This window comes from Microcoleus sp. N3A4, assembly GCF_036701805.1.
Lineage (GTDB): Bacteria > Cyanobacteriota > Cyanobacteriia > Cyanobacteriales > Microcoleaceae > Microcoleus.
This window is the reverse complement of sequence record NZ_JAUBRJ010000010.1, coordinates 1-57,671: the sequence shown is the minus strand read 5'-3', so window position 1 is coordinate 57,671 and position 57,671 is coordinate 1. Positions and strand designations below refer to the sequence as shown.

Below are 57,671 nucleotides of genomic sequence, written 5' to 3'. Positions count from 1 at the left end.
GGGGTTTGGCGCTGTTGGGAGTAGCGGCGGTTTTGCCGGGAAAATCGCTCCGTTCCTTGGAAGTCCGCCGCCGCCCGATCGAACCGGTGAGTGCGGGCGATCGAATCACCGTCGAACTAGAAATCGAAAATAGCGCCAGCGAACCTAAGACTCTGTTGCAAGTGGTAGACATCTTGCCGTTTGTACTTGGAGAACCGATCGTCCGCCCGATCGAGGTCATAGAGCCTAAGAGTATGTACGCGAATACATACTACCTGGAAGTCCGGCAGCGCGGCGTCTATCGGTGGCAAGAGGTAAACTTGAGGACGGCAGCGCCTTTAGGCTTGTTTTGGTGCCGGCGCAGCCGCCCGGTGAAAGCTGTGGCGGTTGTCTATCCGCAGGTTTTGCCGTTGAGCTCTTGCCCTTTGATCGATCGCATCGGTCAAGAAGACAGCCCGGAATTTTACAATCGCAGCCGATCGCAAACTGCTACCGAAGGTCTCACCCGCAACCTCAGACCTTACCGCCACGGAGACCCCACCCGTCTGATTCACTGGCGCACCAGCGCCCGCTACGGAGAACTGCGGGTAAGAGAGTTAGAAGTTGCAGCCGGCGGTCAAGAAATTATTATTGCTCTCGACAGCGCTGCGGCGTGGCAACCAGAAGAATTTGAACGAGCCGTAACTGTAGCTGCATCCCTGTACTTCTATGCTAGCAAGCGCCTGTTAAACGTCAAACTTTGGACTGCCGGGACTGGACTCGTATCGGGGAACCGGGTAGTTTTGGAAACTTTAGCGGCGGTTAATGCTGGGGAAGATGCGATCGATCATCGATCGAAACTGCCGATAATTTGGCTGACTCAAAACTCTGCAACTTTAAGCACTCTTTCCCCTGGCAGCCGCTGGGTACTTTGGCCGAGCGCCACTGGTGAAACAGGCGAAAAAATGTTAGTCAAACACGAGTTACCAGGCTTAGAAATTCGCTCCGACCGACCCTTAGAACTTCAGTTAAAAGAAAGCATTTCATAAACTTGTTGAGGCTACGCTCGTTAAGAATGAAGAGCGGAGCCGCTTCAGTCAGAATAAAGCATTTTTATAAATTTGTAGAGATAAGTATGAAAGACGAATTTGATGACAAAGAGAGAAAATTCGCTCCCGCCGATCGCTCAAACCAAATTTTTGGGCGAACAGAATTATATTTATTGCTGCTGCTGTTCGCTGGTGGCATTGCGATAGACTACTGGTTTAGTCATCACCCACATCAGCTTTGGCGATCGCCGACCCAACAGCCTGCGGATCTAAATCCAGAGTCCCCCAAACCGCTGCTTTAACCGGCTATCGTCAACGCCTGCACTTTCCCCAAAGGCAAAATGATACGCATCGGAAAACTTATCTGGAGCCGCTTTTCGCATCTGCTGTTGCGTCCCAAGCGATTGGCAATTTTTGAAGCCTGCCTGATTGGGCTAGTGTCGGGACTGGCTGCGCTGTTGTTGGCACAAGGAGTTGGTTGGCTCGGCGGCTGGCGGCAGCAGGCAACGCATTTAATCCCGGCGTATATTGCGCTGCCCTCGATCGGAGCGCTAGGCGGATTCTTGTCTGGATTGATTGTCGATCGCATGGCTCCCGCCGCCAGCGGGAGCGGCATGAGCGAAGTAAAGGCGGTACTCGCAAACGTTCCGATGCCTTTGAATTTGCGAATTGCCCTAGTAAAGTTGGTCAGCGCCACCCTCGTACTCGCTGCCGGAATGCCCCTCGGACGAGAAGGACCGACGGTACAGATTGGGGCAGCGTTAGCGAGTCAACTGAGTCGATGGTTCCCAACTTCACCGGATCATCGCCGTCAGATCCTCGCTGCTGGTGCCGGAGCTGGACTTGCAGCCGCGTTTAATGCGCCGATCGCAGGTGTTTTATTTGTGGTCGAAGAACTGTTGCAAGACGTGTCAGGAATCACCTTGGGAACCGCGATCCTAGCTTCGTTCATCGGGTCAGTTGTCGCTCGGATCAGTGGTTCGCACAATCTCGATTTAGACCTGCATCTTGTTGTCTTTAATACCAGCTTTTCTGCTGGTGAGATTCCGTTTTACCTGCTGCTGGGAATTCTAGCAGGCGGACTTGGCGTGCTGTTCAATCGCTCAATCCTGACAAGTTTGACGTTGTACCGCCGCTTTTTCCATGTCAGCTTACCCTGGCGAATCGGATTTGCTGGACTGATCGCGGGAATTGCACTCGCCGCCTTACCAGATATATTTCGAGACAATGCCGGACTCAAAGAACTCCTCTTAACCGGAAATGCAGACTGGCAACTTGTGGCGATCGTCTTTTGCATCCAGTTTTTTCTGATCGTCGTCACCTACGGTTCTGGCGCACCGGGCGGGTTGCTGATTCCCAGCATGGTACTCGGTGCAGCGTTAGGATACCTCGTAGGAGTCGCAGAACACCAAGTTTTGGGTTTAAGTCTGGCAACCACTTATGCACGGGTTGGGATGGCGGCATTTTTCTGTGCGGTTGCTCGCACTCCGATTACTGCGGTAATCCTGGTGTTTGAGATGACGACTGACTTTAATTTAGTGTTGCCGCTGATGATCGTATCTGTGACTTCTTACTTGATTGCAGAATTGCTCGATGAGGGTTCGCTTTACGATCGCTTACTCGCCTTTAAAGGCATTCACCTGACGAAAGAAACGAGCGCTCAAGATCCTTGGACAGATCTAACTGCATTGGATGTGATGCAGCCTAAAGTAGAAACGCTTTCTAGTCGAATTCGGCTCGAAGAAGCGTTGCAGGCGTTTTCTCAGTCTTCCCACCGCACGTTTCCGGTGGTAGAAAACGGCAAGCTTGTCGGCATTTTAACTCAAAAGGATATTGCCAACTTTTCTGCACGAGGATTGAATAGCGAGAATCTCGTCAGCGATCTGATGACACCAGATCCCGTTCGCATTCACCCAGAAGATACGCTTGCCTACGTGCTGCATTTACTCGACCGACACAATCTCAATAGTTTACCTGTGGTGGAAGGACGGCGATTGGTTGGTATTATTACCCGCACCGATATCATTCACGTTGAAGCAGCTTATCTCAACAGCGAAAGTCTCGCTCAACCCAAGGTAGAACGAGCTCGGATAATTTACCAAACCCGATCGCCCGAAACGGGAAAAGGGCGCATCCTCGTGCCGTTGAGCAATCCCAAAACTTCCCTGACGCTGTTAAAAATGGCAGTGGCAATTGCCCGCGATCGCAACTATGAAATTGAATGTTTGCAGGTGATTGTTGTGCAAAGACATCACGGGCTTGCAGAAACTCCAGTAAAAACGGCGGAGGGTCAAAAGCTACTAAAGCAGGCAACCCGTTTAGCTCAAGCGTGGCAAATTCCGATCCATACCCAGATTCTAGTGGCGCATGATTTGTGTGGTGCCATTCTCCAAACGATCGAAGAGCGACATATCGATCTTGTCTTAATGGGGTGGAAAGGCAGCACTACAACACCGGGGCGGGTATTTAGTCGAGTTGTCGATACTATGATTCGACAAGCTGCTTGTCAAGTGGTGTTGGTGAAGTTAAGCGATCCAGCAACATTTGAGCGGTGGTTGGTGCCAATGGCAGGCGGACCCAATGCCGAGCAAGCAGTTCGGTTGCTACCTGCATTGATTTCTCTGAATAAAACCGCACAAGTCAGATTATTTCATGTATACGATGCTTCTGAGCAGCGCCAAGCTGGTAATGCTGGTTTAGAACCAACTGAGCAAGTCTTGAAAGCCGCCGCTCAGTTTCTCAATCTCCAAGTGAATACTTCTGTCTTGACGACTTCTGTGTGTGCTGATTCTGTGCCTGTGGCAGTGTTGAGTTATGCCAAACTCGATCGCAGCGATGTGATTGTTTTGGGTGCGAGTCGAGAAGGATTGTTGCAACAGGTAAAACAAGGAAATATTCCAGCGATGATTTCTCGCCAAAGCAACTGCAATGTGATTTTGGTGAGAGCATTATGAAGCTGGAAACTCAACAACAATTGAATCGTAGAGCGATCGTTCATCCGGTGATTTGTTCGGATATTCAAACATTTTGTATATAAACGAGAAGAGTTTTTGAGGGAGCATCTCAGTTTTGTTTTTGTAGCGATCTTCAAGAACTCGCTTGGACAAAACTCGCGATCGCTTGCGAGCTCGCTATCAAATAAAAAAAATATTTTTACCAAGGCGAAAATGCACCCCTGTTAATCTCTAATGTCGGGGAGATTTTCGACTACATACTCCGGTACATATTCGGGTCGATTCTCTGGCAGATTTTGGGGCAAATTCTCGGGAAAATTCCCCGGTGGATGTTCGTGCCTGACTCGCCTGATCGGGAGATTTGCGATCAGTGCTGTGGCCCGCTGGTCGCTCTCCAGCGAGAACTCAGACCCGGTGGTATCGATTTCCACGTAGCGAGATACCACCTCTAGAATTTCTCGGCGCATCGACTCAACCATTTCTGGGCTGAGTTCTGAGCGATCGTGGGCTAGAACCAGTTTGAGGCGCCGTTTTACCTCGTCGCGGCTGTTGTCAGGGGTGCGCGGGAAAAGTCGTTCGAGAAGTGTATGTATCATGGGTCGGGCTGATTTGTCAAGGGTTAGGCATAGAAAACGTTATACGATTTTCGATTTTCGATTTTCGATTTTCGATTGGGAATCACTCATTCCCTAATGGTTTGGAGTTGACCTACAGTTTCATTATTTTTGGGAACTGGTGTCACTTGGGGAAATCTCGGCTAGTTTTTGTGATGGAGTTGCTGCTGTTAAAGACCGATCGCCAATCAGCACATCACATAATTTTAGTATTTAAGAACTTGCGGAGGCGAGTAAAGAAGTTTTCCCGACGGGGATTGATATCTAGAAATTCAACTTTTTCGCCTTCTAAGCGGCGGGCAATATTGTCGAAGGCAGTTCCAGCTAAAGAGGCCGTTTCCGACAATACTAATGGTTCGCCTCGGTTGGTGGAAACGATGACGCGCTCGTCGTCGGGAACGACGCCTAACAGCGGAATGGCGAGGATTTCCCGCACGTCTTGCACCGACATCATATCATTTGCCAGCACCATTGCGGGTCTGATCCGGTTGACGATCAGGTTGATTTTCTTGACGTTGTTGGCTTCCAGCAGGCCGATGACTCGATCGGCATCGCGGACAGCAGCAATTTCGGGAGTGGTGACAATGATGCCTTCTTGAGCCGGGGCGATCGCATTTTGAAAACCTTGTTCAATTCCAGCAGGAGAGTCAATCAAAATATAGTCGTATTTTGCTCCCAACATCCCCACAAGCTGCTTCATTTGCTCGGCGCTAATGGCATCTTTCATCCGAGTTTGGGCAGCCGGCAACAGCACCAAGCGCGGCTGTCGCTTGTCTTTCACCAAAGCTTGCTCTAACCGACACTCTCCTGCGAGAACTTCTAATGCCGTGTAAACAATCCGATTTTCTAAGCCCAGCAGCAAGTCCAAATTTCTGAGACCGAAATCGGCATCAATTACAGCAACGTTGCGCCCCCTCTTAGCTAAAGCCATGCCGAGATTGGCTGTGGAGGTGGTTTTTCCTACCCCGCCTTTCCCTGATGTAACAACAATAATGCGAGCCATAAGCGATTTTAGATTTATTGGGAATTAGTGATTGGCAATTGGCGATTGGTAATTGGTAATTGGTAATTGGTAATTGCTAACAACTAACAAATAACAACTGTCAACTGTCAACTAACCATTACCCCCGATTAACTGCGATTTGTCAAAATTGGTAACAACTAACAAATAACAACTAACAACTAACAACTAACAACTGTCAACTGTCAACTGTCAACTGTCAACTGTCAACTAACCATTACCCCCAACTAACTGCGATTTATCAAAATCAGAGGCTCTGCCGATCCTAATCCCTTGAGGTGTCACGTAGGCGACTTCCGGGAAAAACTGAGCGGGTGAGGTTTCTGGGCCTCTGGCAACATACTTAGCAATCCTAATCACCATCGGTTCCATCTGCAAGGTCATAATCACGCTTTTGGTGTTGCCGCCGGCACCGGCGTGAACGACGCCCCGCAAACGGCCCCAAACTAGGATATCGCCTCCGGCGATGACTGAGCCGCCGGGATTTACGTCTCCCAAAAGTACGACGGTGCCTGGATGGCGAATTTCTACGCCCGATCGCACTGTCATCTGCAAATATAAAGGTTCCGCCAGCGATTGCGGTTTTTCGGCGGAGGCTTGATTCAGGGAAGAAACCGGAGGCTGCTGTTCTACACAATAACCTGCCGTAGCTGCGGCAACGGCGGTTTGGCGGCGGTTGGTGTGGACTCGTTTGAGTTGCAGTTCCACTTCAGATAGGGCATCGGCGATGGATTGCAGTTGGCGGATATCTAAAAGTCGATCGTTCCCCATCAATTGTACTTCTGCGTTTGGCTGCCAAAAGCGTTCTCCTGCATTCAGCCTGACTTTTAGCTGCTGCCAAAGTTCAGTCCAAGTCGAGGCGGAAGCTGTTGCGGGTTCGCTGTTGGTTTCTGGGGGGAGTAGCAACAGTAGCTGTCCATCTTCTGTCTTGAGTCGGACTTGCAACTCTAAGCTGACTTCGGGTGTTGATTGAGGGGCGGCAGCAGCGGCTGCGGCGGAGGCATCGGGTGTCATGGGACAGTTTGATCTCGGGTAGGGACAGGTTAACATCAATATTAGCTCGATCGGTCTTTTGGCTCAGCTTCGTTTGCGAACAAGATTTTTTTTATTAACCGCAGAGGGCGCAGAGGACACAGAGAAAGAGAATAGAGAGGAGAAGAGAGAAATAGTTTTGACAAGCTATGATAATTCAATAATAACGTGCTTACTAATTATTAATTTTCAATTACGTTATGCAGCAAATAGAACGTTATCGCGGCAGTCTTCTCGGTTTAGCAGTTGGCGATGCTCTCGGAACAACTTTAGAGTTCTGTCGCCCAGGAACGTTTGCGCCTATTAACGATATGGTTGGCGGCGGCCCGTTTCGATTGCAACCGGGTGAGTGGACGGATGATACTTCGATGGCGCTTTGTTTGGCTGAAAGTTTGATGGAGAAACAAGGTTTCGATCCAGTCCATCAGTTAGAAACATATCTGCGGTGGAGTACAGACGGACATTTGAGCAGCAATGGTGAATGTTTTGATATTGGCAATACGGTGCAACAAGCACTTTGGAAGTTTGAAGATACAAGAAAACCTTACTGCGGTTTTACCGATGCTCAGACTGCTGGAAACGGTTCGATTATGCGCTTGGCTCCCGTGCCTTTGTTTTATGCTAAAAATCCTTTAGAAGTCATAGAAAAATCTGCCGAAAGTTCGAGAACTACTCACGGTGCTGCTACTTGTGTGGATGCTTGCCGCTATTTTGGTGTTTTAATTGCGGGGGCTGTGAATGGAGTTGCTAAAGATGTGTTGCTTTCGGAAAGATATTGTCCGATTTCGGAATATTGGGCAGCAAATCCGCTGGTGGCAGAGATTGATGAGATTGCGGCGGGTTCTTTTAAACGGCGACAACCTCCTGAAATTAAAGGTACGGGTTATGTTGTGAAGTCTTTGGAGGCGGCACTTTGGGCGTTTTACAACAGTTCTTCTTTTGCGGAAGGCTGTTTGTTGGCTGTGAATTTGGGCGACGACGCGGATACGACTGGTGCGGTTTACGGACAGTTGGCGGGGGCTTTTTACGGAGAATCTGGTATACCGGAAAAATGGCGATCGCAATTGGCGTATCTCCCTTTAATAGCATCTTTCGCCGATCGACTCTTGACTTTATCTCGATCGATCTGAATATTTACCACAGTTTTCCACTGCATGGCAACAGAGTAATCGGTCATCGGTAATTGTCAACCGCTAAAGTGCGACTAATGACCAAGAATTTCAAAGGTGGTACCCGCCACGCGATCGATCCGTGGAATCAATCGAAAATCTCAAATCTCAAATCCTCAAGCCCCCGACTCGATCCGTGGGGTCAATCTAAAATCTAAAATCTAAAATCTAAAATCGATTGACTCCTGACTCATAACTGCAAAACTTCTTGACTTTTGCAGCAAGTTGTGTTTAGCGGATTTACTCCGCATATCTCTAAAAAAAAAAGATTTATTTACAAATCTTAATTTTTGATTAAATTTAGTATTATAATCTTGGTAACTTCCAACTAAGTATTTATTCTCACTATCATGATAGCGGATCAATTTCCTTGGCTGACCGCAATAGTCATCCTACCCTTCGCAGCTTCCCTCGCCATCCCTTTTCTGCCCGATACAGACGGCAAAACCGTCCGCTGGTATGCGCTAGGCGTAGGTATTGCAGATTTTGTATTAATGTGCTGGGTGTTTTGGACTCATTACGATCCGAGTATCTCTAGTTTCCAAATCGTAGAACAATATTCCTGGATACCTTCTTTAGGCCTCAACTGGTCTGTTTCCGTTGACGGACTCTCAGTTCCGCTGGTACTGTTGGCGGGATTGGTGACGACTCTATCTATTTTTGCTGCATGGGAAGTCGATCGCAAGCCACGACTCTTCTACTTCCTGATGCTGGTGATGTACTCCGCACAAATAGGAGTGTTCGTCGCCCAAGACATACTGTTACTCTTCATTGTCTGGGAACTAGAATTAATTCCCGTGTACCTGCTAATCTCGATTTGGGGCGGACAAAACCGCCGCTACGCAGCTACCAAATTCTTGATTTACACCGCAGGCGCTTCCATCTTTATTTTGATAGCTGCCTTAGCAATGGCATTCTACGGCGGAGGCACCCCCACCTTCGACATGGTAGAACTAGGCTTGAAAGACTACCCACTGGGTTTAGAATTACTGCTTTATGCGGGATTGTTTATTGCCTTCGGTGTGAAACTGGCGATTTTCCCCTTCCACACATGGCTACCTGACGCCCACGGCGAAGCATCTTCTCCCGTGTCGATGATTCTGGCTGGCGTATTGCTGAAAATGGGCGGATACGGACTGATTCGCCTGAATTTGGAACTTCTCCCCAAAGCACACGTTTACTTTGCACCGATTATGGCGGTGCTCGGCGTGGTCAATATTATCTACGGCGCGCTGAATTCCTTCGGCCAAACTAACATGAAGCGCCGCTTAGCAAATTCGTCGATTTCTCACATGGGATTTGTGCTGTTGGGTATTGCTTCTTTCACGGATTTGGGAATCAATGGGGCACTGTTGCAAATGATTTCCCACGGTTTAATCGCCTCAGTATTGTTTTTCCTGGCTGGCGTTACTTACGATCGCACCCATACAATGATCATGGACGAGATGGGCGAGATTGGAAAAGTCATGCCGAAAGTGTTTGCCTTGTTTACCGCAGGCGCTTTGGCATCTTTGGCACTCCCCGGAATGAGCGGTTTTGCTAGCGAATTGTCAGTGTTTGTCGGCGTCGCAACTAGCGATATGTACAGCGGTTCTTTCCGGGCGGTGACAGTTTTCCTGGCGGCGGTTGGAGTGATTTTGACGCCGATTTATTTGCTCTCGATGCTGCGACAGTTATTTTACAATTGTGGGACACTAGCGGCTTGCGACCTTGAGGATCTAAATTTGCAAAATCAGCGAAACAATCTGGATGAAGCGGTTTGTTTCGGTAATAGTTGCGTTTTGCCTGGTGATGCACCGTTTATTGATGCTAGACCTCGGGAAGTGGCGATCGCATTTTGCTTTTTGATACCGATTGTCGGCATTGGTTTTTATCCCAACATGGCGATGCAAGTCTACGACGCGAAGACTGTTGCGGTGAACGCCACAGTCCGTCAATCTTACATCCAAATCGCTCAAGACAATCCTCAAATTTATGCGAAGGGATTTTTGGTTCCCAGAATTGCCCAAGCTCAAAAAGCGCCTGCTTTGGGCAAAATTACAGGGTCTGAATCTGCATCGATTTTTGGCATTGTCAAATAATTTTATCGAATTCTGTTTTTGTTGAAAATCGGGCGATCGCTTTTGTTAAAGGGCGATCGCTTTTTTGTTATACTAATTCTCAAAACTCATGCAACAGTAGCTGTAGGGTGCGTCGCCACCCTTAAATCTTAAATAATATCCACAATCTTTGAGCGACGCACCGGTGCAGAACAGTGAGCGTAAACAAACCCACACTCATCATTGTTGCTTTCTGGAGGCGAGAATTGGTATTAGCACTGAATTTCTGAAATAATCTGCATCAGATTCTCCCTAGCATATCCCACCTCAAGAATCGATTTATCTTCCAGATTGGAGGCAACTTTCGTCAAGATATTTAGCGGTTCTTCAAAGCCTGTTGTTTTCGCAAACAAAACTTGCAGCCGATTTTTAACTAATTCTAAAATAGAGTGATTTCGAGCCTTTTTATCCGCTTTTCTAGCAATACTAATGCTCAAGTTGTGAGTTTTCAACAGCCGCATTCTTTCTATTCCTTGCGTCTTAACTGTCTCCAAAACCTCCGAGCGAATTCGATCGATTAATCTGTCGGTCACATATTTCACGATCAAAGGCTGAAGCATAAAAACAGTTTCCCCGCCCTCACTGATTTTTTCAATCAGCGAGCGACGACCCAGAGAATCGAGATTTTTCAGCAAATCCGAAAGCGATGAATTGACCAACATCTGCTCTCGCAAAGTCGCCAGGGAAATCGGACTTTGAGCAATAGCCAGCGAGTAGGAAATCTCTTGTTCTGAACTCGACATTCGCTCGAACTGCTGCGCCAGCAAATTGCTGATGTGTTCTTCAATAAATAATGCCGTGGCTTCCAAAAACTTTAAAACATTCCCCTCGAAAAACTCGTGAATCGTTGTCGCTACAATTTTTAACGCTAACAGATTGCCTCCGTACCGGGATAACAAGATTTTCCACTCTCGATCTTGAGCCGACAAACCTTTTTCTTGGAAAATTTCCCGGGCAATTTCCTCGGAAATCACAGGTTTTAAAGACCGCACTTTTTCTCCGGCCAGCAAAGCCAGTTCCGTAGGTTCTTCCGAACTAACTAGCACTACACAGCTATTGTGATTGACTTCACAGAGCCGTACAATTAAATCTCGATATCCTTCGCAGCCTTCGCGGTAGTGTCCCGCTAATTCTTCGGGTCTGAGGATCGCTTCAAAATCGTCTAAAATTAGCAGACAGCGCTGCTTCCGCAGATACTCGACCAAGCGCGAAATTTTCCCGTTGAGGTCGAGCGGCACATCGGGTTTTTGTGGGTTAGAAAAAATTTCAATTAAGTTAGTTAGGAAGTCGGATGGTGCTGGTGCCGATCGCAGCGATCGCCAAATCACAAAATCAAACTCATTCTGTACCTGTTTTGCCAACTGCACCGAAAGAATTGTTTTGCCGCTGCCGGCCAAACCCAGCAGTGCTACCAGGCGACAATTATCTGATACAATCCACTGCTTTAAAGTAGTTAATTCTTCAGTCCGTCCGTAAAAAACCGAAACATCTGGTGCTTGGCCCCAATCTTCCTGTCGGCGCCCGATCGCCATTTTGAATAGAGATCCTTTACCTCGGGGACTAAAGTCGATCGCTTCCTGCTCAGTGTGGTATGAAAACAGCAACTGATGCCTCAATTCCGACAGCTTTCCAGGCCCGTTCCCCCCGATCTGAAACTTTTTGTAAACTTCGCCGAGTCTTTTGCGAACGGCGATGTCGCTAATGCCAAGCTTGGTTGCGATGGTAGCCGTAGATTGACCGTCTAGAGCCATAAACACAGTTTCTAACTCGGCATCTGTGACTGCGCGCTGTTTGGCGATCGTTTGCACAAAGTTTTGAGGAATCGGAGTAGTCAAGGTAGGAATCTCGCCTGTACTAAAAATCTATCTTCTATTATATTGTGTGAGTTCTCGCGGGCAAACAATTGAATCGAATCCGCCAAAGTTCAGCTTGCTTTTTGTTTTTTGCGCCGTTTTAGATATATACAGCATATTCCAGGTTCATGAAGTACAGTAGCAGTTATATTGTGTGGTGTTAATCAGTAGGGTGCGTCGCTGCGACCTTTTAAATAGAACTTGCAGATTGACTCTGAAAGCGACGCACCTTACTTACTAAGTAGGTAGGCGCAAATAAACCAAACTATGTAACAAAATGTAAATGAACCGTAACCGTTGCGATTGCTTCGTTTCACTACGTTTCACTCGCAATGACTACTTATGTATTTTCTCACTCATCTACTTACAAGATTGTGTGTACTACATATACATGGAATATGCTGTATATACCCAATTATCGATCGTCATACCACTTCAAAAAAATAATGTAACTTTAGTAGAACCTATTGTAGGGTGGGTGGAGGCGCGGCGATTAATCTGTAGAACCAAACGATAAATCTCCAACCGCGCCTCCACCCACCGCTTTCCCCACAACCGGGTAAATTTACAATCCCTGAAAGCAGCGCTGTAAGTAGTAGGACACAATTAATTACACAAAACTATGGGCTACAAGCCTTGTCTAGCAAAGAATCAGTGTGTAATTAATTCTGTCCATTTACTTATCAGCCAAAAACCTTCGAACTAGCGCGGTATTCTTGGGCCGAAAGCAGCAGCCAACTCCCATCGCCCAAAAGTTCCAAAACCTGCTCGTGATATTTTACTAAACTCAATCGGTGACCGACACTCACAAAAGTAGTTTTAGTGGCTTGCAACTGCTCGTATAAATGTTGCTCGTTCTTCAAATCCAAAGCACTTGTCGCCTCATCCAAAATAGCATATCGCGGTTCCGTCAACAACAATCTAGCAAAAGCTAAACGCTGCTGTTCTCCCAGCGACAAAATCTCAGCCCAATCTAAATCCGCATCAAAACCGCCCAATCTGTCCGGCAAATCTGCTAAATTTACTGATGCTAAAACGCGGCGCAATTTTTCCTCATCAACCTCGCTGCTGGTGGCGGGATACAGAAGTTGCGATCGCAAACTGCCCAAAATCATATAAGGACGCTGCGGCAAAAACAACATTTCTCCCAGTTCCGGCCGCGCCAAACGGCCCGTTCCCGAGTCCCACAAACCCGCAATTGCCCGCAGCAAAGAACTCTTTCCAGCACCGCTTTGACCGACAATTAACAGTCCTTCCTCTGGCGACACAGCTACCGACAAATCCCTAATCAAAGTCTTTTGATGCTTCGGAGTATCTAAAGTAACGTGTTCCAGTGTCAACTGCGAATTTATAACTGTATCGATTGTTCTGAATTCGAGTTGAACAGCCTTTTTTTCATCTTTTAAAGACTCATTAAACGTAGCTAGACGATTAATTCCCGCTGCAAAAGCACTCAAGTCGTCGATATTATATACAACCAAAGAAAATGCCTCTAAAACCTGACGGAAAGCAAATTCAGCTTGAGTAATATCGCCGTATCTGATCTTGCCGGCAAAGTAGATAGAAGCGAGAAACAAAGAGGGAATAATATAAGTTGCATATTTATAACTAACTGTAAAATATTCCAGATTCCGCTGCCACCCAATTAGCAAATTAAAGTTCCGAACTGCTGCTAAAAAGCGGTGTTTCACCTGAACAGATTCCTGTGCTTCTCCCCGATAAAAAGCAATTGATTCTGCATTGTCCCGAATGTGAACCAAGCCATAGCGAAAGTCGGCTTCTTTCCGGAGCTGATTGAAGTTAAAAACTATCAACCTTTTGCCCATAATTACCATTACTGTCGTCCCGAAGACAGCATAAATGATTAGTCCGATCGAAAGATTTTTAGAAATAGACCACAGAATACCCGTAAATGAAATAACATCAATAACTGCTCCCAACATTAGCAGCAAAAAATATAAACTCGTGCTAGTAAAAGATTTGATATCTTCAGCGATTCGCTGGTCGGGATTGTCGATTTCTTTCTGAGAATTTACTTCGTAATAAGCGCGGTTTTGAAAATATCTATCCAGGAAACTATCAGTCATCCACTCTCGCCAATACAGTCCCAGTTTATCTTGGGTATAGCGGTAAATCACCACTATCGGAGTACCGATGATGAAAACTCCAGCATATACCCACATAAACCGCCAAAAAGTAGTCTGATCTTTTTCAGCAAGTGATGTCGTAAAAAAGTTACCAATGTAGCTAATTACTACGTTAATTCCGCTAACAGAGAGCGATAAAAATAGCAGCAGAGCTAACATGATCCACTGCTTCCAGCGCGGTATCAACTTGCTTCTGAAAAATCCAAAAGCAGCCAGCGGGAGGATTAGCATTAAACCAACGATCGCAATTGTCGGTGAGTAGATAATTCCTTTGATCAAAGTAGCTAAGCCAGCCGCAACCCCGTTAAAAGCCTCTGGAAAAAAGACTTGAGCGCCCAAACTGACAACACTGACAGCCACAAACATCGCGGCGAAGAGAAATATCAACAACAGCGCCACTAATCCTAAAAAAATTCTGCCGCCTCCAGGCTCTAAAGGATAAAAGTAAGGCTGGGCGATCGCAATAAATCTCTCCCACAACTGACGGTCAAATCGATTCATCTTTACTTTTTACAAAACTACTTCGACTGTTCTAACATATCAAGTTTTATTACCCATTGCCGCAGTAATTTGTTTGGGAGTTTCGCTAAAAAATTGGTTTCATCCACAGACGGATACTTGTTTTCCGAGTTAAGGAGACAAAAAAAGATTGGACGTTAGTTCAAGGTCTTAGATCGATCTGTCGAGTCAATTCTTTAATCTCAAATCTAAAATCTCAAATCGATGGGATCGGAAGAACTCGCGCTGTCGCCGGCCAACTCCGACTGCGATTGGCTGCTGTAAAATCGCTGGCTAATCCCTAAAAATACTTGTTTCATTACCCAATACAAAGCAGCAATTACTAGAAAGGTTACAGCCATTACTAAAACCGGACGCTTGCCAATCAAATCGTTCATTACGGTGTTAACCAGCGCATCGGGGTTAGTCAGAATGTCCCAACTGTTGAAGCGGATAAATCGCCCTAAATAAATGCCGATCGCCGAAAGTGCGTGTATAGTTATCTCCGTTGCCAGGATAAACTTACTCCAACCCTGTTGCTTCAAATAGTAACCCAAATTCATCACCGACAGCACGTAAGCCCCAAAGCCGGCCAGCATAAACGCCAAATATTGCGGAATCAAAGCCAATGTCACTACCCACACCGAGTAGCCCTCTTGAATCTGGCGGATCAGGTGAATGATATCAGTTAAAACGTAGGGCGCATTGGGCAAAAAGGCGATCGATGCAAAAAACCCGCCCCACCAGCGGAGAGAGCGAACTCCGCGCTGCCGGAGTACCCAGATGTCTAAAGCCATCAGTGCCAGCGTAATCGCGATCGCCCCCAAAACGTAAGTTTTGCCCACATCTTGCACAATGTGCTTCAGATAAGCCATAACATGGCGCGTGCTGGGCAAAAAAGTAGCGCCCAGGAGAAAGGCCGTACCCCACAGCAGCCAGCGCGATCGGGGTTTGCGGAACAGCAAAAAACTCAGGCCCAGCGGTACTAAAGCCAAAAACAAATTCCAAGACATCCAGCGGACATTATGTCCCATTGCTTCCAGCGCTTCCAGGATTAATCCCATCATGTCAATTTTTATACAGTTAAAGGTTTGATGCAGCACCGCTTCCTTAGCAGCTTCAATCTATCTTAGTCGTTAATTTGTAGGGTGCGTCAGCTTATGGCTCTTGGCTGTGCGCCTCAAAATCAAGAACTGCTGACGCACCCTACTAATGTCGAGTCAATCTAAAATCTCAAATCTCAAATCTAAAATCGACTGACGCACCCTACTAATGTCGAGTCAATCTAAAATCTCAAATCTCAAATCTAAAATCGACTGACGCACCCTACTACTGTCGAGTCAATCTCAAATCTCAAATCTCAAATCTAAAATCGATTGACGCACCCTACCAGTGTGGAGTCAATTCTAAAATCTAAAATCTAAAATCTAAAATCTAAAATCGACTGACGCACGCTACTACTCATACACTTTGTCGATCGGAATCTGAATCCTAAAAGTCGTTCCGCATCCTATGGACGAAATACACTCAATCTTCCCCTTGTGCTTTTCCACCACAATGGAGTGCGCGATAGACATTCCCAACCCCGTACCTTTCCCCACAGCTTTTGTAGTAAAAAACGGGTTAAAAATTCGATCGACTATCGCCTCGGGAATGCCCGTACCGTTGTCCGAAATTTCCACCATCGCAGTCTTCTGGGCTGTTACACCAGTGCAAATAGCAATCCGGCCCTTCTCGATCTGCGATCGTGGAACCGATAACTTTTGATATCGTTCTTCAATAGCATCAATTCCATTAGCAATAATATTCATAAACACCTGATTGAGTTGGCTTGCATAGCACTCCACCGGCGGTAGTTTCCCAAACTCCTTAATTATTTCAATTTCGGGGCGGCTGTCCCGACTCTTCAAGCGGTGCTGCAAAATTAACAAAGTGCTGTCAATTCCCGCGTGAATATCGACCGGCTTCATTGCGGATTCGTCCAGCCGCGAGAAATTCCTGAGCGACAACACAATTTGGCGAATGCGGTCGGTTCCTACCTGCATCGAACCCACAAGTTTTGTTAAATCCTCAGCCATGAAACCTAAATCAATCTCTTGAATGCGAGCGACAATTTTTGAATTAGGTTCGGGATACTCATGTTCGTAAAGAGTCACCAGATCGAGCAACTGTTGTGTATACTGTTTGAGATAATCAATATTAGCGTGAATGAAGTTAACGGGATTGTTAACTTCGTGAGCGATGCCGGCAACTAATTGCCCCAAAGAAGACATTTTTTCAGTTTGAATGAGCTGAGTTTGAGTAGATTGCAATTCCAGCAGCGCTGACTCTAAATCTCGAGCTTTTTCTCTTTCTCGTCCCTCGCTTTGTCGCAGTGCTTCCTCTGCTTGCTTGCGAGTCGTAATATCCTGGGAAACTCCAATTATCACCTTAGCCTGACCGTCAGCATTCCTGCTAAAAATAGTATCCCGACTTTGCAGCCACAAAAAATGACCGTCTGCTGCCCGCATCCGGTACTCAATTTCCCTAATTTCGCCATCTTCAACTCCTACAAGGATCGCGTGATGTTTGAGAATTTTCGGCAAATCTTCCGGGTGTACTAACTGAGGAATCAGTGACGACTCCATCGCTGTAAGGTCGTCAAACCTATAGCCCAAAAGCTCGAGCAGTGAATTATTAGTGTAGATATTTCGCTGTTCTTCCAAGTCGTAGAGATACAAAATACCGGGAGTAGCCGATGCTACTTTTTGAATGAACTGCTGGCTTTCTTGCAAAGCTAACTCAGCTTGTTTGCGATCGGTAACATCAACGGCGATGCCGTCCCAAAGAATATCCCCGTTTTCTTTAGCTTCAGGACGCGACATTATCTGAAACCAGCGAATCTTGCCTGAAGGCAGCACCATCCGTCCTTCCCACTGCCAAGGTTGCAAACTCTGAGCAGAAATAGCAACAGATGCCTCGTGATTTTGGCGGTCTTCGGGATGAATCAAATCTATTACCAAAGCCGCATTTTTCAGAACATCTTCTGGTTCTAATTCAAAAAGTTCTCGGCAAGCAGCACTTATGTAAGGAAAACTGAAAGATCCATCTGCACGCAACAAATATTGATAAATGATTCCCGGCAAATTAGCAGACAGCTTTTGGAATCTTGCCTCGCTTTCCCGCAGTGCTTCCTCTGCTTGTTTGCCTTCCGTAATGTCAGTAATTGAACCAACCATGCGGACTGCTTTTCCAGATTCGTCCCACAAAGCTTGTCCCCGACTGAGTATCCATTTGTAGGCACTGTTATAGCACCACCAGCGGTATTCGATGATGTAATGCGGCGTTTTCTTGTTTAAATGGTCTTGGAGAGCTTGCATTACTAAGGCTAAATCCTCGGGATGCGTGCCCTTGTTCCATTTGTCAAAGTAATCGACAGTTTGGCTGTGTTCGTATCCAGTGATTTGCTTAAATCGCTCGGACAAGAACACTTCCCCTGTTTGCAAGTTCCAGTCCCAAATTCCGTCATTGTTGCCTTTGAGTGCTAACTGCCAGCGTTCTTCAGTTTGCATCAATTGAGCAGTTCTCTGTTTGACTCTATTTTCTAGCTCTTGATTGAGTTGTTTGAGACTTTCTTCTGCCTGTTTGCGTTCGATCGCAATTCCTGCTAAATTTATGACCGCTTCTATCAATTGCAGCTCAAAAAATTGGGGGCTGCGCGGTTGGGCATAATACATTCCAAAAGTTCCCAAAACTTGACCTTGAGATGATAAAATAGGAGTAGAAAAGCAAGCTTTCAGTCCAAAACTCAAGGCTAAATCTCGATAATTTTCCCACAAAGGATCGGTGGCAATATCTGTAACGATCACCTGTTGGCGGCTAAAGGCAGCAGTGCCGCAGGAACCGACATTCGGGCCGATGGCTGTGCCGTGAATAGCAGCATTGTAACTGTCGGGCAAACTGGGCCCGGCTCCGTGCAGTAAATGTTCGCCGTCTGGAGCGAGAAGCAAAATCGAACCTATGATATCTCTAGATTGCTGTTCGATTATTTCAACTAAAGTATTTAAAGTATCGCCCAGAGGAGCGCCCTTAGCAATCATTTCTAAAATTTGTTTTTGACCGGTCAACCAATTTTCAGCTTGCTTGCGCTCCGTAATGTCGCGGGCTATCCAAATAACAGTGTTGTCCTGCATGGGCGAAATGTTAGCGACAAACCAAACTTCTTGGTTGTCAATTTGCAGGCTGTATTCTATGGAATGGGTCTGTTTTGTGTCGGCGGTAAGTTGAATTTGACTGAGGAAAAAATCTGCTGTTTCTGGTGGCATGATATCGTGCAGAGTTTTGCCTATAAGTTCCGCCGGCGGTTTGTATAAAAGTTCGGGATTTGTGGGCGCAATTTTCAGATAACGTCCCTCAATATCAATGACAAAAATTACGTCGTTCATGGCAGCGAACAATGCCCGCAATTCCGTTTCAGAAGCTTGCAGGGCGATTTCAGCTTGTTTGCGATCGCTAATATCCGTCCCGATACAAAGCAGTCCTGCCAAATTTCCCTTCGCATCTAATAAAGGTTGATTTTTCCACGCTATCCACACCCTTTCTCCATTGCTGCGGATGTTTTCATATTCGTTTTGGAAGTATTTTTCCGGCTGTGCTAAACAGTCTCGAATCATTGCCGCGAGGTCACTTTCTGATAAATCTGTTTTCGGTATAATTGTGCCGATCGCACTTTTGCCGATGATTTCTGCTTCTGAATACCCGAAAAAAGCTTCACCAAACTCGTTAAAAAAAGTAATCTTGCCTTCACTGTCTAACTGCACAATAATGCTGTTAGCATTCTCAACCAATTGTCGGTACTTAGCTTCGCTTGAACGCAGTTTCGCACGGCCGTACACCCAGCTAAAAACCCCCACCCCGCTCAAAAGTGCCAGCAAGTCGCCTCCAAAGAGCAGCCACCCCCGAAACGGCGAATTTGCAGGCCATCGTCCCGCCGGAATTGCTGCCAACTGCCAGGAACCGTTGGGCAAAGTCACTTCCAGCAGCACGGGATTGTCCTGAAAAATTGACTCGTCACCGAAAAACACTGCGCCGGATGCTCCTCTCCCGTCTTTGCCCCGCAGAGCGTATTGCAGCTTCGCTGAGGAGTCGTTGAGTCCTGCTTCCTCAATCAGGGAACTTTTGTCCGCGAACAGGCCTGTCAAGCCCCAGTAAACTCCTGTTTCGGGCTCGGCGCCGGAGGGTGTGAGAAAAATGGGCGATCGGCCGATCAACGTCTCGTCCCCCTCCAATAATTTCACGGGCCCGGCAAGCAAGGTTTTTCTGGTGTTAATGACCTCTTCGACTATTTGCCGCTGTTCGGGCAGCGCCGTCAAGTCAACCCCGATCGCCCCTTCATTTCCGTCGTGCGGATAAATGTAAGCGACTGTCGTGCCTTTAACTAAAGTTATGGCGCGAATGCCCGGTTGCTGTGCCATCAGAATTCTCGCCGTCGCTGCAAACTCTGCTTCGGTGATATTTGGGTTGTTGGAAAGATAAGCCCCCAAACCCCGCATCAAAAACAACCGGGAATTCAAAGAGCCTTCCAGCTTAGAACGGACTGTGCTGAGCCGTTCGAGGGTGCTAGCGCGGTTGTACTGAGAAAACCGCCGCTGTTCCGATCGGTCTAAAATACCAACTCCGATCAAAATGGCTACTGATGCCGAAATTGCTGCTAAATAGGGTGAAATTTGAAATTTTTTAATTTTAAAGTATTCCATCTGCCGGCGGTTAAGGTAGATATTTACGTCTTTAGATAGATTTAGTTTAGTTCCATTTCTATAGGCCGATGCAAGATTTCCCGCATACCGGGCTTTTCGCGAGCCGGCGCGAGTTTTTTTTGTTCTAGGACGCCCGCCGAACGCTGGCGATCTGTAAACCTCTAATCCTCAATTCTTTGGACAAAGTTTTAAATCTCAAATCGACTGACCGAAAGTAATGCGATCGTAAGCCCCGGATTCATTCCTTCGCAGACTCAGGACGGGATCGATCTAAAATCTAAAATCTAAAATCTAAAATTGGTTGACTCGCCATTTATCGGGTAGGGTGCGCTCCCCCAACGCTGTGGTGCGGGAGCGCGCACCCGAAATACGGGAGTTATTAGCTAAAATAGGGTTAGCAATAATTTTTTTCAGCGCTACGGCGAATCAAAATAGGGGCAATTTGATGCAGGAACAGTTGATGGAAGCGATCGCACCTTACCGCGATCGCGTAGATTATCTAGAAGTTCGGCTCGAACAAAGCGAGTCAACTGCGATTAGTTTTCGCGGCCCTCAGTTAGATGCTGTCAACCGCAGTTTCAGTCTCGCCGGCGGCATCCGCGCCTGTCACAAAGGCGGCTGGAGTTTTGTAACTTTTAACGGTTTAGCTGAGTTAAAAAACCGCATTGAAGAAGCTGTAGTGCAGTCTCGTTTGGTTGGCAGCGAAAAAACTCTACTCGCAGATGTTACCCCGATTCAAGATTACGTAGCAGTGGAATTGGGTCGCGATCCGCGCTCTATTACTCTAGCCGAAAAGCGCAAGTTGCTCGAATCTTACAACCAGTTGCTGTTAGATTACGACCCGCGAATTCAGACGACAATGGCCGGTTACAGCGACAGATTCGGGATTACTTATTTTGTGAATTCTCAAGGTACTTGCATCGCTCAAGAGCGCTTGGACGTGACGGGGCGTTTCGGGGCGATCGCCCGCGGCGAGGGCGGTGTCGTCCGCCAAGGGTTTGAGTCGATTCACTCGCGATCGGATTACGATGTCTTGACAAATATTGAAGATCGTGTTAAGAGTGCGGCCGTTCGAGCTGTAGGCCAACTAGAGGCAAAATCGGTGAAAGGCGGTCAGTATCCGGTGATTTTAGACCCTTATTTGTCGGGGGTTTTTATTCACGAAGCTTTCGGGCATTTGTCGGAAGCAGACGGCATTTACGAAAACCCGAAAATGCAGGAATTGCTGACTTTGGGCAAGCCTGTGGCGATCGAACAATTGAATGTAATTGACGACGCAACTGTGCCGGGATTGCCGGGAACTTTGAAATACGACGACGAAGGTGTGCCGGCTCAGTGCAAGCATTTAATTAAAAATGGAGTTTTAGCCGCTCGGATGCACAATCGCGAGACTGCGGGCAAAATGGGCGAAAGTCCGACGGGAAATGCCCGGGCTCTGAGCGCTACTTTTATGCCTTTGGTGCGGATGACTAATACTGCGATCGAGTCTGGCGAACATTCTTTTGACGAAATGGTTGCCGACATTGACGAAGGAGTGTATGCAGTGCGGATGTTGGGAGGACAAACCAACGGCGAAATGTTTACCTTTGCGGCGGCTCAAGGTTTTATGATTCGCGACGGCAAATTGGCAGAACCGGTGAGCGATGTCACTTTAAGCGGCAATGTATTTCAGACGTTAAAGGATATTGAGTCGATAGGAAACGACTCGGTTTATGCCTACGGCGGTTGCGGTAAAGGCGGCCAGAACGGTTTAGCCGTAAGCGTCGGCGGCCCCCATTTGCGGATTAAAAATGTCGTCGTCGGAGGAAGATAATCATTAGTCATTAGTCATTAGTCATTAGTCATCAGTCATTAGTCATTAAGCTGTGGCGGCATTTAAATTGTATGTTAAAAAACAATTAAACTCTTTTGGGTTGGGCGTCTCGCCCGCCATGAATATACAATTTAAATGCGCGACAGCTTAGTCATTAATTATTAGTTCAAAACTTACGCAACTGGCACATGGTGAAGGCGCGATCGCGCCCTCACGCCTCGCCTTAACCAGTCCGGGACACTGACAAGTTGACCGACGACTCAAAATCTACTATCGAGGGCTTCAGCTAGGCCGTTCGGTGTTTGGGAGACTTCATAAATTACAGAGAAATTGGGGAAGTGCGATCGCGATTATAGATACACCAGATTCCCGGTTTATGAAACACACCCCAGATACAGCGTATTCCAGGTTCATTAAGTACAGCAGCAGCTATATTGTGTGGTGTTAATCCTCCGGGTGCGTCGCTGCGAGATATTGGATAAAACTTGCAGATTGACTCTGAAAGCGACGCACCTTACACGGGCGATCGCTCTTCTTGTGTGTACTACATATACATGGAATATGCTGTATATATCCTCGGTAGGGACACGGCAATGCCGTGTCCCTACCAACCTGGAATACGCTGTATTACCAGACTTTCCCCCGATTTTTTGTTTAATTCCCCTTAACTCGCCTTCATCTGTACCCGATCGCTCTGCCTAGTGGGAATCTCAACTACAAATTCTGTACCCCGATCTGGCTGCGATAAACACCTCAAATCTCCGCCGTGCTTATCCACCACAATCTGATAGCTGATAGATAATCCCAAGCCAGTGCCTTCACCTACAGGTTTAGTTGTGAAGAAAGGACTAAACAGCCGCTTTCTTACCTCGCTCGTCATTCCCGGCCCATTATCTTTAACACTAATTCTTACGCAATCGCGATTCAGCATAGAAGTACGAATTGTAATCGTACTAGGCTGGTTTTTAATTTGCTCCCGGCTGCGTCCTTTGTCATAGTGATTCAACGCATCAATGGCATTGCTCAGCAAGTTCATAAATACCTGATTTAACTGACAGGCATAGCATTCTATTTTTGGTAAATCTCCGTATTCTTGAATAATTTGAATAGGCGGACAATCCGGCTTAGGTTTGAGCCGACTCTGCAAAATCACTAGAGTGCTGTCGATTCCCTCATGAATATTAACGGGTTTCATCTCAGCTTCGTCAAGGCGCGAGAAGTTCCGCAACGTCAGCACAATCTTACGGATACGTTCAGCCCCTACTTTCATCGAAGATAGCATTTTAGGCAGATCCTCTCTGATAAATTCCAGCTCTATTTTCTCAATTAAAGCTTCGATTTCAGGGTGATTATGGGCATCGTGCTGCTGGTAAAGATTGATTAAACCCAATAGCTCTTGAGTGTACTCATTGACATAAGTTAAGTTGCCATAGATGAAGTTAACAGGATTATTAATTTCGTGGGCAACACCGGCAACAAGCTGTCCTAAGCTAGACATTTTCTCAGTCTGAATAAGCTGAGCTTGGGTGCGCTGTAAATTTTCGAGTGCCATTTCTAGTTGAATAGCTTTTTCTCGCTCTCGCGCTTCCGATTGCTGCAATTTCTCCTCTCTTTCTTGGCGGGAGCGCTCGTTTTCCTTTAGCTGTTGTACGTGGGACAATGTTTTGTTAATTGTAATTTCTAAATCCTGAAAATTTATAGGCTTAGTCAAAAAATCAAAGGCTCCGGCGTTCATCGCCTTTCTAATATTTCCCAAGTCGCCATAAGCCGATATAACTATTGTTTTGACTAGGGAAGCTATCTGATTAAGTTTCCCCAACAAAGCGATCCCATCCATAACTGGCATATTAATGTCAGTCAGCACAATGTCTATATCCGGTTGTTCTTGTAATTTTGCCAGCGCTTCTACGCCATTATACGCAAAAAAAACCTGGTATTCTTCCGCGCGGATCTTTTTTCTAAATTTCTGGGAAATTAGAGATTCTAAATCTGGCTCGTCATCTACAAACAGTATTTTTGCTGACATATTGCGATATTTTTCGGTCGGATGCGACATTTTTTCCCCTTGCATTGATTAACTTATCCGAGTAATATTTATATACTTTAAGTTCTATTATATATTATTGCAAGAGTCATTAAAAAGCTGATTTCTACAATGGCAAACCTAACGGCTGTAATAGGCTCTCTCGTTTGGTAGAGGGCGATTGATTAGCTCAAGTCTAGTTCAGCCTTAGTTTGTGTGATTGGAATTTCAATCCAGAACTCCGCTCCTTCCCCCACCTCTGAAACACACTTCAATGTGCCCCCATGCTTTTCCACTATAATTTGGTAGCTGATATAGAGACCCAAACCAGTACCCTGACCTACAGGCTTAGTAGTAAAAAAAGGTTCATAAATACGGTCTTTCACATCTGCGGTCATTCCCAGCCCATTGTCCCGAATTTGAATGACGACACGGGAATTTTCCTCTAGCAGAACAGTGCGAATAGTAATGGCGAGTTGGCGGGCGGAGATGTCATCTAATGACCGTTGTTTATTGTACTCATTCAAAGCATCAATCGCATTAGAAAGAATGTTAATAAACACCTGGTTAAGTTCTCCAGCATAGCATTCCACTAAAGGCAGATGGCTGTACTCCTCGAACGCTTGAATCTGTGGACGCGCTGTCGTTGTTTGAAGTCGATTATCCAAAATCAGCAGGCTACTTTTGATCCCTTCGTGAATATCAACAGACTTTATGTTAGCTTCATCCAGCCTTGAGAAGTTACGCAAAGACAAAACAATCTTGTGAATGCGGTTAACACCACATTTCATCGAAGCCAGAATTTGGAATAAATCTGCTATCATAAATTCTAAATCTATGGCTTTGATTTCAGCTTCAATCTCAGAACTGGGTGGGTTGTACTGCTGCTGATAGAGATTTAGCAGGTGGATTAGGTTGTGGATATAATCACTGACGTGGCTAATATTGCCATAGATAAAGCTAGCAGGGTTGTTAATTTCATGAGCAATTCCCGCAACCAGTTGACCCAAAGAAGACATTTTTGCGGTCTGAATTAGTTGAGCTTGGGTCTTTTTTAGCTCTTGCAGACCTTGTTGTAAATCCTGAGCTTGTTCTCTAGCGCGAGCTTCTGATTCCCGCAAGCGCTGGTTTTCTTTTAAGTGTTGCACGTCACGCAGCGTTTTGTTGATAGTAATCTTTAAATCCTCCAAATCTATCGGCTTGGTTAGAAAGTCAAAGGCACCTAAGTTCATGGCATTTCTGATATTTTCCATGTCGCTATAGGCTGATATAACTATTGTTTTCAGGGGTAGGTCTATTTGATTAAGTCTAGATAGTAAAGTCAGGCCATCCATTTCAGGCATATTAATGTCGGTCAATACTATATCCAGATCCGGGTGTTCTTTCAATTTTTCCAGCGCTTCTACACCATTACAGGCAAAAAAAATCTGCCATCCTTCCGTGCGGATATTTTTTCTAAATACCTGGGAAATTAGATATTCTAAATTTTCTTCGTCATCTACAAACAGTATTTTTGCTGACATATTAATCTCTCAGTTGCTAGTAGAACCCTGAAGGCAGAAGGAAGATGGAGAGGATGGGAAGGTACCAATTACAAATTATGTTTCATTGTGAATTTACTCCAAATTGATTATTTTATTTTTCAGGCTTTCAAAATTAACAGGTTTAGTAATATAGTCATCAGCTCCATAAGCAATTGCGGTTTGGTAATTTCTTTCATCTCCATAAGCGGTAATCATAAAAACTTTTAGATCTGGAAACTTTTCTTTGATAATTCTGAGCAGTTCTATCCCATTCATCCCGGGCATATTAATATCCGACAAAATCAAAACAATCGACGCTTCTTTATTGTTTTCTAAGTAGTCTAATGCTGCCTCTGCTGACAGAGCAAAATAAAATTGAATTTGCCCTGCTTTGATTTCTTTTCTAAATTTTTGAGTAAACAAAGACTGAATATCTTCCTCGTCGTCTACAACCATTACTTTCATTTTTTTACTCCTGAATTTCTGCGGTTTTTTTGGGCAATGTGATGATAAACTCTGTGTATTTTCCTACTTCTGTTTCGACTTTTAGTTCTCCGCGATGTTGCTGGACAACAACATCGTGACTGATAGAAAGACCGAGACCAGTACCTTCTGCCGGTGGCTTTGTCGTAAAAAATGGATTGAAAATTTTATCGAGTACCTCTGGCGTTATCCCTGCGCCATTATCGCGAATGCGGATTTCAATCCGACCGTCCAGATTGCGAGTTTTCACGTCAAGTATAGGTAAAAATTCTGACCCCATTTCTTGTTGCTTTTTATGGGCTGCATAGCAAGCATTGCTAATAATGTTAAGAAACACCCTAGCTATGTCTTGTGGCACGACCTCTACTGCGCCAATGTCATTGTCATAGTCAGTTTCTATGGTAATGTTAAAATTAGCTTCCTTGGCTCGCATCCCGTGATAGGCTAGATTGATATATTCGGTCAATAAACTATTGATATCTGTGGCTTCCCAATGACCGCTTTGTCCTCTCGAATGCAACAGCATATTGCCAACGATTTTGTCAGCTCTTTTACCGTGTTGATTGATTCTTTTAAGATTTTCTTTGAGAAATGTTAATAGCTCGGCAATATATTCATTGGTTTCCGGCTCTAACCGTTCTCCTTGATTTCCCAGTTCTTCAAACAGTTCTTCGGTTAATTCAGCAGAAACTTCTGAGAAATTGTTGACAAAATTTAAGGGATTTCTGATTTCGTGGGCAATTCCGGCTGTTAAACTACCCAGAGAAGCTAGTTTTTCTTGGACGATAATCTGATTTTGCATAGCTCTGAGATTTTCTTCGATCCGCTGGCGCTCTTGAATTTCATTCTGCAATTGTTCGACAGTATGGCTGAGTTCAGATGTACGTTCCTCGACTTTGATTTCTAGTTCCTCATTAGCCTTTTGCAGTGCTTCTTGGGCTTGCTTGCGCTCGGTGATATCGCGGACGATCGCCACATATTGTTGCAGATCCTGATTGGAAAGGGAAGCATCTTGAGAGAATCGATCGGAGATGGCAACTTCTAGAATGCGCGAGCTACCATCAGACAACTTGAGAGTTTGTTCGCTGCGACTGAGCCACTCTTCTGGCTGAGCCTCTAATCCGGGTAATAATTTGTTGAGGTAAGACCCCATTAGCCTAGTAGAATCTGTTCCGAAGACGCTTTCAGCAGCGGGATTAGTCTGGCGAATTACACCTTTTTCATCCAGCACTACGATCGCATCTAGGGCAATGGTAAATAGCTGTTCTGCACCCTCTCGTGCTTCGTCCATTGAGACGACTTGGGGTAAACTCGTCCAGCAGGCAACTGCCACACCTACAAAAGCAACTAACAAAACCAGCACTACTAATAGATTCAATCCAACACTAGAGTTAGCATATAATCTGATGCCAAAAATCCAGCCCACAGCGACGGCGCTGACAATCAGCAAGATCAAAATTACAACCTGAAACGCCACAAAATCTGGCATTTTGCTCTGGCTTCTTTTGCGGTAAAGCCGAATCCACCACGACGGATGGAAGGGGGCAAAAGCAATGCGACTTATCCCTGCATCTACTGCCAAAACGGCAAGGGGAAAAAACAACCCAATGATAAAGTCTTGCCAGCCCCAAGCCAAGCCTCCGACTACCAGCACCACCGCATCTACTATGAAGAATGCCAGCGACCACCAAGGCCACCGAACTTCTGGCTTATCCCGCCGCAGCCACAGTGAGAGATGGAATATCATCAGGCACACAACCAAGCCAACATTAGTAATCGCCACAAGCCGAGGCACATTTCCCCAAGCTAGACAGATTAAACTGAGAAGCAAAACCAGCACAAGGCCATATCCAAATACGCCTCGTCGGGATACAACTGCGAATGTTTGCGAAATATGTCCGTCTACGGCAAGTTGGTACAACATCCGAGGGCAGTTGGAAACTATGGTCGCGCAACTCAGAAGACAGCTAGCGACCACCAGAAACGTGACGAGGGAGGGAACCCAGGGCCCCCACAATACCTGACAGGCAGCTAATAAATTCAAGAATACGTCATCTTTCAGACCGGGATCGGTGGCCAAGCGCATCAGTACCCAAGCGCCTCCTAAAATCACAGGCAGCATCCCCAGTGCGGAAATTTTGAGAAACTGCAAGGTTTTAGTAGGGTTGCGGCTATCCGCTACGAAACTGGCGGCGGAGTCACAGCAGTAGAAGATGTATGTACCAAAGTAAAACCACTTAGCCCAGTCAATAAAGGTGAATGGCGGCCAAGTTGCGGGGAAAAATCCGGGACTGTTTGCGGAAAAAGCTAACCAGAATAGACCATAAATGGAAAAAACGGATAATACGCCGACTGTGGGCAACACAAAAAAGGCGTGCAGAATACTTAAGGCGCGAGTGCCGCTGAAGGTCAAAATGAAGGGTAGGAGCGTGAAGGTAATATTTAGTAAAGTTTCAGGACAGCTAAAACCTAAACTATTGAGGTTGACTTTGATTAGCTGCGTCAGTACGATCGCAGAAATTGGCAGTGTTGCTACCCAGCTTAAAAAGTATCCGATCGCTGCATAGCTTCCCAGACCCGGATAATTTTTCAGCAGTCGGGCGGTATAGTTGGGCGTTCCCCCAGCCATGTCTGGGAAATACTCACCGATGCGTTTTACCTGTACGTTGAGCATCATACCCATGATAATACCGGGCAACCAAACGAAGATGGCGCTAGGCCCAATCGCTGCTTGGATCGCTGTGGCGATGGTAAACCAATTGGCGTGACCGGTGAGTCCAAAACCCGATGTTTCCACCGCACTCAGGCTTCGAGGCAGGCGCATGAGCGATCGGCTATTAAGATTTTCTCTTGGGAAAGGCTGAGTTGGTTCTGAGTGGTAGCCGTTTTCCGGCTGGTGTCGGATGCCTATCGCCATCAATTTTACCTATTATTTTTTGGATGTTGCAATCGCTACCCCGATATTCAGCTTTAGAGAGTTCAACTTTTTTTTGTTAAGTATTTTTGCTACTCTTAAATTTTGGCAAAGCTGCCTTTCCCAGTCAACCATGAAAATCTATCTCAATCCATCTTCAATATTACATTTTATTTCTGACTTCTGGCTTTTGCTAATTTCGCGTTCTTTTAGCCATGCCGTTTAGGGCTTCGGCTAAGTTGTTGGGCGTTTATGGACTTCCGGTATTACAAAGAAATTGGAAAAATGCGATCGCGCTCTAGATTTTACCAGGCTTTACCCTGATTTTTTGTTTAACTCCGCTTAACTCGCTTTCATCTGTACCCGATCGCTCTGCCTAGTGGGAATCTCGATCGCAAATTCTGTACCCCGCTCTGGCTGCGATCGACACCTCAAATCTCCGCCGTGCTTATCCACCACAATCTGATAGCTGATGGAGCATCCCAAGCCAGTGCCTTCACCCACAGGTTTAGTTGTAAATAAAGGACTAAACAGCCGCTTTCTTACCTCGCTCGTCATCCCCGGCTCATTATCTTTAACACTGATTCTTACCCGAATTATTGAACAATAACTGAATATCTTCCTCGTCGTCTACAACCATTACTTTCATTTTTTTACTCCTGAATTTCTGCGGTTTTTTTGGGCAATGTGATGATAAACTCTGTGTATTTTCCTACTTCTGTTTCGACTTTTAGTTCTCCGCGATGTTGCTGGACAACAACATCGTGACTGATAGAAAGACCGAGACCAGTACCTTCTGCCGGTGGCTTTGTCGTAAAAAATGGATTGAAAATTTTCTCGAGTACCTCTGGCTTTATACCTGCGCCATTATCGCGAATGCGGATTTCAATCCGACCTTCCAGATTTCGAGTTTTCACGTCAAGTAGAGGTGAAAATTCTGACCCCTGTTCTTGTTGCTTTTTATGGGCTGCATAGCAAGCATTGCTAATAATGTTAAGAAACACCCTAGCTATGTCTTGTGGCACGACCTCTACTTCGCCAATTTCCTTGTCGTAGTCAGTTTCTATGGTAATGTTAAAATTAGCTTCCTTGGCTCGCATCCCGTGATAGGCTAGATTGATATATTCGGTCAATAAACTATTGATATCTGTGGCTTCCCACTGACCGCTTTGTCCCCTCGAATGCAACAGCATATTGCCAACGATTTTGTCAGCTCTTTGACCGTGTTGATTGATTTTTTTAAGATTAGCTGTGAGGTCGGTTAATAGCTCGGCGATATCCTCACTGGTTTCAGGATCTAAACGTTCTGCTTGATTTTCAATTTTTTCAAACAGTTCTTCGGTTAATTCAGCAGAAACTTCTGAGAAATTGTTGACAAAGTTTAAGGGATTTCTGATTTCGTGGGCAATTCCGGCTGTTAAACTACCCAGAGAAGCGAGTTTTTCTTGGACAACAATCTGATTTTGCATAGCTCTGAGATTTTCTTCGATCCGCTGGCGCCCTTCAACTTCATTCTGCAATTGCTCTACAGTATGGCTGAGTTCAGATGTACGCTCCTTGACTTTAATTTCTAGTTCCTCATTAGCTTTTTGTAGGGATTCTTGGGCTTGTTTGCGATCTGTGATGTCGCGCACGATCGCGACATATTCTTGTAGCTCTTGATTGGAAAGCGAAGCATCTTGGGAGAATCGGTTTGAGATGGCAACTTCCAGGATGCGCGAGTCGCGATCATCGCGCAGGTTAAGAGTTTGTTCGCTGCGGATGGGCCACCGTTCTGGCTGAAAAGCCAATCCGGGGAGTAGTTTGTTCAAGTGACGCCCGATTAATTGACCCGTGCTTAACTCAAATAGACGCTCAGATGCTGGGTTAGCCTGACGAATCATCCCATTTTCATCCAGCACTACAATCGCATCTATGGCAATTACAAACAGTTGTTCCGCCGCCTCTCGTGCCTCGTCCATCGAGACAACTTGGGGTAAGCTCGTCCAGCAGGCAACAGCCACCCCGACAAAAGTGACTGTCAAGATCAGCACTGCCAAAAGATTAGAGCCAACGCTAGAGTTACCATCTAATTGGGATCTAAAAACCCAGCCAATACTGACGGCGCTACAGACTAGCAAAATCAGAACTATAACCTGAAACGCCACAAAATCTACGATCTGGCTCTTACGCCCCGCCCTGTAATGCCGAATCCACCAGGCTCGATGGAACGGCGCAAAGGCAATGCGACGGATAACCGCATCCACTGCCAAAATAGCCAGAGGCAACAGCAAGCCAATCGTCACGTCTTGCCAACTCCAGCCCAAGCCTCCGACAACCAGAATAACTGCAACTAAAAAGAAGAAACCTGCCCCCCACCAAGGCCATCGCACTTCTGGCGCTCCTCGCCGCAGCCACAGTCCCAGATATAGTGCCATCAACACAATCAGGTAACTAGCACCACCGACCACCACGATATCGGTTACATCTCCCCAAAGCAGACCGATCGAACTGAGTAAAAGGCAAAATACCAGGGCCGGTTCCAGAACGCCCCGTCGGGAGATGAAAGCGAAGACGGGGGAAACGTACCCGTCTAGAGCGAGTTGGTACAAGATGCGGGGGGAGTTGGAAACCGCAGTGGCGGAACAAAGAAGGCAGCTTGAGGCCAGCAGGAGTGTGACGATTAATGAAGCTGACTGACCCCAGAATGGTGAGGCGGCAGCTAATAGGTTCTTAAACGAGTCCTCGCCCAGTTCTGGGGAGGTTGCTAAGCGCATCAGTACCCAGGAACTCCCCAGATACACGGGTGGAATCAGCCAAGCGGCTAAGTTCATAACCCGCAAAGTTTCAGTTGGACGGCGGCTGTCGGCGACAAAGGAGGAAGCAGTTTCACAGGCGCAGGCACCGTAGACCGCAAAGAATGACCACTTTGCCCAGTCAACAAAGGTTAAAGTTGGCCAACTGGTGGGGAAAAATCCGGGGCTATTTGGGGAGAGAGCTAACCATCCCATGCCTTGAATGCTAAACACCAGTAGGAATCCCACTGCCGGGATAATGAAAAATGCGTGCAGGATCGCTAAGGCGCGACTGCCGCTAAATGCCAGAATATAAGCGATTAGTGTGAATCCAATTCTTAGCGGCGTTTCTGGACAGGGGATGCCCAAGGGTTCTAGGTTAGCTTTGATTAGCGCCGTAATTACGATCGCGTTTATTGACGGATATAGTGCCCAGCCAGCGAAGTAGCCGATCGCCACATAGCTGCCCAGAAGCGGATAGTTGCTCAGTAGCCCGGTGATATAGTTAGGCGTTCCGCCGGACATTTCTGGCCAGTGTTCCCCTAAGCGTTTCACTTGCAGGTTCAGCATCACCCCCACCAGTACGGCGGGCAGCCATACCAAAATCGCATTTGGCCCAAGAGCCGCGTGCATTGCAGGTGCAATGGTAACCCACAAGATATGACCAGTCATCCCGAAGCCCCACGTTTCAAGGGGACTCAGGGTTCTCGGCAGGCGCATGAGCGATCGGCTATTAAGATTTTCTCTTGGGAAAGGCTGAGTTGGTTCTGAGTGGTAGCCGTTTTCCGGCTGGTGTCGGATGCCGATCGCCATCAATTTTACCTATTATTTTTTGGATGTTGCAATCGCTACCCCGATATTCAGCTTTAGAGAGTTCAACTTTTTTGTATTAAGTATTTTTGCTACTCTTAAAATTTTGGCAAAGCTGCCTTTCCCAATCAACCATAAAAATCTATCTCAATCCGTCTTCAATATTACATTTTATTTCTGACTTCTGGCTTTTGCTAATTTCGCGTTCTTTTAGCCATGCCGTTTAGGGCTTCGGCTAAGTTGTTGGGCGTTTATGGACTTCCGGTATTACAAAGAAATTGGAAAAATTCGATCGCGCTCTAGATTTTACCAGGCTTTACCCTGATTTTTTGTTTAACTCCGCTTAACTCGCTTTCATCTGTACCCGATCGCTCTGCCTACTTTAACACTGATTCTTACCCGAATTATTGAACGAAGACTGAATATCTTCCTCGTCGTCTACAACCATTACTTTCATTTTTTTACTCCTGAATTTCTGCGGTTTTTTTCGGCAATGTAATTATAAACTCTGTGTATTTTCCTACTTCTGTTTCGACTTTTAGTTCTCCGCGATGTTGCTGGACAACAACATCGTGACTGATAGAAAGACCTAAACCAGTACCTTCTGCCGGTGGCTTTGTCGTAAAAAATGGATTGAAAATTTTATCGAGTACCTCTGGCTTTATACCTGCGCCATTATCGCGAATGCGGATTTCAATCCGACCGTCCAGATTTCGAGTTTTCACGTCAAGTAGAGGTGAAAATCCTGACCCCTGTTCTTGTTGCTTTTTATGGGCTGCATAGCAAGCATTGCTAATAATGTTAAGAAACACCCTAGCTATGTCTTGTGGCACGACCTCTACTGAGCCAATGTCATTGTCATAGTCGGTTTGTATGGTAATGTTAAAATTAGCTTCCTTGGCTCGCATCCCGTGATAGGCTAGATTGATATATTCGGTCAATAAACTATTGATATCTGTGGCTTCCCAATGACCGCTTTGTCCCCTTGAATGCAACAGCATATTGCCAACGATTTTGTCAGCTCTTTGACCGTGTTGATGAATTTTTTTAAGATTCAGTTTGAGATCGGTTAATAGCTCGGTAATGTATTCATTGGTTTCCGGCTCTAATCTTTCTCCTTGATTTCCCAGTTCTTCAAATAGTTCTTCGGTTAATTCAGCAGAAACTTCTGAGAAATTGTTGACAAAGTTTAAGGGATTTCTAATTTCGTGGGCAATTCCGGCTGTTAAACTGCCCAGAGAAGCGAGTTTTTCTTGGACGATAATCTGATTTTGCATAGCTCTGAGATTTTCTTCGATCCGCTGGCGCTCTTGAATTTCATTCTGCAATTGTTCGACAGTGTGGGTGAGTTCAGATGTACGCTCCTCGACTTTGATTTCTAGTTCCTCATTAGCCTGTTGCAGGGCTTTTTGGGCTTGTTTGCGATCGGTGATATCGCGGACGATCGCCACATATTCTTGCAGATCCTGATTGGTTGTCGAAGCGCTTTGAGAGAATCGGTCTGAGATGGCAACTTCTAGAATCCGCGAGTCGCGATCGGGTTGGTTGAGAGTTTGTTCGCTGCGACTGAGCCACCGATCGGGCTGAGCCCCTAATCCGGGTAGAAATTTGTTGAGGTAAGACCCAATTAGCCTAGTAGAATCTATTCCGAAGACGCTTTCAGCAGCGGGATTAGTCTGGCGAATTACACCATTTTCATCCAGCACTACGATCGCATCTAGGGCAATGGTAAAGAGTTGTTCTGCACCCTCTCGTGCTTCGTCCATTGAGACGACTTGGGGTAAACTCGTCCAGCAGGCGATCGCCACCGCCACAAAAGCAACTAACAAAAGCAGCGCCAGCAAAAGATTAGAACCAACACTAGAGTTAGCGTTTAATCTGATCCCAGAACCCCAACCGATCGCCACAGCGCTACAGACCAGTAAAATCAGGATTACCACTTGAAACGTTACAAAATCTGCGACCAGGCGATTGCTCTGCGTCCTGTAAAGTTTAATCCACCACTCCGCATGGAAGGGGGGAAAGTTTATGCGTCGCATCGCCCCATCCGCTGCCCACAAGACGATCGGAAACAGTAGACCCAGGATGAAATCTTGCCACCCCCAAGCCAATCCGCCACAAACCAAAACAACCGTCTCTACCATAAAGAAGCCTAGAGACCACCACGGCCACAGAACCTCTGGCCGCTTTCTTTGCAGCCACAGTGCCAGATGGACTGCCATAATCGAGACAAGGTAACTCACACCTGCCACGACTACTATATGAGCTAAGTCCCCCCAAATTAGAAAGAATAGGCTGACAAACAGCGTAGCCATCAGGGCTGGGCCCAAAACTCCCCGTCGAGACACCACAGCGAAGACGGGGGAAATCTTTCCGTCTACGGCAAGTTGATACAAAATGCGGGGACTGATGGAAAAGCAAGTTGTCGAAGAAAGCAGCCAGCCGGAGATTACTAGGAATGTTACGAGCAGGGGGGCTGAATCGCCCCAGAAAGGTCGGGCTGCTACTATCAGACTTGAGAACGGATTGGCGGCGATCTCTGGAGTAATGGGCGATCGCATCACGATCCAGGAAACACCCAGAAAGGTCAGAGGCATAAAACCCGTCGAGATTCTCAAAAACCGCAGCGTTTCCCCAGGACGGCGGCTATCAGCGACAAATGAAGCAGCCGTTTCACAGGCATAAACTATAATCGTTGCAAAGAAGTACCATTTTAGCCAGTCCAAAAAGCTGACGCTGGGCACGGTGGTGGGAAAAAAGCCCGGACTGCTTGGAGAGAAGGCTAACCAGCCCAACCCTTGAACGGAAAAAGTAAATAAGAATCCAATCGCCGGGATGATGAAAAATAAATGCAGGATGCTCAACCCCCTAGTGCCGCTCCAAGCCACAATCAGGGGTAGCACTGTAAATCCAATTTGCAATAGCCGCTTCGGAAAAGTAATCCCCAATGGCTCCAGGTTGGTGGCGATCGTGTCTGTGAGCAGGATGGCGTTAAACGCCCCACCACAAGCCCAGCCTATGTAATATCCCAGGGCTGCATAAAGTCCTATAGCCGGGTAGTTTTTTAGCAGTCGAGTGGTATAGTTCGGCGTTCCTCCGGCTACGTTTGGCCAATGCTCGCCTAAGCGTTTCATTTGCAAGTTCAGCATCATACCGACGAGCATTCCAGGCAAGCAGATTAAAAGCGCCCCAGTTCCGAGAGCGCCTTGGATCGCCGGGGCAAGGCTCAGCCAACCGAGATGAGAAGTCAGGCCAAAGCCCCAAGTTTCTAAGGAACTGAGGGTTCGCTCCAAACGCATAGGCGATCGCCTATCAAGATTTTCTCTTGGAGAAGGCTGAGTTGGTTCTGAGTTGTAGCCGTTTTCCGGCTCGTGTCGGATGCCGATCGCCATAAATTTTACCTATTATTTTTTGGATTTTGCAGTCCCCACCCCGATGTTCAGCTTTATAGAGTTCAACTTTTTTTTGTTAAGTATTTTTGCTAGTTTTTATGACCAGCGGAGCGCTGGTTGTCATTATCGTAACCCAAGTTTCTAGCTATTTCTGAAAAACGATCGCCATAGGTTCCCTTGAATGATGATGTGTTTTCGCCGGGACTTGCTCTCACCCGATTAAGTCGTTCGGTTTTGGGGGACTTCCGGTATTACAAAGAAATTGGAAAAATGCGATCGCAATCTAGATTTTACCAGGCTTTACCCTGATTTTTTGTTGAATTCCCCTTAACTTGCCTTCATCTGTACCCGATCGCTCTGCCTACTTTAAAACTGATTATTACCCGATTTTTTGAACAATAACTGAATATCTTCCTCGTCGTCTACAACCATTACTTTCATTTTTTTTACTCCTTAACTTCGGCTATCTTTTTCGGCAATGTAATTATAAACTCTGTGTATTTTCCTACTTCTGTTTCGACTTTTAGTTCTCCGCGATGTTGCTGAACGACAACATCGTGACTGATAGAAAGACCTAAACCAGTACCTTCTGCCGGTGGCTTTGTCGTAAAAAATGGATTGAAAATTTTCTCGAGTACCTCTGGCGTTATCCCTGCGCCATTATCGCGAATGCGGATTTCAATCCGACCTTCCAGATTTCGAGTTTTCACGTCAAGTAGAGGTGAAAATTCTGACCCCTGTTCTTGTTGCTTTTTATGGGCTGCATAGCAAGCATTGCTAATAATGTTAAGAAACACCCTAGCTATGTCTTGTGGCACGACCTCTACTGAGCCAATTTCCTTGTCGTAGTCAGTTTCTATGGTAATGTTAAAATTAGCTTCCTTGGCTCGCATCCCGTGATAGGCTAGATTGATATATTCGGTCAATAAGCTATTGATATCTGTGGCTTCCCAATGGCCGCTTTGTCCCCTCGAATGCAACAGCATATTGCCAACGATTTTGTCAGCTCTTTGACCGTGTTGATGAATTTTTTTAAGATTCAGTTTGAGATCGGTTAATAGCTCGGTAATGTATTCATTGGTTTCCGGCTCTAATCTTTCTCCTTGATTTCCCAGTTCTTCAAATAGTTCTTCGGTTAATTCAGCAGAAACTTCTGAGAAATTGTTGACAAAATTTAAGGGATTTCTGATTTCGTGGGCAATTCCGGCTGTTAAACTGCCCAGAGAAGCTAGTTTTTCTTGGACGATAATCTGATTTTGCATAGCTCTGAGATTTTCTTCGATCCGCTGGCGCTCTTGAATTTCATTCTGCAATTGTTCGACAGTATGGGTGAGTTCAGATGTACGTTCCTCGACTTTGATTTCTAGTTCCTCATTAGCCTGTTGCAGGGCTTTTTGGGCTTGTTTGCGCTCGGTGATATCGCGGACGATCGCCACATATTCTTGCAGATCCTGATTGGTTGTCGAAGCGCTTTGAGAGAATCGGTCTGAGATGGCAACTTCTAGAATGCGCGAGTCGCGATCGGGTTGGTTGAGAGTTTGTTCGCTGCGACTGAGCCACCGATCGGGCTGAGCACCTAATCCGGGTAGAAATTTGTTGAGGTGAGACCCAATTAGCGTAGTAGAATTGATTCCGAAGACGCTTTCAGCAGCGGGATTAGTCTGGCGAATTACACCATTTTCATCCAGCACTACGATCGCATCTAGGGCAATGGTAAAGAGTTGTTCTGCACCCTCTCGTGCTTCGTCCATTGAGACGACTTGGGGTAAACTCGTCCAGGTGGCAACGGCCACTCCGACAAAGCCTACGGTTATTACCAGAACAATCAAAAGATTATTGGAAGCATCGCCTGGAAGTCCGTCTAACATGGCTCTAATCACCCAGGCGATCGCGGCAGTGCTACAGATCAAAAAGATCAGGATGCCTACCTGAAGCGCTACAAAATCCTTGGTTATCCTGTAGGACTGACCCCGATAAAGCTTAATCCACCACGCAGGATGGAAAGGGGGAAATGCAATGCGACGTATCGCAGCATCCACTGCCAAAATAGCGATGGGCAAAAGCAGTCCAATCAGCAGGTCTTGCCAGTTCCAAGCCAAGCCCCCAACGATCAGGACAACTGTTTCCACCAGGAAAAAGCCTAGAGACCACCAAGGCCATAGCACTTCTGGCCTATCCCGACGCAGCCATAGCCCTAAATGGACTGTCATAAAGGCGGTCACGAAGGCAGTAGCGGACACCATTACTAAACGCGCTATATCTCCCCAAGCTAGACAGATCAGACTGAGCAAGAACGTCAGCACAAGGGCTGGGCCGAGGACGCCCCTTGGGGACACAACAGCGAATACTGGCGAGAGGTGTCCGTCCAAGGCAAGTTGGTACAAAACGCGGGGAGAGTTGGAAACCGCCGTGGCAGAACTTAGGAGGCAGCCAGCGACGATCAAAAGCGTCACCATAAATGATGCCCCCGGCCCCCAGAAGAGTTTAGCTGCGGCTAATAGGTTTAAGAATGTGTCGTCTTTTAATCCAGGTTCTGTTGCCAAGCGCATCATTACCCAGGAACCACCCAGATAGGCAATAGGAATCAACCAAGCCGCAAAACTCAGAAACCGCAAAGTCTCCCCGGGTCGTTTGCTATCAGCGACAAACGAGGCAGCACTTTCACAGGCGTAAGCAGCGTAGACGGCGAAAAAGTACCATTTTGCCCATTCAACAAAGGAAAAGCTAGGCCAACTGCTGGGGAAAAAGCCAGGGCTATCTGGGGATAGTGCTAACCAGCCGATGCCTTGAGTGCAAAAAACAAACAGGAATCCGGCTGCGGGTAGAACGAAACATAAATGCAGGATACTTAAGGCGCGGGTGCCACTAAACGCCACAATAAAGGCGATCGCCGTAAAGCCAATTTTCAGAACTAAATCAGGACATGACATCCCTAATGGTTTGAGGTTGGCTTCGATCAGGGCTGTGACGATCAGGGCGTTGATCGTTGTCACCGCTAACCAACTAAAAAAGTATCCAATCGCCCCATACCTAGCCAACCAGGGATAGTTTTTCAGCAGCCGCGCGGTGTAGTTGGGCGTTCCTCCTGACATCTCTGGCCACTGCCTGCCCAAGCTTTGCATCTGAAAGTTCAGCAGCATGGCCACAATTGTTGCTGGCAACCAGACGAAAATAGCTTGAGGCCCAAGAGCGGCGTGTATGGCCGGTGCAGCGCTAATCCATAGCAGATGACCCGTAAGGCCGAACCCCCAGGTTTCCAGGGTCGTTAGGGTTGGCTGGAGGCGCATGAGCGATCGCCTATTAAGATTTTCTTTTGGGGAAGGCTGAGTTGGTTCTGAGTGGTAGCCCTTTTCTGGCTGGTGTCGGATGCCGATCGCCATCAATTTTACCTATTATTTTTTGGATTTTGCAGTCGCCACCCCGATGTTCAGCTTTATAGCTTTTAACTTTTTCCGTTAAGTATTTTTGCTACTCTTAATTTTTGGCAAAGCTGCCTTTCCCAGTCAACCATGAAAATCTATCTCAATCCGTCTTCAATATTACCAGGAGTTACGCAACTGTCACAGATCGGTGTACCAGCACCCAAAAATCAGACAATAAACATCGAACGGGAAGTTTTAGTTGCTGAATTAAATAACTTAATAAGCTGTTGAACATTTAAAACAGATTGTATGGTGCCGGGCGTCCGAAGTGTTTCCCGTTTAAGCGTAAGTGTTCGCCTCTGACGCACCCGGAACAGCCTATAGCAATCCTCGCATCAGTCGCAAAATCGAGCGATACCAGAATCCTTGCATTATACGCGAGCTTTCTGGCTCGCGTATAATGCAAGCAAATCATTTAGGATTGCTATAGTTAGTGGTTTAAATGCACAACAGTTTAGCAGCCTGTGTTTAATTTGATCTATTGTTTTACCATTTTTATCGGCTCAACTTTTGAGCGCCTACCCACACAATTTCATGGCAAGCAATATGATTTGTTTGAATTCTAGCTTGAAGGGACTGGCAAGATTCTCTCCCGGTTAATTGCTTGAGTTCTCGCTTGTAATTGCTCAATTTTCTAACGAATAGCACACAGATGAGTGCACGTCATTCGTGCGCTTATTGAGTTTGGTCGTTATATCGTTTCCGGTTGCACTTCTTATGATACCGAGGACACGGCACTGCCGTGTCCCTACCACGATTATCGTAGGGACACGGCACTGCCGTGTCCTGACTGTGGGTAATATTAATTCCGATGCTACCGGAGTTGATATTAGTCGCGACTGTCAACTTGTGAGCGATCCTGACTGGTTAAAGTGATGGGTGAGGGGCTTTAGTCCTGTAGTTATTAGTAGGGTTCGCCTCGGCGCACCTTACTACTACAGATACTGTAAAAATAGAAGCAATGCAGTATAAGTCCTGTTCTCCCTTCTTCCTTCTTCCTTCTGACTTAATAACTTACGCAAAAATGGTTCAATCCGCTATTGGTAGAGGCTTTGTTCGCCGAGGCGCACCCTAAAGATAGAGTTTGTGCGTCCTCTGTTCCTTCTTTCTTTTTCACTGTAGACATTTTTTGACTAATTAAAAGATCCGCAGACAGATTGCTCCTGCGGGTCTTTTAGATTTTAGATTTTAGATTTTGACGGTGCCGCACAGCTCTTTGAAAAGCTCTCGGATGCAGCGGGCGATCACTCGCTGGCGGGCTAGTTTGACAGGAGTGCCGCCTTTTTTGCGACGCCTCAAGTTTTCTGCCGGAGACATGAGCTCAGCATCTTTGCCTTGCCCGTAAGTGAACAGTAGCGGCGGGTTGTTTTTGGTAACTTCCAATCGTGTGAAACACCACTGCCACAACGCTTTTCTGCAAAGGGCGCTGCCTGACTGTTTGCCCTTCTTCTTTTGGCCGCTATCTTCCCGCACGACACCCATGCCGACGGCTCGCATAAAGCGGCGCTCCGAAAGTTTGAGTTTAGATTCTTTCCCGGTCTGGCGATTTTTGCGGATTTTGACTTCCGGTTGACCGTCCTTGAGGAAGTCTTCGATCGGGTAAATTGCTCCCAGCAAGTAGCCCTGGAGTTGGTAGCCAAAACCAAACTTGGTAAAAATCCGCCGGTATTCATCAAACTGCGGACTGTCGATCAGCTCAACTAACTGCTTTTTGAGCTTGAATATTTCTTCCTCAATTTCGCAGTATTGCTTCGCAGCCCAGCGAGTCTGAGGCTCGATGCCAGAGCCGATCGTTCCCTCCAACACGCGATCGTACTTTTTGGATTTCCGGCGACCGGCCAGCCAACCCCACAGCAGCGGCGCTAAGTCATCTTGCAATTTTGCCGATCGCACTAACGCAACTTCCGGACACTGCCACGCGAGTTCTTGCCTCATCCTATTTATGATTGGGCTTTGCACTCGGTTGAGGTGTTCCAGCCGCAAGCAAATGTGTTTGATTCGAGTCACCAGGGGGTCGCGAATTTTGAGGTAGCTGGTTTCTGGCTTATCAAAGTACCAGCAGGCGATCGCAAAGGCGTCGATATCGTCAGTTTTTGCCCCGCTCTTGCCTTCCTTTCCCATCAGCTCTGCCCTGTAATTGGGCAGCTTGCTGTTAGAAATCATCCGCACCTCGCAGCCCCAGTCGCCGAGCTTGTTCATCCACAGCCGCGCATAGTTCATCCCGGTAGGTTCGCAAATGGCAATAATTTTGTCAGCTTTGAAGCCTTCAATTTTTGCCTTTAACTTATTCAAATTTTCAAGGTTCGAGCGAAACACTTCGATATCGGCATCGAAGTAGTCATCGCGGGGATTGCTGGGTTTTTCCAGCATGAAGCACGCGGCGATTGACGACCGAGAAACGTCAATGCCGACGATTAAATATTTCATCTAGTTTAGGGAGAGGAACAGTTGAAAGGACAAGAGAGCCTACGAATCTCCCAAAAGCAATTAAGCTTACTTCACTGATTAAGGCTCGTCTATTTTGTCCGGTTGTTTGTGCGGGCTGGCGCTTACGAAAGCAAGATAGCAATTAAGCTAATTTCTCATCTAAAGCGCCACTCGTCCGAGGACTCATCCCGCGACTCCCCATCATTAATAAGGGGAGTTTCGGCCGCTGAGTCAATGCAGCCATCGTCAGGCGGTAACGGTGATGGAATTTGTGGCTACTAGGGCGATGTAGGCGTACAAGTAGTCGATGTTTTTCGTTAAAGCCTCTGCGAATTCATGCGTTGAATAAGTTCGCAAGAGGTAGTTTGCAGCGTTGACATACTGATTCAAACAGCGGTCGGGAGGCTGTTTTCGCAGCAATCCTCTAGCTTTTGCTTCTTTGATGGTGAGAAAAACTTCTTGCGTTTCCGCGTCGCTAAAGTTCTCGAATCGCTCTTTAGCAAATTTGATTAATTCGGTAACGTGCTTATTTTTGGTTTGCGTCATGATAGATTTGTAGATGCGAATAGAGGACAGTTAGCCAAGACAGCTCCTCAGAAACGGTCAAGATTGCAACTTGACCGTTTTTTACTTCAACTCTTTGAAGACGTAATGACATTTAGATTGGTGATTGCTTTTTGCTTTCTCAGCTAGCGGGATCATTACATCTTCGATAAATTTCTCTATCTCCTTCTTTTCAATTGGCTTTTGATGAATTGATGCTTGTATTGCTATGTCGCTGGCTAGTTCTTCAGGGGAGCTGCCAACAATTTCACTGAGCAAATTTAGCAAAATTGAGTTGGTATTGGAACACGAATAAATGAGCTGTTTTTGCTCGAAGGGCAAATCTTTCATGCTGACAGGCGCCGGTTGCGGGCTGTCGTCGGGAATTATGCGGATCGAGTTGAGATTGAGCTCGCAGGTGTCTAAACCGTTGCTTAAAATTTCTGCCAATTCCTCAAGCTCGCGGTAATTGCCTTGACTTTTGAGAACCAAGTCGGCGATATGCACGTCGAGGGCGACAATTTCGGCTTTTGTCTCAGGTCGAACCGAGGGCAACTCAGAATGCCGGTAGGTGAAAGTATTGTGCATGGTTTTAAAAAACTAATTAAGATGAGTCCGACGCTCGGTCGGATCTATTGATAGCTTTTTGATAGCTTTTTGAGGGCTTTTTTTGACCGAAACCTGCTACTGGTTTGTCGGTTTTGCCGATCGCCTCCACGGTCGCGTCTTTCTGAAACTCGGCATCTAGCTGGTCTAAAATTTCCTCTTGTTCGGGAGTTAGAACGGTGGGCTCTTCATCGTCGGGCGGTTCGGTTCCAATCAGTATTTCGAGATACTCGGAGACCGTCAGGCCCGCTGCTGCTGCTTTCTGTTCCAAGATTTGATAAGCTTTGCCGCTCACCTTGATCTGCTTGGCTCGCTGTTCCGGCTCTTTGTCGTCGATCGCCTCTGCAATCTTGGCCGCTGTTATGTGTTCGGGCGGCTGGCTCTCGATTATTGATTGCCACTTGTCCTCTAACTCGCGGTTGCCCGCGTCGTCGGGTTTGGTAAATTTCACCAGCGGCAGCGCTTGCGACACCGAGGTCGGAAGGGTTTTAAACCCGGCTTTTATCAGTTCGATCGTGGTTTTCGCCGCTTCGATAATTCGCTTGCAGTAGATAGGGCTGCGGCCAAGGGCGAGCTTGCAGTATTCGGCGAAGTCCTTAAATTGCCGTTTGTACAAGCGGTTGCGGCGTATGACGGCAAGCATCACGCCCTGTCTTACAAAATCTACGAACGAGAGTTTAATCTCGCGGGTTAACTCGGTTAAGTCGTTGTAGGGAACGGTGGCAAGGGTTTCTTCCTCAAAGTCTAGGAGCGGTTGGAATTCGGAGTATGAGTTTAAAGTGAGTTCCATTTGTTCATATTTGGTGGTGAGGGTGCAATATTGCGAGTCGTGAAATTCCATTCACTGTGGAAATCAACCTTGTGCCGGGGCATCCAGTGAAGCTCGCCGGAAAAAGTTTGTATCAGCAAAAAGAGATTGGAGTGAAGGACGAGAGGAAGGCGTATTTCACCGATAACCCATCCCGGACACTGGTTGAGATATTGATATCCAAACAAGCACTCTTTCGGCTCTTTAAAAAAATCAACGTGCTTCTGAGTTACTTCCATGTCAGAGAGAAAAAGGAGGGAGGAAGCGATCCCCTTTGCTCAAAGAGCGATCGCACGAGAAAGCAAATGATGGAGATATGGACAAACCATTTAGAAACCTGCATCACCTCCCGGAGGCGATCGCCCGATCGCAAGTATTGCACCGCGGGCAAACTTCCTAATGCGGCTTGCCCGATCGCACCTGCCGACAATCATCGGCGGAAAACTGGGAGGCTTCGGCCCCGGCAGTCGGGCGAAAATCCCCGTGTCGGGCGGTTCGTCGGTGTCGTCATCTTCACCGATCCAAGCGTCGTAGGCAGCCCAAAAAGCGAACATCGAATCGAAATCCTCCGGGCTTGGCGGTTCATCGGTGTCGTGAAGCCGATCGCACCAATCGTCAAAAGTCGGAATGAAAAAGTTGCAAGTGCTGGAACTTTCGGCGTCGGTCGGTTCGTACCAGTCGAGAGGACACGGAGCCCACTCGCAGAAAGAGTCGAGCGAAACTTCTAGCGGTTCGGAGTGCTCGGCATCCCAGCGAGCGATCGCCTGACGGAACGCATCGAGGGATTCAAAATCATCCGGGTCTGGCGGTTCGTCGTGTCTTTCCACTTCAAAATTAAGCAGGCTCAGTTGCCCGTCGGCATCGGCTTGATAGTGGAAAATCTCTGGCTGCGGCGGGGAATAGCGGGCGAGAAAATTATCGGAAAAAGTAACCCCTGTCAAGATCGGAGTTGGATCGACTTCTTCAGCATCGAGGAGATTTTTGGTCGCTGGGGCGATCGCACTTTGACTCACTTTCGGCTCGGTTTTGCCAGCGGGGGAATCCTCAACGACGTGCGCTTTCGACTTGAACAGCTCCAATAGTTGATGGGCTGTTGAAGTTTTGCTACTGACACCGGAGGGAGTTTTGGCCGCTGTTAATTCATCTGACTGACCGAATAGAGCTCGCCCTTTATCTCCTTCACTATTCCCTGCCAGCGCCAATACTCGATCGCCCTTTTGACTTCCCAGTGCTTCAGCTTCATCACTGCTGCTACCTCCATCTGGTTCGGCGGTCGGAGTGCGTGAGTTATGTAAATCAGCACTTGCAGGTCTAGATTCGACATCGCTGATAGTTGCATTGATTTCAGTTTGGGCGATCGGCTTCTGAGCACGGGGATAAACGATGCGACCGAATTTGGACTCGATCGGCTCTTGGCGTTGGATTTCGATCTGCTTAACCGTCGTCGGTGCGGACAAACGCACCAGTCCGTCCCTGGAATTAATGGGTTCGGTGGCTTGAACTTTGGAATCTTGAGCCTCTAGCTTTCGTAAAAGATCGACTTTGAATGGAAAGATATCGAAAAGATCCAACGCCGGGTCGGGTACGGATAAATAGGAGGCGCTGCGATTCATGAACCTGTCGTAGTTGCAGTGCAAGCAGCGAATAACCCACGTTTCCAAGCAGCAGTCTCGATCTATATAGAGACTGCCAACAGCCTTACAAGTCGGGCAATCAAATTTAAATTGCGTTTCAGGCGTCTCGATCGGCTCCTGGGCTTGAACTCCGATCGGCTCCTGGCGTTGGATTTCGATCGCCTCCTCAACCGCTTCAACTTCCACCGCGGAGGAAACTTCCAGCAGTTGCAGCAGCGGGGGCTGCACGCCGGCTAGGGCATCGATCCAGTTTTGGCGGCAGCGCCTGTCGCCCGCTGCGAGTACGTTGAGCTCGAAGCCGATTTCCTTCAATTCCTTTAAATTCTTCTGTTGTAGGCTTTTCAGGCTGTACATAGGTTAAGGAAAGGGTGAGTGTTGCCCACCCAGTTCGTTCAGGTATATGCAGTGCAATCTTGTCTCATGACAGACTTTGGTCTATCATAGAGTCTATGATGAGATGTTGTCAATATCTCATCATAGACTTTGTTAATCTCTTAAAAGTGATGTTATGAACCAAGAACATGGTCAAAGTCAAAAAAGCGAAGCAGTTGGAGTACGGGGAAGTGAAGGTGACAAAAGCCTTCGGGCTTACGCCCACCGGAGCGAGGCTCTTTCGGGAGTTAGCGCAGGGGTTGGGAGTCAGTCCCTCACACTTGATCGAGAAGTTGGCTCGACGGGAGCTAGAGATTTCGACCCCTTTGGGGGAGTTATTGACCAGCTAATTGCCGATGCTAAAAAGCAGTTGGTCAAGAGTCAGGAGTGCATCGTCTGGTATCGGGAAGAGGCGAAGGAGTATCAAGAAAAGCTCAGCAACTTAGAAAAGCTCAAGGAGTTGCAACAGCAACAACGGCAACAGATGAGAGAGCTGCAAGAGATGCAGCAACAGCAACAAGCCGAGTCATCCAACCAGAACGGCGGGGAAAACCTCGCAGAATAATCGCAACAGAAGCCAGCATCCCTTACGGGGCGCTGGTTTTGCGTTAGTAATGTTAGTAATGACTGATAACTGACAACTGATAACTAACTACTAAAGGGCGATCGCACTTATGAACAAAGGACAAGTGATAGACCTGGTTGCAGCCAAAGCAGGCACAACGAAGACAGTTACTGACGCGGTACTGAGCGCAGCGCTCGATGTGATAGCTGAATCTGTGGCAGGTGGCGACAAAGTGATGTTTGTGGGGTTTGGCACTTTTGAAGCCCGCGACCGCAAAGCCCGCGAAGGTCGCAATCCCAAAACTGGGGAGGTGATGGACATTCCGGCGACTGTAGTTCCTGCATTTTCAGCAGGCAAGCAGTTTCGAGATGCGGTGGCCCGACAGTAGACAATTTGCCGATTGTCGTGAAGGGCGATCGGCATTTGAGGAACACCCAAGAAATGACAGAACCAAGTTTCGAGAAATTCAAAGAAGAAATGGCGGCGATCGGTGGGGAAGAATTGGTACTGCTGGAAGTTTCGTTACCGACGATCTTCTCGATAATTTCCACCATTCAATTGGCAAGCCGCCACCCAGCAGCCCTGGGGAGTTCGACAGTGCACGAGGCGATCGAAACAACCCGAAGGTGGCAGCGATTAATCTTTCCCGCCCAACGGTTTCCCGCAGCGGCCGAACTGCTGGAAAGGGGTTGGAAGAAAGAATATGACGGCAGTGTCGAAGATTATGCTGGCGACCAGGCAGCGCAGACAATTTGCCAATCTGTCGCGGAGGGCGATCGGCTGTAGACAATTTGTAGACAAGTCGTGGTCAATCGTTATGCCCAATTGGTTTCACATTGTTTCGTTAGGCGCAACCATAGATTTAAACTTCGTTTGCGCCATTCAATGGAATCGCAAAACTATGAAATCTGGACGTTGTACAGAGCTGTATTTTGCGACTGGTATTGCTACGGATGAGACTGGAAGCGTTGAAAATGATACGTGGACAATAAGTGATGATGCCGATCGGCAAAATTTGTTGAAGCACTTATTTTCCGACGATTGCCCCATTCGTCTTCAACTTAATAAAGTCGGCGGGCAGTAGACAATTTGGCGATCGGCTGCTAGACAAACACTAGACAACTAATTAAAGAGGAATCAATGTTGACCAAAGAAGAAGCCACAGCTTTACTGGGAGGAGCTAGGAAAGAACTTCCACTCTCTCCTCAGACCCCAGAGGAGATATTGGAGGCGATGAAGGCCGCCTCAAGCAATTATTACCGCGAGGCGATCGCGACTAATTGCCACACATTTATCGAATTCACCGGATTGATGAATGAATATATCAAAATCTGCGAGAGAAATCTCAAGCAGCGGGGAATCGATTTCACTAAATCTAGCGTTCACTGTCCCGGCGAACCGAAACTCTCGATAGAAGACTGGGAGTTGCAGTATATAAACGACAAACTGCGCTGCATATTTCCAGAATTGCAACTTGTGGAAGCAGAAGAAACCAATGATTAGCAGCGCTCAACTTTCACTATTCGACACCGCGACCGCTGAAGTGGGAAGCCTTTACAAAGCGGGCGACTACGTGAAGCTCAAGAGGAAGCCGGCGATCGCTGCATGGGTGAAGCGGGGAGAAATTTACAAAATCAATAAGGTTCACCCGATCGACGGCTCGCTGCAATTTTGGAATCCACATACAAACGAGTGGGATTTTCTCTATCCCGACGAAGTGACACTTGCCCCCGCGCCGCCAGAAATTGATTCTGTATCACCAGCCTCTACAATCTCTGATACAGAATACACTGCTGAGAGTGCTGATACAGAATACACTGCTGAGAGTGCTGATACAGAATACACTGCTGAGAGTGCTGATACAGAATACGCAGTCGAGCCTGTTGACATTGATTCTGTATCACGAGCTATCTCAATTTACTCACCTCGCGGTACGGCCCGCAGCGGTGAATACTTCCGATTCTCTTATCGCGATGGTTCCCGGATGCGGCACATTCATATTCGCGGTGGCAACACCGACTCTCCTATTTCACAGGCCAAAGTTGCGGAAGTGCGATCGCTCCTGGCGGCCGGAACTTCCCCCGGTGAGGTTGCCGCTATGCTGCGGATTTGCGGCAAAGCGCCGCTACCTTCGTGCGACTGACTCCCGAAAGCGCTGCAATCTGCGAATAACTTTTGCCTTCAGCCCACAGTTGGTGCACCAATTGGATCGAATTTTCAGACAGTCGGGGGCGTCCAAGTTTTACCCCTTTCGCTGCTGCCGACGCCAGCCCGCTTCTTACCCGCTCGCAAATTGTATCGCGCTCAAATTCTGCAACTGATGAAAGTATCCCGGCCATCAATTTACCTTGCGGGGTGCTGAGGTCTAAGCTTATTCCCGATAAAGTGACTAAACTCACTCCCCAGGCGTTCAACTCTTGCAACGTGCCGAGCAAGTCAATCGTACTCCTACTCCAGCGGCTCGCCTCAGTAACCAATACTGCCGAAACCTTCCGAGCTCGTGCCGTCGCCATAATTTTTTTACGCTCCGGTCGGTTGTTTTTTGCACCGCTGGCAGTTTCCCGCACAACTTCCACCACTTCATACCCAGCGCGATCGGCAAACTCTCTTAAATCCCGCTCTTGCCGATCGCAATTCTGATCGTCGGTCGATACCCGACAGTAAATAATCGCGCGTATCAAATAACCCTCCCGTTTCAGAGTTCTAGAACCCTGATTAAATCGAGGTTGATTTCAAATAATTTACCGTATCAATTAAGAAGTGATTTTTGGTACGTCACCGCTGGAAAACGATTCCACAATCCAGTCTATCAATTGCCCCATCGTCATTTTGCGGCGGATTGCTTCAATCCTTAAGTAAGTTTTCGTAGTCTCGCTAACTTCGGTTTGCAACGTAACACCGCTGGTAGTGACAATATCAGTAATATCAATCTCATTATCGTTAATCATTAACTTTCCCAGTAAGCTTATCCATATTCTAGCCTATGCCTTTAGGTATAGTGACAACAAGCATTGTTACCCTAACGCTAGTGCGTTACTTTATTAAGTTGTCTTTTCTCAGTTTTTTGAGCTTAGTTTTTGTCTCCTTCACAAAAGGCTTCATATCCCCCTTTTTGAAATCGTCAATTCCCATGTGCCGCTTTTCTAGCGTCAGATCGAGCTGTTTCATTCTGAGTATTTCCTCGCGCTTCCGCTCAAACTCTCTTTTGATGATTCTTTTAGTAGCATCTGATTTTGCCATTAGGTTCTTTCTCCTTTTAAAGCTTCAATGATGCTGATGTGGTCGGGCCGGAACACCCATCTTACAATAGGTATCTGACTGGGCTTCAACATTTTTGCCAGTACGGCCTCAACGTCGTCATCAGTTTTTGCTTTTGTGACATCTATCTTTTTAGGTTGCTTTTTCTCAAATCCCTTGTGACCCTCATATATGGTGAAGCAGGCCGGTATCAATTCCTCTTCTAAGTCGGGAGTTGCGCCGATCGCTTCGCTCAAGAAATCTACCTTTCTAGATAATTCGGCAAGGATCGAAAGCAATTGAGTAAGCTGCATGATCGAGCTTATTTCGTATTTCTGAGTGCTGTTGCCGTCGCTCATCGCCTCGGCCATCATTTCGTACATATCTTGCGCCCACGCAGTGGCATTCACGGATTTCCATTCATTGCCCAATGGCTTGCTGGTCGGGTTGATTATTAGACCATTGGCAAGCATTCTAAATAAAGCTTCCGTGATGGCATAATAATCCTCACACTCTTGATTGCCCGTACCGCCGGGTGACAAGAAAGCTTTGGCTACTTTGAATTTTTTCTTCATCTTGGCGATGCCAAGGTATTTATGTATCTCTTTAATTTCAGCGCAGCAGTCAGCCATAGGTTTTATCTTTTGGGGGGTATTGGGTAGGCGGGGAGGGTTGAATTTAGGATTAGAATTTGGATCTGTACCGAGCGGGCAATTTCCGCTTACCAAAGTAAGAGTTCTTGCTTGGTAAGTTGTTCCGAAATCCCAATAACCGGGGCCGGGTTGAGTGTAAGAATAAGTTGTGCTATTTGCGGCGATAAAAGCAGCAACTTCGGCGCTCGTTCCGGTTATTGCCTGCGGCTGCGATGGGGTGCTGTTGGGGCGAGAAATCGCGTAATTATACCTCGCTTCGCGATTGTTCCAGTGCACCCCAAAAGTGCCGCTAGCATCCTGCACCGTGTACTCTCCAAATATGTAGCTCAAATCGCCCGGCGCGTAGTGATCCGCAAAGTCGCCTTGGTTGGAATAAGTAATAGTTTTGTACGTGTAGTAATAAGTGCAGCGCTTGCTGCCTTGCGGCGCGGGGGGTACGGGCGGTTTCGGCGCTGGCGGGACGGGCAGCGGCGGCATCGGATCGGTCATTTTCGGAGCTGGAGGCACCGGAGGGGGATACGGGTCGGTCGGCGCCGGATCGCGCGGCCACGGGGTCGGTCTTTTGGGCTTGGGTGTCGGAGTAGGTTTAGGTGCAGGAGTAGGGCGCTTGGGGGCTGGCGACTTTGGAGTTTTAGGCGTAACAGGCTTCGGCGACTTAGGGTTTTTTGGGGGAGTTAGCGGCTTTTTTAAATCTATAAGTTTTGAATCGGTCGGCTTCTTTTTTGTATCTATTGACGGCTTCTTTTTTAAATCTATTGACGGCTTTTTCCTGATATCTACCGCAGGCTTTTTTCCCAAATCTATTGGCGGCTTTTTTCTAATATCTATTGACGGTTTTTTCGTGATGTCTGCCGCCGGCTTTTTTTTGGAGCTGGAGTTGAGAGCGGGTTTTTTAGGAATTACGGGCTTCGGTTTCGGTTCCGGCTTGGGCCTCGGATTGGGCTTCGGTTTCTCGGCTTTCGGCTTCGGTTCCGGCTTCTTGCGCGGCGGAGTCGGAGCGGCATTTGGAAGATTGGGGCGGCGCGAGCGAGCGCTGCTCGGTCTGGCTGAAATTGTAGGTCTGAGCGATCCGGTATTTTGCGGGTCGCCCTTGTCTCGCGTGAAAGTCGAACAAACGGATGCAATGCCGATGCCGTAGCAAACGGACATCGAGGCGTTGCCTTTGTCGTCTCGGGCAAGTTCAATTTTGGCTCCAAAAGCTTCGGCGGAAAGGCTGCCGCTGCCAGAAGTGGATGCAGAAATGCCGCCGCCGAAGCCGCCGAAACTGCCGCTGATATTGCCCCCGATCGACTCTATCGATCCGTTCTCTCTCAACGTAACCTCGCCCCCAATTTCGCCGCCGAGTTTTGCGCGAGCCGAGCCCAATCCCGCATCGAAGCTCGCGGTGCGCTCGATCGGATCGTAAGAACCGCTTAGTCGGTTATTCCTTAATATTCCGTCGATACCAACTTCTACGCTTACGTCGGCGCGGATGCCGCCTATACTGCCTACCGTGCGCTCGGCAGCAACGATTAAATCTATCCCTCCCCTGTCAGTAGAAGGAGCGCGGGGCGATCGGGGAGAGCGGTTATTTCTTGGCATTAATGTTTCATTAGTGTTTGCGGCATTGATTTAATATGTTCGCTTCGCGTTGAAAAGCAAAATATAAATTTAATTTAAAGTGGTTAGATAATGCGTTTTAAAGTAACTCTCAATATACTTGGTACTTGAGTAACAATAGGAATGTCAAACATTACTTGGATAGTTCGATTAACATTGCTTAAAGTGAATCGAACACTGCAATTAAAATCGCTTGCGTTGTGCGCTTCCATCTTAAAAGTAGTAGCTAATTGCGTACCGCCTGCTTTCCATTGAATAGAAGAAATCACACCACCACCGCTATACTGCCAGTGTCCGTAGGTATTTGTTCCGTCGCCGTACTGGATATACACAGCACAGGCGTAAATAGCTTCAGTGCTTGCAAAACCTACAGCGTCAATTTGACCGACAGTAAACCAAGTATTGGCAGCGATATTTAATGGCGTTGATACAACTACAGATTTTTTAGATTCTATACTTGCTATTCGAGAATTTATAGTAGCTAAATTACTAGCAATTGTAGAAGCAAAATTTGCATCATTGTTTAAGGCTGCTGCTAATTCTACCAATGTGTTCATCGCCCCCGGGGCGCCTCCTGCTAAATCAATGATTGCTTGGTCGATCATTGCAGGCGTGGCGAATTGACTTTGTGGCAATTGTTGTACCACTCCTGTACCCGTATTGCGTCCCAATACCGTACCGGCTGACACATTGATTATTCTACCTTCTAGCGCCAATTCAAGCGCGCTAATTCGAGCGGTCAAAGCATCTACGTTATTTTTTTTTTCAATCTCTACAGTTACCCCAAAATTGATTTTAATAAAATCCGTATCCCATAACAATCCGTCGCCGTAGTCAACCAACTGCACGGCAAGTGCATCGTTTTTCTCAAGTATCATAGCCGGGTATCCCAACCTGCCCCTCAAGTCGAGATAATCTTTTCTGCCAAAATTTAATATTATAAATTCTGCTACTTCATCCCAACTGCCCGTATTATCTTTTCGAGTTAAGAAGCGAAGCCCAACTCGATTTGACAGCGACTCTGCTTTTGTCATTGCCAGTGCTTTCTCTATGTCGGATTCATCCCCGTCTAAATCCGGGATTTTGCCAATATTAAAGCTACCTACATCAACGATTGCAGTGGCTTTGTCGAGGTAGAATGCCGTTAATTCATCAGTATCAAAAGTCATGCCTCGAAAATGTACAACTTCGACTATTGCGTCCGCAACGTAAGCGGGCAGCAGTTTTGTTCCAAAAGTTTTTGTAATAGTTGCCATGCTTGTTTGACTGTTATCAGGTCATTAAAATCATATCAGAAAAGCCATCTGATACCCCATCTTTCAACCCTTCAAGCAGGTTTCCTAACGGGGGATTTTCCTCTGTAATTTTTTCGATTTTTTCGTCTATTTTTCCACTAATAGTAAAGGATTGGCCTTCTACTAGACCCCAATTGGCAATTTTGGCGTCAATCCATTTGTTGCCCGTTCTGACGTTGCTCCTAGCCCATTTTCGTAACTGAAGGTATCCCAATTTCCCGGCTAAATTAGTCGCGTACCTAATGAAGATATTTGCCAGATTTGCCATTCCTTCTACTAATTCGTCGGAAATGTCGTTGCCGTCGTCGATCTCTTTTGTAATTGAAAGCGCCGCAGCGGCAGAAATATTCAGTGTCAGGCGAGGATTAGTTTTTGCACCGCCTAGCGCAATAGCTACCATCATTCTCCCGGCGCTTTCGCCTACGTTGTTGAGGAAAGATAAATACGCGCCGTTCAATTCTGCGAGAATTGATTTGTCGGATTTGAGCCAGTCGAGATTCATCAACGTGCTCGTGCCGCCAACGATGGCGGCTTGCAGTGTGGGAAGCATGGCACCCACAGCAAAACCACCTATTTTTATAGCGCCGAGCGAAGCCCACATAGAAGCGATACCACCCGAAACAAGGGCGGTGATACCAGTAGCGCTGCCAATAAACCAGCCCGCTACGGCTACCGCAGCGCCACCCGCGATCGCACTACCGGGATCGTCTCTGAACCAATCTTTAAATATTTGCCAGTCACCTCGGGCGATCGCAGAAATAATTTCCTTTCCGCCCTCAAACATTCTTTTACCGAGGTCGATCGCGCTGGACACGCCGGCTTTGATGCCGTTCCATACCGCGCCGGCCGCGTCTTGCATCCATTTGTCGGGCGTAACGCCCGCGGTGGAAAACGCCAAAGCCGACGATTCTAAAGTCACTCCAAAAGTTGCTGCCATTTCGTTAATTCCTCAAGTCAAAAGCCATTCGGTTGCGCTTTCTGCTATCGCGCCGTTGCTCCCTAGCGAGCTAGCGTAAGGCAGCGACAAACTACCGGAATACATAGCCGTCGAAAAATCAAAATCAAGCGCTACTCCGCTTACTTTTTGAGGATTTTTCATGACATTTCTTTGCCACACGATTGCGTATTTCATTGCATCGATAAAATACTGAGCTAGCGTCGCCGATTTGATGGTTCCCAATGTACTCCCGGGAGTAAAAGCCGTGGAAGCAAGATAGGGCAAAGCTGACTCGGTAAATATCCCAGTTGAGCTTGTATAAATCAATTGCCCTTCTAAGGAGAAAGTAGAAGTGAGTATGCCGTCTTCGCTCTTGTCGAGCGAAAACTTGTTAGAATCGCCGCCGGCGATGGCTTCGGCATTGTTTATGAAATGAATCAGTTGAAAAAGCTGCCCTTCAATCGTGGTTGCGTTTATCGTTGCGGCCGTACCTGCGGTTATTGTTGCCATGTTTGAGTTTGTTACTCATTAAAGAAGGAGAAAAATTAAACAGTTAAATTAAAAGCCCGTGTCGTTTTCGTCGTACTGCCTCAAGAAACTGCTTTCGATTTGGTCGTTAGAAGAGCGAACGTGATACCCGCTTGCAGATAAATATTTCTCAACGTCATCCACGCGGCTTTTCAAGCTAATCATCAATCCTTTCAAGGAATCCAATCGATTTTGGATAATGGCCAATCTTTTGACGATTGATTTGGAAACATTCCAAATGCTTATGAGCGCCAGGATGAGTCCCAGCAAAGAGGTGATCAGGGTTAAAGTTTCGACTGTTTTTGTCATGGAATTGCGCTAAAATAAACAAAATGTTATCAGCAGGCTGTTTCATTTCGTTTAAGTAATATCTCCCGTGTATTCGTAGATAGAAAGAGTGACCGTAGTTGCCAGTCTTGCAAATAAATCCACGGACAAACGATAATTGGCATCAAACGGAAAATTGATTATCGTTAATTCGTTGGAAAATACAACTTTCTTGCCAGAACTTCTAGCAAAGCCAAGCCCAATAAGTTCTGTTTCTATTTCTTGATTGACGTATCCTATTGCTTGATTTTGCCAGTAAGGGGCGGCGGCTGCCGCCCCTACGGCTATTACTGGCGAGGTAAAAATTGTAGGAGAATACTGCCTTGGTAGCGGTTGTGTGCCCGCAGCGTCCAAGACAGTTTGCCACGCCATCTCCCAGTTACCCAAGGCGGTATCAATTTTAATCACGCGCGCACGGTGGACAAAATTTTACCTCGAAGGGACAGCGCTGCGTAGCTGCCTTTCTTATTCAAAAGAGTTTTTAGTGCGCCCGATGAAAACAGCGCGTTGAAAGTATTTTTAGCTTCTTTCAATGTTGGGGTTCCGTCAGTTCCGAGAGAAAAAGGAAAAGAGTAGCTGTTGTCGATCATGTCAACAACCCTGGTTCCCCACGGGGTATTTTTCGGTGTTGGGGTTGCTTTGGCTTCAAAGACCGTAATTCGCAGGACTTGCTTGTGTCCTTCTTTAAATTTCAGTCTTGTTACGTTAAGGATCGCATCAGCGACAGCAGGAGTCAAAATTCCCAAACTAGCAATTCCCGCCGCTATCTTTGTAGCAGTTGCCTCTAATACAGGTATTGATACTATTACGCCGTCGTCTTCGATTGAATACGCCCAGAAAGTCGTTTTATCGCCTTCTGCTTTGTAGGGCTTTGCTACCGGGTTTTTCTTTTGCGCTTCGAGGTATAATTCCCGCGCCTTTACTTTTGCAGCGCGGCTTTCTAGTTGTTGCCAGGTATATTGTCTAGCCATAAATTTTATTTTACTTTCGTGTTTGGAGCCGATCTCGTTACCGATTAAGCATAACGCCAGCTTTTCTATTTAGAGCAAGTATTGGCGCGGCGAAAACCTATTAGGTTTCAAAATATTTTAGGATGTATTTACATCTTTGCGGCGGACGGCAATGGCAACACCAAAAAACAAAGTACTTGCGGCAACGGAGTTATTACTTCCATTAGAAGAACCGTCATTACTTTTCGCTCAGCGCGAGCTAATTCGCACGAGCGGTATAGATTTCGAGCAGTGGTGGGACGAGTTCAAATTTGGATTTATCGGCGGAAAAAGGGACAAGAATACGAATTACAAAACTTCGCTGTGGACTAAGCCTAAATACGTCAACCTTACTCCTGTTAATTCTACCAGCGGCGCATTAACTATTGAATACTGGCCCGACAAACTTCAAGAGGGAAACAGTTATTTGCTGTCGGGCACTGTCGGTACGATTATCAACAGCATCATGTCTATCATGCGCGAGAAATCGCTAGCAGATAGCGGTACGAGCGGTAAAGGTAGCAAGCCGCTTTTGCGGGGATATCCGTGCATCAAGCTTTTTTTCAAAGGGGATGATAAGATAGAGGGCGTAAAGCAAATTAGGTGCGTAGGATTTACTGAAGATGCAAAAATAGCCGCTGTCAGCAAAAGTATCGAACTGCTTAAAGAAGCCGATATAAATCGCTGGGCCGGCAAAATAAAATCTATTTTTGGAGACCCCGGGTACCTGTGGCAAAAAGGAATTTCTTGCCTCAGCTACTCGGGCATGATTGCTCGGCTGCAAGGTATCGAAGGATACGCTTTTGTGGATAAAGAAATAGATGGAATAGCGCTGTTTACGGCAATGGTGAGCATCTTCGAGCGGAAGCCGGACGCGGACGGTTTTAATTTCAGTAAAAAAACCAACCCAAACCAGTTCAGCAAAAGTAAATCAGCAAACAGCGCGAGCGGGGAGACAAAATTTGTATTGGGCAAAAATTTAGCTGCAGAAACCAAGAGGCCCGTAGGGAAGTGCAAGTTTGTAGGAGCCTCGCTGTACCTGGATTCGCTAAAAAAACCGATACCGATAGTGAGGGGGAATGTAGTGTTAAAAGTAAATATTTAAATTTGCTTTTGGCGTCAGTTCCGCACGGAGATATATAGTTGCCTTACTTTCAAGCTTGCAGCTTACTGCAAAATCCCAAAGCGGACTTGGTAGATTTGCTGGACGCTCTAGAATCTATGTCCGTAGAATACGGATACATTTTGGGAATGGCAGCAAGCGGATGTAGGAAAGAGCCCGAAGCGGACTTGATGCGAATATTTTTAGTAATTCAATCTCTCAAGTTAAGAATTCAACAAAAGTCTAAATAACTAAATGCACAAATTAATTTTTACGATGGATTTAGCTCAATCTTCAGAACTGATCTATGGCAATTTGCAACTTGTTTATCCCGGCGGAAAACCTGTCGATTACCTCGCAACTTCGGGCTGTGCCGACTGGCAGCGTCCGGGCGACGAATGGGTGCGCGGTAAAGGGCCGATTCCTGCTGGTGAGTACAGCATCCCGACAGAACCCTACTGGCTTGATACGCGAGGGGTAGAAGGGCTATTTTTTCACATCACGCCCGACCCCGTAGTTTCGGTACACGGCGTCCGCGCTGAGTTGGGGGTGCATTTTGATGCTAATTATCCCGGTACGGCTGGGTGCATCGGAATTATTCGGGAGTTTGGTTGGCGGCGCTTGTGCGATCGGGTGGCGTCGATCGCAAATCTTGGCGTGAAGAGTCTGTCGCTCACCGTGAAGTATTGAATCCCACATTCCGCACCCCCAACTGGCACATAGGCGGATTGAGGGGTTAAAAGTGAATCATCCGAGATAATAGTGA

At 46.9% G+C, this 57,671-nt stretch carries 44 protein-coding genes and 1 pseudogene (1 of these 45 running past the window's edge); 15 read left to right on the top strand and 30 right to left on the bottom strand.

Translation table 11 applies throughout. The features are described from left to right. The 3 genes from QUA56_RS08385 to QUA56_RS08375 all read left to right on the top strand — a co-directional run. On the top strand, positions 1 to 1,007 hold the 3' portion of the coding sequence (locus QUA56_RS08385; RefSeq protein WP_333355728.1) for a DUF58 domain-containing protein. Its footprint begins 148 nt before the window's first position; 1,007 of the gene's 1,155 nt are visible here — the last part of the coding sequence; its start codon lies beyond the left edge, outside the window; its stop codon occupies positions 1,005 to 1,007. A gap of 86 nt (positions 1,008 to 1,093) precedes the next feature. Then, on the top strand, positions 1,094 to 1,309 hold the full coding sequence (locus tag QUA56_RS08380) for a hypothetical protein (protein ID WP_333355725.1): 216 nt from the start codon (positions 1,094 to 1,096) through the stop codon (positions 1,307 to 1,309). A gap of 39 nt (positions 1,310 to 1,348) precedes the next feature. Beyond that, positions 1,349 to 3,961, top strand: coding sequence for a chloride channel protein (locus QUA56_RS08375; protein WP_333355722.1), 2,613 nt, complete (start codon positions 1,349 to 1,351; stop codon positions 3,959 to 3,961). A 224-nt stretch (positions 3,962 to 4,185) separates the two neighbouring features. Here the strand turns inward: QUA56_RS08375 and minE are convergent, their stop codons facing one another. From minE to minC, 3 genes are all read right to left on the bottom strand, one after another. Beyond that, positions 4,186 to 4,557: a cell division topological specificity factor MinE gene (gene minE, locus QUA56_RS08370; RefSeq protein ID WP_333355719.1), complete on the bottom strand. Its 372-nt coding sequence runs from the start codon at positions 4,555 to 4,557 to the stop codon at positions 4,186 to 4,188. 214 nt (positions 4,558 to 4,771) lie between these two features. Beyond that, complete coding sequence (gene minD, locus QUA56_RS08365) at positions 4,772 to 5,578, bottom strand: septum site-determining protein MinD (RefSeq protein ID WP_333355716.1); 807 nt, start codon at positions 5,576 to 5,578, stop codon at positions 4,772 to 4,774. Between the two features lie 228 nt (positions 5,579 to 5,806). Next, on the bottom strand, positions 5,807 to 6,610 hold the full coding sequence (gene minC, locus QUA56_RS08360) for a septum site-determining protein MinC (RefSeq protein WP_333355713.1): 804 nt from the start codon (positions 6,608 to 6,610) through the stop codon (positions 5,807 to 5,809). A gap of 218 nt (positions 6,611 to 6,828) precedes the next feature. Between minC and QUA56_RS08355 the strand changes: the two genes are divergently transcribed. Then, positions 6,829 to 7,758, top strand: coding sequence for an ADP-ribosylglycohydrolase family protein (locus QUA56_RS08355; protein ID WP_333355710.1), 930 nt, complete (start codon positions 6,829 to 6,831; stop codon positions 7,756 to 7,758). 389 nt (positions 7,759 to 8,147) lie between these two features. After that, on the top strand, positions 8,148 to 9,878 hold the full coding sequence (locus QUA56_RS08350) for an NAD(P)H-quinone oxidoreductase subunit 4 (RefSeq protein WP_333355707.1): 1,731 nt from the start codon (positions 8,148 to 8,150) through the stop codon (positions 9,876 to 9,878). A gap of 230 nt (positions 9,879 to 10,108) precedes the next feature. On the opposite strand, the gene QUA56_RS08345 is transcribed toward QUA56_RS08350, so the two are convergent. The 4 genes from QUA56_RS08345 to QUA56_RS08330 all read right to left on the bottom strand — a co-directional run bounded on the left by QUA56_RS08345 (position 10,109) and on the right by QUA56_RS08330 (position 20,129). Then, positions 10,109 to 11,731: an NB-ARC domain-containing protein gene (locus QUA56_RS08345; RefSeq protein WP_333355703.1), complete on the bottom strand. Its 1,623-nt coding sequence runs from the start codon at positions 11,729 to 11,731 to the stop codon at positions 10,109 to 10,111. A 701-nt stretch (positions 11,732 to 12,432) separates the two neighbouring features. Next, the gene (locus tag QUA56_RS08340) at positions 12,433 to 14,397 is read right to left on the bottom strand and encodes an ABC transporter ATP-binding protein/permease (protein ID WP_333355701.1); all 1,965 of its coding nucleotides are present in this window, start codon (positions 14,395 to 14,397) and stop codon (positions 12,433 to 12,435) included. Between the two features lie 206 nt (positions 14,398 to 14,603). Continuing rightward, positions 14,604 to 15,461: a DUF1361 domain-containing protein gene (locus tag QUA56_RS08335; RefSeq protein WP_333355698.1), complete on the bottom strand. Its 858-nt coding sequence runs from the start codon at positions 15,459 to 15,461 to the stop codon at positions 14,604 to 14,606. 390 nt (positions 15,462 to 15,851) lie between these two features. Then, a complete protein-coding gene (locus QUA56_RS08330; RefSeq protein WP_333355695.1) occupies positions 15,852 to 20,129 on the bottom strand; it encodes a PAS domain S-box protein in 4,278 nt (1,425 codons plus the stop codon). Between the two features lie 445 nt (positions 20,130 to 20,574). Here QUA56_RS08330 and QUA56_RS08325 point away from each other — a divergent pair, with 445 nt between their 5' ends. Beyond that, positions 20,575 to 21,942, top strand: a complete 1,368-nt coding sequence (locus QUA56_RS08325) for a TldD/PmbA family protein (RefSeq protein ID WP_333355891.1) — start codon at positions 20,575 to 20,577, stop codon at positions 21,940 to 21,942. Positions 21,943 to 22,606: 664 nt separating this feature from the next. Here the strand turns inward: QUA56_RS08325 and QUA56_RS08320 are convergent. The 13 genes and pseudogenes from QUA56_RS08320 to QUA56_RS08260 form a co-directional block, all read right to left on the bottom strand. After that, positions 22,607 to 23,968, bottom strand: a complete 1,362-nt coding sequence (locus QUA56_RS08320) for an ATP-binding protein (protein WP_333355692.1) — start codon at positions 23,966 to 23,968, stop codon at positions 22,607 to 22,609. 182 nt (positions 23,969 to 24,150) lie between these two features. Further along, a complete protein-coding gene (locus QUA56_RS08315) occupies positions 24,151 to 25,488 on the bottom strand; it encodes a response regulator (RefSeq protein WP_333355690.1) in 1,338 nt (445 codons plus the stop codon). A gap of 93 nt (positions 25,489 to 25,581) precedes the next feature. Beyond that, positions 25,582 to 25,953 carry a response regulator gene (locus QUA56_RS08310; protein WP_333355687.1) on the bottom strand — a complete coding sequence of 124 codons (372 nt, stop codon included), beginning with the start codon at positions 25,951 to 25,953 and terminating at the stop codon, positions 25,582 to 25,584. Between the two features lie 4 nt (positions 25,954 to 25,957). Beyond that, positions 25,958 to 28,888: an amino acid permease gene (locus QUA56_RS08305; protein WP_333355685.1), complete on the bottom strand. Its 2,931-nt coding sequence runs from the start codon at positions 28,886 to 28,888 to the stop codon at positions 25,958 to 25,960. Positions 28,889 to 29,227: 339 nt separating this feature from the next. Further along, a pseudogene (locus QUA56_RS08300) lies at positions 29,228 to 29,476 on the bottom strand (sensor histidine kinase); the annotation flags it as partial. A 62-nt stretch (positions 29,477 to 29,538) separates the two neighbouring features. After that, entirely contained in the window at positions 29,539 to 32,472 is a 2,934-nt protein-coding gene (locus tag QUA56_RS08295; RefSeq protein WP_333355682.1) for an ATP-binding protein, read from the bottom strand. A gap of 458 nt (positions 32,473 to 32,930) precedes the next feature. Next, on the bottom strand, positions 32,931 to 35,861 hold the full coding sequence (locus QUA56_RS08290) for an ATP-binding protein (protein WP_333355679.1): 2,931 nt from the start codon (positions 35,859 to 35,861) through the stop codon (positions 32,931 to 32,933). Between the two features lie 446 nt (positions 35,862 to 36,307). Continuing rightward, entirely contained in the window at positions 36,308 to 39,241 is a 2,934-nt protein-coding gene (locus QUA56_RS08285; RefSeq protein WP_333355676.1) for an ATP-binding protein, read from the bottom strand. A 1,230-nt stretch (positions 39,242 to 40,471) separates the two neighbouring features. Next, positions 40,472 to 41,710 carry an IS110 family transposase gene (locus tag QUA56_RS08280; protein ID WP_333355673.1) on the bottom strand — a complete coding sequence of 413 codons (1,239 nt, stop codon included), beginning with the start codon at positions 41,708 to 41,710 and terminating at the stop codon, positions 40,472 to 40,474. A gap of 246 nt (positions 41,711 to 41,956) precedes the next feature. Further along, positions 41,957 to 42,256: a hypothetical protein gene (locus tag QUA56_RS08275; protein WP_333355670.1), complete on the bottom strand. Its 300-nt coding sequence runs from the start codon at positions 42,254 to 42,256 to the stop codon at positions 41,957 to 41,959. An 81-nt stretch (positions 42,257 to 42,337) separates the two neighbouring features. Next, positions 42,338 to 42,841 carry a hypothetical protein gene (locus QUA56_RS08270; RefSeq protein WP_333355667.1) on the bottom strand — a complete coding sequence of 168 codons (504 nt, stop codon included), beginning with the start codon at positions 42,839 to 42,841 and terminating at the stop codon, positions 42,338 to 42,340. Between the two features lie 16 nt (positions 42,842 to 42,857). Continuing rightward, positions 42,858 to 43,649 carry a hypothetical protein gene (locus QUA56_RS08265; RefSeq protein WP_333355664.1) on the bottom strand — a complete coding sequence of 264 codons (792 nt, stop codon included), beginning with the start codon at positions 43,647 to 43,649 and terminating at the stop codon, positions 42,858 to 42,860. A gap of 347 nt (positions 43,650 to 43,996) precedes the next feature. After that, positions 43,997 to 45,655, bottom strand: coding sequence for a hypothetical protein (locus QUA56_RS08260; RefSeq protein ID WP_333355662.1), 1,659 nt, complete (start codon positions 45,653 to 45,655; stop codon positions 43,997 to 43,999). Between the two features lie 154 nt (positions 45,656 to 45,809). Between QUA56_RS08260 and QUA56_RS08255 the strand changes: the two genes are divergently transcribed. The 6 genes from QUA56_RS08255 (at position 45,810) to QUA56_RS08230 (ending at position 48,381) form a co-directional block, all read left to right on the top strand. Further along, a complete protein-coding gene (locus QUA56_RS08255) occupies positions 45,810 to 46,238 on the top strand; it encodes a hypothetical protein (RefSeq protein WP_333355659.1) in 429 nt (142 codons plus the stop codon). 109 nt (positions 46,239 to 46,347) lie between these two features. Continuing rightward, a complete protein-coding gene (locus QUA56_RS08250; protein WP_333355657.1) occupies positions 46,348 to 46,626 on the top strand; it encodes an HU family DNA-binding protein in 279 nt (92 codons plus the stop codon). A gap of 53 nt (positions 46,627 to 46,679) precedes the next feature. Next, positions 46,680 to 47,024 carry a hypothetical protein gene (locus QUA56_RS08245; RefSeq protein ID WP_333355654.1) on the top strand — a complete coding sequence of 115 codons (345 nt, stop codon included), beginning with the start codon at positions 46,680 to 46,682 and terminating at the stop codon, positions 47,022 to 47,024. A gap of 115 nt (positions 47,025 to 47,139) precedes the next feature. Then, the gene (locus QUA56_RS08240) at positions 47,140 to 47,322 is read left to right on the top strand and encodes a hypothetical protein (RefSeq protein WP_333355651.1); all 183 of its coding nucleotides are present in this window, start codon (positions 47,140 to 47,142) and stop codon (positions 47,320 to 47,322) included. 56 nt (positions 47,323 to 47,378) lie between these two features. Beyond that, the gene (locus tag QUA56_RS08235; RefSeq protein ID WP_333355648.1) at positions 47,379 to 47,741 is read left to right on the top strand and encodes a hypothetical protein; all 363 of its coding nucleotides are present in this window, start codon (positions 47,379 to 47,381) and stop codon (positions 47,739 to 47,741) included. Beyond that, positions 47,734 to 48,381 (top strand): hypothetical protein, encoded by a 648-nt coding sequence (locus QUA56_RS08230; RefSeq protein ID WP_333355645.1) that lies wholly within the window; start codon positions 47,734 to 47,736, stop codon positions 48,379 to 48,381. Before QUA56_RS08235 ends, QUA56_RS08230 begins: the two co-directional genes overlap by 8 nt. Here the strand turns inward: QUA56_RS08230 and QUA56_RS08225 are convergent. The 10 genes from QUA56_RS08225 to QUA56_RS08180 all read right to left on the bottom strand — a co-directional run bounded on the left by QUA56_RS08225 (position 48,335) and on the right by QUA56_RS08180 (position 55,785). After that, positions 48,335 to 48,919 (bottom strand): recombinase family protein, encoded by a 585-nt coding sequence (locus QUA56_RS08225; RefSeq protein WP_333355642.1) that lies wholly within the window; start codon positions 48,917 to 48,919, stop codon positions 48,335 to 48,337. The two genes, QUA56_RS08230 and QUA56_RS08225, sit on opposite strands and share 47 nt — an antisense overlap. Before the next feature lie 72 nt (positions 48,920 to 48,991). After that, complete coding sequence (locus tag QUA56_RS08220; RefSeq protein ID WP_333355640.1) at positions 48,992 to 49,186, bottom strand: hypothetical protein; 195 nt, start codon at positions 49,184 to 49,186, stop codon at positions 48,992 to 48,994. Between the two features lie 85 nt (positions 49,187 to 49,271). Beyond that, on the bottom strand, positions 49,272 to 49,478 hold the full coding sequence (locus QUA56_RS08215) for a hypothetical protein (RefSeq protein WP_333355637.1): 207 nt from the start codon (positions 49,476 to 49,478) through the stop codon (positions 49,272 to 49,274). Beyond that, on the bottom strand, positions 49,478 to 51,709 hold the full coding sequence (locus QUA56_RS08210; RefSeq protein ID WP_333355634.1) for a hypothetical protein: 2,232 nt from the start codon (positions 51,707 to 51,709) through the stop codon (positions 49,478 to 49,480). Before QUA56_RS08210 ends, QUA56_RS08215 begins: the two co-directional genes overlap by 1 nt. 83 nt (positions 51,710 to 51,792) lie before the next feature. Further along, complete coding sequence (locus QUA56_RS08205) at positions 51,793 to 52,983, bottom strand: hypothetical protein (protein WP_333355631.1); 1,191 nt, start codon at positions 52,981 to 52,983, stop codon at positions 51,793 to 51,795. A gap of 16 nt (positions 52,984 to 52,999) precedes the next feature. After that, complete coding sequence (locus QUA56_RS08200) at positions 53,000 to 53,959, bottom strand: hypothetical protein (protein ID WP_333355628.1); 960 nt, start codon at positions 53,957 to 53,959, stop codon at positions 53,000 to 53,002. 12 nt (positions 53,960 to 53,971) lie between these two features. After that, positions 53,972 to 54,469, bottom strand: a complete 498-nt coding sequence (locus QUA56_RS08195; RefSeq protein WP_333355625.1) for a hypothetical protein — start codon at positions 54,467 to 54,469, stop codon at positions 53,972 to 53,974. A 48-nt stretch (positions 54,470 to 54,517) separates the two neighbouring features. Then, positions 54,518 to 54,796, bottom strand: coding sequence for a hypothetical protein (locus QUA56_RS08190; RefSeq protein WP_333355623.1), 279 nt, complete (start codon positions 54,794 to 54,796; stop codon positions 54,518 to 54,520). A 51-nt stretch (positions 54,797 to 54,847) separates the two neighbouring features. Next, a complete protein-coding gene (locus tag QUA56_RS08185) occupies positions 54,848 to 55,186 on the bottom strand; it encodes a hypothetical protein (RefSeq protein WP_333355620.1) in 339 nt (112 codons plus the stop codon). A 32-nt stretch (positions 55,187 to 55,218) separates the two neighbouring features. Further along, positions 55,219 to 55,785: a hypothetical protein gene (locus QUA56_RS08180; protein WP_333355617.1), complete on the bottom strand. Its 567-nt coding sequence runs from the start codon at positions 55,783 to 55,785 to the stop codon at positions 55,219 to 55,221. A gap of 151 nt (positions 55,786 to 55,936) precedes the next feature. On the opposite strand from QUA56_RS08180, the gene QUA56_RS08175 reads away from it, so the two are divergent. Genes QUA56_RS08175 through QUA56_RS08165 form a run of 3 tightly spaced genes read left to right on the top strand, consistent with a single transcriptional unit; the run spans position 55,937 to position 57,595 of the window. Then, positions 55,937 to 56,908: a hypothetical protein gene (locus tag QUA56_RS08175; RefSeq protein ID WP_333355615.1), complete on the top strand. Its 972-nt coding sequence runs from the start codon at positions 55,937 to 55,939 to the stop codon at positions 56,906 to 56,908. A gap of 38 nt (positions 56,909 to 56,946) precedes the next feature. Continuing rightward, a complete protein-coding gene (locus QUA56_RS08170) occupies positions 56,947 to 57,156 on the top strand; it encodes a hypothetical protein (protein WP_333355612.1) in 210 nt (69 codons plus the stop codon). A gap of 4 nt (positions 57,157 to 57,160) precedes the next feature. Continuing rightward, on the top strand, positions 57,161 to 57,595 hold the full coding sequence (locus QUA56_RS08165) for a hypothetical protein (protein ID WP_333355609.1): 435 nt from the start codon (positions 57,161 to 57,163) through the stop codon (positions 57,593 to 57,595). The last annotated feature ends 76 nt before the right edge of the window (positions 57,596 to 57,671 follow it).

What these genes read in the sequence shown, in the direction of transcription:
- QUA56_RS08320 (WP_333355692.1), bottom strand. Translation starts at nt 23,968, where the DNA reads ATGTCAGCAAAAATACTGTTTGTAGATGACGAGCCAGATTTAGAATCT.
- minE (WP_333355719.1), bottom strand. Translation starts at nt 4,557, where the DNA reads ATGATACATACACTTCTCGAACGACTTTTCCCGCGCACCCCTGACAAC.
- QUA56_RS08230 (WP_333355645.1), top strand. Translation starts at nt 47,734, where the DNA reads ATGATTAGCAGCGCTCAACTTTCACTATTCGACACCGCGACCGCTGAA.
- QUA56_RS08210 (WP_333355634.1), bottom strand. Translation starts at nt 51,709, where the DNA reads ATGCCAAGAAATAACCGCTCTCCCCGATCGCCCCGCGCTCCTTCTACT.
- QUA56_RS08165 (WP_333355609.1), top strand. Translation starts at nt 57,161, where the DNA reads ATGCACAAATTAATTTTTACGATGGATTTAGCTCAATCTTCAGAACTG.
- QUA56_RS08305 (WP_333355685.1), bottom strand. Translation starts at nt 28,888, where the DNA reads ATGGCGATAGGCATCCGACACCAGCCGGAAAACGGCTACCACTCAGAA.
- minC (WP_333355713.1), bottom strand. Translation starts at nt 6,610, where the DNA reads ATGACACCCGATGCCTCCGCCGCAGCCGCTGCTGCCGCCCCTCAATCA.
- QUA56_RS08380 (WP_333355725.1), top strand. Translation starts at nt 1,094, where the DNA reads ATGAAAGACGAATTTGATGACAAAGAGAGAAAATTCGCTCCCGCCGAT.
- QUA56_RS08255 (WP_333355659.1), top strand. Translation starts at nt 45,810, where the DNA reads ATGAACCAAGAACATGGTCAAAGTCAAAAAAGCGAAGCAGTTGGAGTA.
- QUA56_RS08190 (WP_333355623.1), bottom strand. Translation starts at nt 54,796, where the DNA reads ATGACAAAAACAGTCGAAACTTTAACCCTGATCACCTCTTTGCTGGGA.
- minD (WP_333355716.1), bottom strand. Translation starts at nt 5,578, where the DNA reads ATGGCTCGCATTATTGTTGTTACATCAGGGAAAGGCGGGGTAGGAAAA.
- QUA56_RS08250 (WP_333355657.1), top strand. Translation starts at nt 46,348, where the DNA reads ATGAACAAAGGACAAGTGATAGACCTGGTTGCAGCCAAAGCAGGCACA.
- QUA56_RS08205 (WP_333355631.1), bottom strand. Translation starts at nt 52,983, where the DNA reads ATGGCAACTATTACAAAAACTTTTGGAACAAAACTGCTGCCCGCTTAC.
- QUA56_RS08260 (WP_333355662.1), bottom strand. Translation starts at nt 45,655, where the DNA reads ATGTACAGCCTGAAAAGCCTACAACAGAAGAATTTAAAGGAATTGAAG.
- QUA56_RS08270 (WP_333355667.1), bottom strand. Translation starts at nt 42,841, where the DNA reads ATGCACAATACTTTCACCTACCGGCATTCTGAGTTGCCCTCGGTTCGA.
- QUA56_RS08215 (WP_333355637.1), bottom strand. Translation starts at nt 49,478, where the DNA reads ATGGCAAAATCAGATGCTACTAAAAGAATCATCAAAAGAGAGTTTGAG.
- QUA56_RS08295 (WP_333355682.1), bottom strand. Translation starts at nt 32,472, where the DNA reads ATGGCGATCGGCATCCGACACCAGCCGGAAAACGGCTACCACTCAGAA.
- QUA56_RS08285 (WP_333355676.1), bottom strand. Translation starts at nt 39,241, where the DNA reads ATGGCGATCGGCATCCGACACCAGCCAGAAAAGGGCTACCACTCAGAA.
- QUA56_RS08175 (WP_333355615.1), top strand. Translation starts at nt 55,937, where the DNA reads ATGGCAACACCAAAAAACAAAGTACTTGCGGCAACGGAGTTATTACTT.
- QUA56_RS08335 (WP_333355698.1), bottom strand. Translation starts at nt 15,461, where the DNA reads ATGATGGGATTAATCCTGGAAGCGCTGGAAGCAATGGGACATAATGTC.
- QUA56_RS08180 (WP_333355617.1), bottom strand. Translation starts at nt 55,785, where the DNA reads ATGGCTAGACAATATACCTGGCAACAACTAGAAAGCCGCGCTGCAAAA.
- QUA56_RS08275 (WP_333355670.1), bottom strand. Translation starts at nt 42,256, where the DNA reads ATGACGCAAACCAAAAATAAGCACGTTACCGAATTAATCAAATTTGCT.
- QUA56_RS08330 (WP_333355695.1), bottom strand. Translation starts at nt 20,129, where the DNA reads ATGGAATACTTTAAAATTAAAAAATTTCAAATTTCACCCTATTTAGCA.
- QUA56_RS08355 (WP_333355710.1), top strand. Translation starts at nt 6,829, where the DNA reads ATGCAGCAAATAGAACGTTATCGCGGCAGTCTTCTCGGTTTAGCAGTT.
- QUA56_RS08350 (WP_333355707.1), top strand. Translation starts at nt 8,148, where the DNA reads ATGATAGCGGATCAATTTCCTTGGCTGACCGCAATAGTCATCCTACCC.
- QUA56_RS08340 (WP_333355701.1), bottom strand. Translation starts at nt 14,397, where the DNA reads ATGAATCGATTTGACCGTCAGTTGTGGGAGAGATTTATTGCGATCGCC.
- QUA56_RS08315 (WP_333355690.1), bottom strand. Translation starts at nt 25,488, where the DNA reads ATGTCAGCAAAAATACTGTTTGTAGATGACGAAGAAAATTTAGAATAT.
- QUA56_RS08200 (WP_333355628.1), bottom strand. Translation starts at nt 53,959, where the DNA reads ATGGCAGCAACTTTTGGAGTGACTTTAGAATCGTCGGCTTTGGCGTTT.
- QUA56_RS08310 (WP_333355687.1), bottom strand. Translation starts at nt 25,953, where the DNA reads ATGAAAGTAATGGTTGTAGACGACGAGGAAGATATTCAGTCTTTGTTT.
- QUA56_RS08245 (WP_333355654.1), top strand. Translation starts at nt 46,680, where the DNA reads ATGACAGAACCAAGTTTCGAGAAATTCAAAGAAGAAATGGCGGCGATC.
- QUA56_RS08280 (WP_333355673.1), bottom strand. Translation starts at nt 41,710, where the DNA reads ATGAAATATTTAATCGTCGGCATTGACGTTTCTCGGTCGTCAATCGCC.
- QUA56_RS08290 (WP_333355679.1), bottom strand. Translation starts at nt 35,861, where the DNA reads ATGGCGATCGGCATCCGACACGAGCCGGAAAACGGCTACAACTCAGAA.
- QUA56_RS08240 (WP_333355651.1), top strand. Translation starts at nt 47,140, where the DNA reads ATGAAATCTGGACGTTGTACAGAGCTGTATTTTGCGACTGGTATTGCT.
- QUA56_RS08185 (WP_333355620.1), bottom strand. Translation starts at nt 55,186, where the DNA reads ATGGCGTGGCAAACTGTCTTGGACGCTGCGGGCACACAACCGCTACCA.
- QUA56_RS08220 (WP_333355640.1), bottom strand. Translation starts at nt 49,186, where the DNA reads ATGATTAACGATAATGAGATTGATATTACTGATATTGTCACTACCAGC.
- QUA56_RS08265 (WP_333355664.1), bottom strand. Translation starts at nt 43,649, where the DNA reads ATGGAACTCACTTTAAACTCATACTCCGAATTCCAACCGCTCCTAGAC.
- QUA56_RS08375 (WP_333355722.1), top strand. Translation starts at nt 1,349, where the DNA reads ATGATACGCATCGGAAAACTTATCTGGAGCCGCTTTTCGCATCTGCTG.
- QUA56_RS08195 (WP_333355625.1), bottom strand. Translation starts at nt 54,469, where the DNA reads ATGGCAACAATAACCGCAGGTACGGCCGCAACGATAAACGCAACCACG.
- QUA56_RS08235 (WP_333355648.1), top strand. Translation starts at nt 47,379, where the DNA reads ATGTTGACCAAAGAAGAAGCCACAGCTTTACTGGGAGGAGCTAGGAAA.
- QUA56_RS08325 (WP_333355891.1), top strand. Translation starts at nt 20,575, where the DNA reads ATGCAGGAACAGTTGATGGAAGCGATCGCACCTTACCGCGATCGCGTA.